Below are 57671 nucleotides of genomic sequence, written 5' to 3'. Positions count from 1 at the left end.
GACGCTTAGGCCTCGGTCGAGCGGCAAGAAAAACAGTCTCTAAATGGACATTTAAACCAAAATTGGTTGACGGGAAACCTGTTAGCTCACGCCTATCGCAAGAAATAGAGTTCTCAACCAATTAAGGAGTCACGATGAAAAGTTTATGGAAAAGCAAAGTGGCTTCTTTAATTCTCTTCGCAGGAGTGGCAATGGCCGCTCCTACGATGGCAAAAGAAGCTCCTCAGTTATCAGATCGGACATTTCGAACCGTCAACAAAGTGCAAGAGTTGATCGCAACTGAAAAATATTCAGCAGCGAAAGAAAAACTAGCAAGCGCTTTAGAAAGCACAAGTTCGAAAAAATACGACCGAGCAGTTTTACTTCAGCAAACGGGCTTTTTGTATTCGCTACAAGACAATTATGTGCAAGCCGCGAAATACTTTGCCGAGGCATTAAAGCTCGATGCGCTTCCCGTTCCAGTCGCTCAACAAGTTCGCTACAGCTTGGCTCAGCTTTACCTAGCTGAAGAGAAGTACACGTTGTCTGTGAAAACGATGAAGGAATGGTTCAAAGTTGCAGAAACAACCAAAGAGAAGCCTCAAGCTCATGCTTATATCACGTTAGCAAGCGCTTATGTCCAGTTGGAAGATTACAGAAATGCAATCCCACCAACCAAAAAAGCAATTGCGATGAGCAAGAACCCAAGTGAGTCTTGGTACTTAATTCTCGTTGCCTCTCACTACGAGTTAGGCCAGCTGAAAAGCGTTGCCAGTGTGCTTAAAACCCTTACTTCAAAGTACCCTCAGAAAAAGCGTTACTGGATGCAACTTTCTGGCGTTTATATGGAGTTGGGTCAAGAGCAAAACTCTTTAGCAACCTTAGAAATGGTTTACAAAATGGGGAAACTGGAAGGAGAGAAAGAGTACTTACGTTTTGTAAACTTCTTAGCTTACCAAGGTATTCCATATAAAGCGGCCAAAACTCTTGAGAAGGAGATGGCATCTGGAAACATTGAAAAGACGAAGGAAAACTATGATCGCTTGGCCAGCTTCTGGCAGCAAGCTAAAGAGCTAGATAAATCGATTCTCGCTTATAAAAAGTCATATAACATCGCTCCTTCTGCTAAAACGCAAATTCAGATTGCTCGCTTAATGGTACAAGACAAGCAGTATTCTGAAGCGACTCGCTTTGTAGAAAACGCAGCATCGAATGCCTCTAAAGAGCAAAAGGCAGAACTTGAGTACATTCGCGGAATGGCCTATTTCGAGCTTAAGCAGCCACAAAAGGCCTTACAGGCAATGAAAGGCGCGGCTCAATCGCCAAAATTTAGGTCTACCGTTAGCCCTTGGATAAATTTCCTAGAATCCCAAGGATAATTTGAAGATTAAGTGTGAGTCAGTCGCACGCCTGGGGAAGTGAAAGCTTCCCCTTTTTTCGTTTGTTTTTGCGCATGCGAGCTCTTTTCAACATTTAAGTAAGACGAAAAGATCAACTGGTAACAAAATAGAGATCATGATACTCTTCGCCTCCATTTTTCTGGCGGGATTATCACCAATATCCATCCCTTTGGTGGTTGATTTATCATTGCCAGTGCTATCGTTATAAGAATGTCGGACTTTCCTTCGGCACTCAATCAATCCAATCAAAAGTGGAACAGTACAATGGGCAAAGGTACTCTCTATATCGTATCTGCACCTAGCGGCGCAGGTAAATCTAGCTTGATCTCAGCGATGTTGGAACGCAATCCAACCTACGCAATGAAAGTGTCTGTGTCTCATACCACGCGTAACATGCGACCTGGTGAAGAAAATGGTGTCCACTACCATTTTGTAGCGAAAGATGAGTTTGAAGCCCTGATCGCTAAAGGTGATTTCCTAGAATACGCTGAAGTGTTTGGTAATTATTACGGCACCTCTCGTGTGTGGATTGAAGAAACGCTAAATAAAGGTATCGACGTTTTTCTAGATATCGACTGGCAAGGCGCACGTCAAATCCGTGAGCAAATGCCTGAAGCCAAAAGCATCTTCATCCTGCCACCATCAAACGGTGAGCTAGAGCGTCGCTTGAACACTCGTGGTCAAGATAGCGATGAAGTGATCGCAAAACGTATGGCTGAAGCCAAGTCAGAAATCTCTCATTACAGCGAATACGACTACGTGATCGTAAACGACGATTTTGATACCGCTTTGATGGACTTTAAAGCCATCTTGCGTGCAGAGAGATTGAAGGAAGAAAAGCAAGCTGCTAAATATAAAGGTATGCTTGACGCGTTGTTAGCAGAGTAACTTCAAAAAAGTCACGCTGTAAAACATAAAGAATTTTTCGTTTTTTGCTCAGTGCGGAAAACACAATAAACTACCTGAGAAAGTCCACAAACGGTGGCTTGTCTAATTGCTAGTAAATAAAGTAGTTAGGTTGTATACTTTCTCGTCATTCTAAAATTTTAGTTAACTATTTGGAGTCCTCATGGCACGCGTAACTGTTCAAGACGCTGTTGAAAAAGTTGGCAACCGTTTCGACCTAGTACTGATTGCGGCTCGCCGCGCTCGTCAAATGCAAACTGGCGGTAAAGATGCACTAGTGCCAGAAGAGAACGATAAGCCAACGGTTATCGCTCTACGCGAAATCGAAGAAGGTTTAATTACTAAAGAAGTTCTAGACGCTCGTGAACGTCAAGAACAGCAAGAGCAAGAAGCGGCAGAGCTAGCGGCAGTAAGCAGCATCGCTCACAACCGTTAATTCTGACTTTAGAATTCAACAACCTCCCGGGCCTATAATTTGTATCTATTCGATAGCCTCAAAGACGTTGCCCAAGAATACCTAACAGAGCCTCAGATTGAGGCTCTGCGTCAATCTTATGTGGTAGCGAGAGATGCCCATGAAGGGCAAACCCGCTCTAGCGGTGAACCATACATCATCCACCCTGTCGCTGTGGCTCGTATCTTGGCCGAAATGCGCCTTGATATCGAAACCCTCCAAGCTGCTTTGCTACATGACGTCATTGAAGACTGTGATGTAACTAAAGAAGATCTCGAAGAGAAATTCGGCAACACTGTCGCAGAATTGGTTGATGGTGTATCTAAACTGGACAAACTCAAATTCCGCGATCGCAAAGAGGCTCAGGCTGAGAACTTTCGTAAGATGGTTCTGGCCATGGTGCAAGATATCCGCGTCATTCTGATCAAACTGGCTGACCGCACGCACAACATGCGTACGCTTGGCGCGCTTCGACCAGATAAAAAGCGTCGTATTGCTCGTGAAACGTTAGAGATTTACGCGCCACTCGCTCATCGTCTTGGTATTCACAATATCAAAACCGAACTCGAAGAGCTGGGCTTTGAAGCGCTATATCCCAACCGCTACCGCGTACTGAAAGAAGTGGTTAAAGCCGCACGTGGTAATCGTAAAGAGATGATCCAACGCATTCACAGCGAAATAGAAGGCCGTCTGCAAGATTTTGGCTTGAATGCTCGCGTCGTTGGTCGTGAGAAAAACCTGTTCTCTATCTATAACAAGATGAAAACCAAAGAACAGCGCTTTCACACCATCATGGATATCTATGCGTTCCGAGTCGTTGTTGATACCGCTGATACTTGTTATCGCGTTTTAGGCCAAGTACACAGCTTGTATAAGCCACGTCCTGGTCGCATGAAAGATTACATCGCGGTACCAAAGGCGAACGGCTATCAATCGCTACACACTTCCATGGTTGGCCCACACGGCGTACCTGTTGAAGTTCAGATCCGTACTGAAGATATGGATCAAATGGCGGACAAAGGTGTCGCGGCGCACTGGTCTTATAAAGACAAAGGCGACAAGTCTGGCACCACTGCGCAAGTGAAAGCTCAGCGTTGGATGCAAAGCCTGTTAGAGCTACAACAAAGCGCGGGTAACTCATTCGAATTCATTGAAAACGTAAAATCCGATCTTTTCCCAGATGAGATTTACGTCTTCACACCAAAAGGTCGTATCGTTGAATTACCTTTAGGCGCAACGGCTGTCGACTTTGCCTATGCCGTACATACCGATGTAGGCAACTCTTGTGTTGGTGCTCGTGTTGATCGTAACCCTTACCCATTGAGTAAGGCATTGAAAAACGGTCAGACGGTGGAAATTATCAGTGCCCCTGGTGCGCGTCCGAATGCGGCATGGCTAAACTATGTCGTGACTTCTCGTGCCCGCACTAAGATTCGACAAGTACTGAAAACGATGCGTCGTGAAGAGTCGATTACTTTAGGTCGTCGCCTACTTAATCACGCACTTGGCCGCCACTCGATTGATTCAATTTATCCAGAAAATATCCAAGAAGTCTTGAATGATCTTCGCCTAGAAAGCATCGATGATTTATTGGCAGCTATTGGATTGGGTGAGTTGATGAGCATTGTGATCGCACGTCGTCTCCTTGGTGATACCGAAGAGCTCACGACAACAAGCTCAATCCCAACGGACTCGAAGAAGAAGCTTCCGATTCGTGGCGCAGAAGGCTTATTGCTGACGTTTGCAAATTGTTGTCATCCTATCCCAGATGATCACATTATTGCTCACGTATCGCCTGGTCGTGGTTTGGTTGTTCACCGAGAAACATGTCCGAACGTTCGTGGTTATCAGAAAGAGCCAGACCGTTATATGGCTGTCGCTTGGTCTGACGACTACGACAAAGAGTTTATTGCTGAACTTAAAGTCGACATGCTTAACAACCAAGGTGCTCTTGCAGAACTGACCAACGTTATCTCGAAAACAGGATCAAACATTCATGGTCTTTCAACGGAAGAACGTGATGGTCGTTTATACACTGTGACTGTGCTGTTGACGACGAAAGATCGTGTCCACCTTGCTGGTATCATGCGTAAGATTAAGGCAATGCCTCAAGCAACCCGAGTCAGACGCAGAAAGAACTAACCTCTATCGCCACCTACTCTGTTAGGTGGCGATTTTTTATACCTCAATAAATATGAACCTAGAACGTTACAACCGTATTCACCAAGTCCTAAAAACTCGCCAAACTGATCTGACACTTTGTCTCGAAGAAGTACATAAGCCAAACAACGTCTCTGCCGTAATCCGCACCGCTGACGCGACAGGCTTACACAAAGTTCATGCAATTTGGCCTGACAAAATGCGTACGCTGAGCCATACCTCAGCTGGCGCGCGTAACTGGGTTGAAGTGGATACTCACGATTCCATTGAAACTGCGATTACCGAGCTCAAAGCGCAAGGTATGCAGGTTTTGGTGACCAATCTTTCAGACACCGCCGTCGACTTTCGCGAAATCGACTACACCAAACCAACGGCAATCATTTTGGGCAGCGAAAAAGTTGGCGCTTCAGAGCAAGCCAAACAGCTTGCCGATCAAGACATTATTATCCCGATGGTGGGCATGGTGCAGTCACTAAACGTATCGGTTGCCAGTGCCGTGATTTTGTATGAAGCGCAACGTCAACGTGAAGCCGCAGGCATGTACGAACGAGAAGAAAGCGCTCTGCCTAAAGAGACAATCAACCGTATTCTCTTTGAACGTGGTCACCCAGTGCTGGCAAAGGTCGCGAAACGAAAAGGGCTCGTTTACCCACCACTCGATGAAGAAGGTCAAATCATCGCCGATGACGCGTGGTGGCAAGAGATGCAAAGCAAGTAACAGACTTTCGTCATCCTGAACAGCGGCGAAGGGGCGTGATTCAAGATCTAATTCTGGAGTATACAGATGCTGGTAGTGTTAACTTCAGCGACATACTTGTTGGAAATAGAATCCTGATGTCGCTAAAGCCCTCGGAATGATAGGTTATCAGTCAAATCATGACACTAACTAAAGCATGACTATTTTTTCCTGTACAAAAACACAGCTCCATGGTTAACATACTGCTATGTTAACCATTTTCTTGAGCCCTCTATGTCCGCCCAAATGTTATCTGCCGTCCCATTAACCTCCCTTTCTGGAGTTGGCGCGAAAGTCGCAGAAAAACTCGCCAAAGTTGGCTTACATAGCGTTCAAGATTTGCTGTTTCATCTTCCACTGCGCTACGAAGATCGTACCCGTATTTATCCTATTGCTAAACTGCATGCTGGCCTTTGGGCGGCCGTGCAAGGCAAGGTCATGGCAGTCGATACCATCTTCGGTAAGCGCAAAATGTTAACGGTAAAAATCAGCGACGGTAATGGCACTATCACGCTGCGCTTTTTCAACTTTACCGCGGCCATGAAGAACAATTTCACACAAGGTAAGTTAGTACATGCTTACGGTGAAATTAAGCGCGGTGGCATGGGCTTGGAAATTGTTCATCCTGACTACAAGTTTTACGTCAGCGATCAAAAGCCCGATGTAGAACAGAGCTTAACCCCTGTTTATCCCACTACAGATGGTTTACGCCAAATCACATTGCGCAACCTTACCGAACAAGCTTTAGCGCTGCTTGATAAAACCGCAGTGCAGGAATTACTTCCAGCCGGGCTGTATAACCATCAAATCACGATGTCGCAAGCGCTGCACACCATTCATCGCCCACCACCAACCATTAATTTAGATGAGTTTGACGAAGGCAAACATCCTGCTCAAATCCGCTTGATCATGGAAGAGTTGCTCGCACAAAACTTATCGATGCTGGCGGTGCGTAGCAAAGGCCAGAAGGATTCAGCGTTACCTCTCGGTCCTTGCAATAAACTAAAAACGCAGCTTTTAGCCCAACTGCCTTTCTCTCCTACGAACGCTCAAACCCGAGTAGTACAAGAGATTGAAACCGATTTAGAAAAACCCCACCCAATGATGCGCCTAGTGCAAGGTGATGTGGGATCGGGGAAGACGTTGGTTGCCGCTCTGGCCGCCGTTCGTGCCATTGCGCACGGCTATCAGGTGGCACTCATGGCACCAACCGAACTATTGGCTGAGCAACACGCGATCAACTTCGCCAACTGGTTTGAAACAATGGGCATTCAAGTCGGTTGGTTAGCGGGCAAACTCAAAGGTAAGGCAAAGGAAGCCGAGCTGGCTCGCATTGCCAGTGGTGAAGCACAAATGGTAGTGGGTACTCACGCGCTATTCCAAGAGCACGTTGAATTTCATCACCTTGCTTTGGTCATCATTGATGAACAGCACCGCTTCGGTGTCCATCAGCGATTAGAGTTACGTGAAAAAGGCGCAAAACAAGGCGCCTACCCACATCAGTTGATCATGACGGCAACGCCTATTCCTCGCACGTTAGCGATGACCGCATACGCTGACCTGGAAACTTCCGTGATTGACGAACTGCCTCCGGGTCGAACGCCGATTCAAACCGTCGCCATTCCTGACACAAAACGTGACGACATCGTCGAGCGTGTCCGAAATGCCTGCTTAAACGAAGGTAAGCAGGCATATTGGGTGTGTACTCTGATTGATGAGTCGGAAGTATTAGAAGCGCAAGCCGCGGCAGATACCGCTGAAGAGCTTCAACGTAAGCTACCGGACGTAAAAATTGGTCTAGTACACGGCCGAATGAAGCCGGCAGAGAAACAAGCGGTGATGCAAGATTTCAAAGACAATAAACTGCATTTGCTGGTCGCAACGACGGTTATTGAAGTTGGCGTTGATGTGCCAAACTCTAGCTTGATGATCATAGAAAACCCTGAACGTCTTGGTTTGGCACAATTACACCAGTTGAGAGGTCGCGTGGGCCGAGGTTCCGTTGCTAGCCATTGTGTGCTGCTGTACCACTCTCCACTGTCGAAAACCGCGCAAAAACGTCTGGGAGTACTACGTGAAAGTAACGATGGCTTCGTCATCGCACAGAAAGACTTAGAGATTCGTGGTCCGGGCGAACTCTTGGGTACAAAACAGACTGGTCTTGCTGATTTCAAAATCGCAGACTTAGTTCGAGATCAACGTCTGATTCCCGAAGTTCAGCGCATTGCGCGTCATATTCATGACAATTACCCGACTAACGCAACAGCAATTATTGATCGCTGGTTGGGTGAGCGGGATATTTACTCCAAAGCATAGTGATTAAAAGCGAGCCAAATGGCTCGTTTTTTAATACGCTAAAAACCAAAGCAATCGTTTGCTTTTTAGGTAGATCTCTCTATAATCGCGCACAAATTTTTAAGTGTGTTGCATCACACTCCACCAACCTGAGTTGACTCTGATTAACAGCAATCACAGGTAACGACGTCAACTCCACCCTGCTCTCCCATTCAGCGAGATCTGGGAATATATTGCGACTAGCGAGACAAACAATGACAACTTCAAACCGATCTTCGGAACTGGTCTATCAACTCAATGATCGACCACCTTTGCCTCAAACCATTTTTGCCGCACTTCAGCACTTATTGGCGATGTTCGTCGCGGTTATCACTCCGTCACTGATCATCTGTCAGTCTTTGGGTGTACCAGCAGACCAAACGAATACCATCATCAGCATGTCTTTATTTGCGTCAGGCGTGTCTTCGTTTATTCAAATTCGCACCTTTGGCCCAATTGGCTCTGGTTTACTCTCTGTTCAAGGCACCAGCTTTAACTTTTTAGGTCCTATTATTGGTGCAGGCCTATCGCTGAAAGCCGGTGGAGCAGACATCAGCACCATGATGGCTGCCATTTTTGGTACGATTTTAGTCGCATCATTTGCAGAAATTTTCCTATCTCGCGTATTGGAGCATGCCCGCCGAATCATCACTCCGCTCGTTTCAGGCATCGTCGTCACTCTTATCGGCCTCACACTGATTCAAGTCGGCTTAGTATCAATGGGCGGTGGCTACGCAGCATTAAATGAAGGAACCTTCGGCAGCTTAGACAAACTTGCTCTGGCTGGGACGGTACTTGGATTAATTGTGATTTTAAACCGCTCGAAAAACCCATACATCCGTGTGGCTTCAATCGTGATTGCGATGCTAGTGGGTTACATCATGGCGTATTTTATGGGGATGGTAGATACTTCTCAGCTAGGCGCAACCGAGATCGTAGCACTGCCCGTACCAATGCAATATGGCTTATCGTTTGACTGGTCTCTGTTCATTCCGCTGGTACTGATTTTCTTTATTACCGCACTAGAGGCCATCGGTGATATTACCGCAACATCTGAAGTGTCTGGTGAGCCAGTAAAAGGCCCAGTGTACATGAAACGCATTAAGGGCGGTGTGTTAGCAGACGGCTTAAACTCTGCAATCGCAGCCGTGTTTAACAGCTTCCCGAACTCAACGTTTAGCCAGAATAACGGCATCATCATGCTAACAGGAGTCGCGAGCCGCTACGTGGGTTACTTTATTTCTGGCATGTTAGTGATTCTTGGCTTGTTTCCTGGCGTCGCTAGCTTTGTTCAGCTGATTCCTGAGCCAGTACTTGGCGGCGCAACGATTGTCATGTTTGGTACGATTGCTGCCGCTGGTGTGCGTATTATCTCTCGTGTTGAGCTCGATCGCCGCGCAATTCTGATCATGGCCTTATCCTTCTCAATGGGACTTGGTATCGCACAAAAACCAGAGATCCTGCAATTTATGCCAGAATTTATTAAGAGTATTTTCTCCACTGGCGTTGCTGCAGGTGGTATCACAGCGATCATTTTAAATCTACTTCTGCCAGAGAAACTGGAAGACGAAGATGAACTTCCTCAGGAAGTGAAAGAGTCTTAAGATTATTGAGAATAAGAAAAGCCCAACCTATTTAGGTTGGGCTTTTTGTTTAAAGGGTGCAGGCCATCGACTTACTTGGTAGGAAAGCTGATTTGAGCGATTAAACCGCCTTCACTGCGATTACGCATCACCACAGAGCCTGAATGTTGGCTGATTATACGCTTCACAATCGCCAACCCTAGCCCAGTGCCTTCACTACCGCGAGCGGTGTCACCACGCGTAAAGGGTTCAAATAACCTCGCGATTTGAGAATGCTCGATACCCGGTCCGTTGTCCTCTACTGAAATCCACACTAGCTGCTTATCTGCTGTCACACCAGTGCTGATTTTGACCCAGCCATTGCCATAACGTAGCGCATTCACAACTAAGTTACTGATCGCCCGCTTAATCGCAATCGCGCTCCCTTTGGCTGGCGGCAAGTTAAGATTAAGATCTGTTTCAATTTCAACCTCATAACCACCTTCAGAACTGGCGACGTCACTGGCAATCGTACTGATATCAACCGCTTCAAACGATTCTTGGTTCACCGGTTTGAGATAATCCATAAACTGACTGATGATCTCATTGCATTCTTCCGTATCGCTAATGATCCCTTCAGCAAGGTAGCTGTCCTCGGGAGACATCATTTCTGTCGCTAAGCGAATGCGCGTCAGCGGTGTTCGCAAGTCATGGCTAATCCCCGCCATTAATAGGGCGCGATCTTCTTCGAGCTCCTGAATGCCTTTGGACATTTGATTAAACGCTCGGGTGACAGAGCGAATTTCCGATGCGCCTTTTTCTGCCAACGGTGGCGGGATTTCACCTCGACCGACGTCTTTCGCGGCTCTCTCTAAAGCCAAAAGTGGGCGGTTTTGTAAACGAATAAACAACCAACCACCAGCAATGATCAGCAGCGCCATAATCAAGCTGTTACGAAACAGCGGTGCAAAATCTTCTTCTTGCAGCTCAGATAAAGGAATACGAATGATGGAGTTCGGCAACTTTTCGATGTGCATCCACAAGATGTAACTTTCATCGCCAAGTAATAAGCGCACTTCGGTGGGCGAACCTAGCTCTTGACTCATTTCTTCAGACATCAAATCAATCGACATCGCGTGATGAAATTCAACCGCTTTATCACTGTCGAGGCTGTGAACCGTCACCCCCAGCCTTTCTAATAATTGACGTCTCAGCGGTGCATCAGATTTTAATGGCCCTTCATCATCAAGCACCAAATTAAGCTCATGGGCGAGAATTTTATTGAACTGCTGCAAACTCGGCATCAACGCGTAATTAAAAACGGCGTAGTAAGAGAAAACTTGGCTAGCGAGAAGCAGAGAGATGAACAGCAGAATAGATTGTGTCAGTGAACTTCGGATGCGCATGGAACGTTCCTGGTGGTCCTAATCGCGAAATTTCAGCCTTCGAAGGGAAGGACTTGAAGGCTGAAGTTGCTATAGCCAAGTGCTGGCTATTGAGTGAGGAGATTACACCTCTTTGCCGTCTGGGACGAAAACGTAACCTAAGCCCCACACGGTTTGAATGTAGCGTGGCTTGCTTGGATCATCTTCTAACATGCGACGCAAACGTGAGATTTGCACGTCAATAGAACGTTCCATCGCAGAATATTCACGGCCACGTGCCATGTTCATCAATTTGTCTCGTGACATCGGCTCTCGCGCATTCGTCACGAGCGCTTTCAGGACAGCAAACTCTCCTGAGGTCAGTGGCATTGCCTCGTCACCGCGGAACATCTCGCGAGTGCCTAGATTGAGTCGGAACTCACCAAACTCCACTACTTTTTCTTCGGTGCTTGGCGCGCCCGGCAACTCTACGGTTTGACGACGTAATACGGCTTTAATGCGAGCGAGTAATTCACGTGGGTTAAATGGTTTTGGCAAATAATCATCCGCCCCCACTTCCAGACCCACAATGCGGTCCACTTCATCACCTTTCGCGGTGAGCATTAAGATTGGCAGCATGTTGTTTGCATGGCGTAGACGACGACAAATCGACAAACCGTCTTCACCTGGCAACATTAGGTCCAGCACCATTAAGTGAAAGTTTTCGCGCGTTAGTAGGCGATCCATCTGTTCGCCATTGGCGACACTTCGGACCTGAAAACCTTGCTCAGAAAGGTAACGCTCCAATAGAGCACGTAAACGAGCATCGTCATCAACCACTAAAATTTTATGATTTTCTTGCATTGAAACATCCTTTCAGAAGCATCTATTGTCGAAAATGTATCACTGTTTTTCCTAACGTGCTCAAGCAAATTGTTACTCTTTTTATCTTAAGCGCTTTATTTTCTCTCTAGCAGGTATTTTCAGCACCTACTATTGGCCATAATTCCATTCCAGTTCACGTTTGGCCTCAAGTAACTCTTGTTGTGCTTCTGCCAATTTGTGACGTTTTTTCTCGATTTTGTCTGCTTTCCCTGAACGCTGCGCTTCCGCTAATTCTTGCTCACGCTCCTCAACGTCTCGCGCCTTTTCGTCCACTTCCGCTTGCAGTTCTTGACGCAGTTCACCTTCCGAACATTCATTCTGGATAGCGGTAAGTGCCTGTTCTAAGCCTTTAATTCGATGTTCATTACCTTGTGCTTTCGCATACTCAAGCTGCTGTTCTACCGCTAACTCTTTGGCGTCACAGCCTTTCACTTCATCTTGAGCAAAAACTGATAGTGAGAATCCTATTGTTAGTGCAGCGCTACACATGACTGCTTTGTTCATTTTACTTCTCCGATAAAGGCATCATGCCTTTGTATCCAATAAGCTGACATTGAGACCCAAACAACTTTTGAGTCAACCTCAAAAGACTTGAGTCCGCGATAAAGCCTCAGTCTTCCAAGGCTGGTTTGTTGTATTCAATCGAGTTAATGAACCACTCTTTTTCACCTTCTGGGGTTCGCACCGTGAACTCTTCATCCACTTGTTTTTTCAACATCGCTCGCGCCATAGGTGAATCGATAGAGATGTAGTCTTTCGCATCTCCATAAATCTCTTCAGGCCCAACTATGCGGAACTTCTTCACCTCTCCTGCCTCATTTTCTATTTCAACCCAAGCACCAAAAAAGACTTTGCCTTCTTGCTGTGGAGAATAGTCAACGATCGTGACTTCAGGCAGAAACTTGCGAAGAAATCGAACACGACGATCGATCTGACGAAGCAGACGTTTGTTGAAGGTGTAATCCGCATTTTCTGAGCGATCGCCCAGGCTCGCCGCCCAAGTGACGATTTTGGTGATTTCAGGACGCTTTTCATTCCAAAGGTAATCATGCTCTTGTTTGAGTTTGTTATAACCTTCACGGGTAATCAGCTTAGTTTTCAAGTTAACTCCTATCTCAACTAAAAAATGCCGCTCTTGAGCAGCATTAAGGAGATGATATACCCAAAGCACTGGCTTCGTTCGGGCTTTGGGTATCAAGATAATAAGGCGGCCAGAGTGCTACTTTTCGTAATCTGGTTTTTGCGTCACGATGTAATTCGTATCACTCGAAACAACCGCGCCATGTTTTAGGAAGTTTTTACCTAAAATCATGCTGTAATGGAAGCGACCTCGGTCTTGCAAATTGACTCGGATCTTCTTCTCTAACTCGCCAAGTTTAACGTGCATTTCTACTACCGGCCGTTCGTTGGCCTTTTCTCCTTTTTTGGCCGTTATACGCATGACATCCACCACCTCACGGGTAAACGCCTTGGTCATGCCTAGATCGTTTTCATAAGTAAAGCTCACCATATCTTTACCGTCTTTTTGAAAGCGCTTGATGTCCTTGGCATTAATCGAGCTCACGTCAGCACCAGTGTCCAATTTAACAGGGAAAGACATCCCTTCCACTTCAGCCACTTCGATATGACCGGCTTTGAAAAGCGGTCTTGCATCTAGTAAATGGTCGGCGCGAGTATTCAGCAGCACACCGCCTTTGGCGATGTCATGACCAAAAACGAAAAATGGTTGCGTCTCGTCTTCATCTAGCACATCGAGTGCAAATTCCATTGATGTCTCTTTGCTACCGAAAAGGAAATCGCCATCAACAACGGGACGCACAGTGCTACCCACTTTGAGTTTTTTCACCACAGGCTTGGTAATTTTTTCTTCTTTACCCTCATCGTTCATTAAATAAAACGTGACGGATTCATCCTTACCTTTTTCTGTTACTTCAAAGCCATTTACACGCAGTAATGGCGTTTTCACCGTAAACGTGGGGTAAGCAGGAACGGTATAACCATCAATGGTGACTTGTTCTTCCGGTGAAATCACGAGGGGCTTTGACTTGAGTGCGCTCTTGAACGTTTTTTCAACACCGCCCAATAGGTTTTCTCTGTCGGTATCAATCACAAAGTGTTGGCTCGCGACATCCTGACCCAAGCGAATTTGTGAACTGAACTTACTGCGGTCACGCAAATAGACTAACCAACGTTGAGTTTCGTTTTCGTCGATTTTCACTGGTAAGTAGACCAACGGACGCTCGCTCTTGGTGGTTTTCAGCATGCGTACCAAAGGTAACGTCATTGGGTGGCGCTTGCCGTTTTCACCTTCTAGCGTGAAAGAAACTTCATTGTTCTTTTTATCAACCTTGATATCCAGTGCGTGAACGTTGGTGTAGCGGCTGGTGGTTGAGATGCTGATCTTGTATGGCACACCCTCAACTTCAACCGTCTCTTTTTTGCCGATCATTTTTGCGCTTGGTTGCTCTTGAAGATAGTCGTAGCCAGCGAATACCCACGCATTGTTATCGAGATAGGTTTTACCAATCAAGATAGGAGAAGAGAATTGCGTGCGCTTGGTCAGGTTCACTTCTGTATCAACGGTGTGGCCTGCAATCGTCATCGGCATTTTTATCGTCGGGCGTAAAATAGGCTTTTTGCTTGTTCGACTACGAATAGCGCTCACTCGCTCCAGATCATCGGTAATCTGTATTTCTTTTCCTGTGTAAGGATGAGGAACCGTAAAGCTCACCTTCACTTGATATGGTTTAAAAGTATCGGCATCCCACTTCGCCTTCGTCCCACCTAAATCATCGACAATCGCCCACAACAACTCGTTGTCTTTCAAGTTCTGGTAGTCAGGATGAGAGCTACTGACATGGATGTTCTCTGCATGCATAGACGTGGTGTCAGCACCAGTATCAATCTTGCCAATAAATGGTACCGCTTTTAGCTCTGGAATATCACTGTAGTAAACACTCTCCACTCGTCCAAGCACCAACTTGTCATCAAGCTGATATACAGGGTCTTGTGTGGTTGCTGATATGGATTGTGCCCAACTAAGCGGGGCGAAAAGTAAGGCACTCGTAAGCGCTAACGCCAAAGACATTTTTTTCATCATGATTATCCGTATAAGCCGAGGTACATTTAGTTATATCAATAACCGTGGATATAGGTTAGTCGATAGTTGCGGATATAAGTTCTCAATTTAATTACAGTTTTGACACAAATCTGACTGATGTCCACCAGCGCCCGGTAAATTTTTGTCTCGTTAATTTAAAACATTGCAAATTCTTCGAACGACCCCAATGTTCTATACAACCCAAACCGAATTGAAAGAGAAAACACGGATGAGCCAAGCTATCTGTCGTATGATTGCTCAAGAACTGAATGTTCGCCCTGAGCAAGTCAACGCCGCTGTCACCCTAATTGATGACGGTAACACCGTCCCTTTTATTGCACGTTACCGCAAAGAGGTGACGGGTGGCCTTGATGATACCCAACTGCGTACTCTGGACAGCCGTCTGTCTTACCTTCGTGAAATGGATGACCGCCGTCAAACCATTCTCAAATCGATCCAAGAGCAAGGCAAACTGACGCCTGAGCTTGAGCAAGAAATTATTCAAGCCGATAGCAAGACTCGTCTTGAAGACCTTTACTTACCTTACAAACCTAAACGCCGAACTAAAGGCCAAATCGCCATTGAAGCCGGCCTAGAACCGCTAGCTGACATGCTGTGGAATCATCCGCAAACCGAGCCAGAAAGCGAAGCAAGTAAATATCTTGATGCCGACAAAGGCATCACAGATACCAAAGCCGCCCTAGACGGTGCCCGTGCGATCATCATGGAACGCATTGCTGAAGACGCAAACTTACTGGAAAAAATCCGTAACCACTTAAATCGTAATGCGGAACTTGTCTCACGAGTCGTTGAAGGAAAAGAGCAAGAAGGTGAGAAGTTCAAAGATTACTTCAATCACAACGAACCGCTGAGCAAAGTCCCTTCTCACCGTGCACTTGCGATGTTGCGCGGCCGCAATGAAGGCTTCCTGACTTTAGCCATGAACGCTGACCCAGAGCAGGAAGAAGGTGTTCGCCAATCTTACTGTGAAACCATCATTGCCGACCATTATGGTGTAACGTTAAGTAGCGCACCAGCAGATGCATGGCGCAAACAAGTGATCAGCTGGGCATGGCGCATCAAGGTATCGATGCACATGGAAACCGAATTGATGGGCGCAATGAAAGAGCGTGCTGAAATTGAAGCGATTGAAGTATTTGCGACTAACCTAAAAGATTTGTTAATGGCGGCGCCGGCAGGTCCTCGCGCAACACTTGGTCTCGATCCTGGCCTGCGTACCGGTTCAAAAATCGCGGTTGTCGATTCAACGGGTAAAGTTCTGGCTACGGAAACCATCTACCCTCACCCTCCGCAAAAACAATACGACAAATCAGCGCAAATCGTTGACCAGTTAGTGCGTAAGTACAACGTGGATTTAATTGCGATTGGTAACGGCACGGCTTCTCGTGAAACCGATAGCTTTGTCGCAGACGTAATCAAACGCGGCAACCTAAAAGTTCAGAAAATCATCGTCAGCGAAGCAGGCGCATCGGTGTACTCGGCCTCTGAACTCGCAGCGAAAGAGTTCCCGAATATGGACGTATCACTGCGTGGTGCAGTGTCGATTGCGCGTCGTTTGCAAGATCCATTGGCTGAGCTCGTGAAAATCGATCCGAAATCGATCGGTGTGGGTCAATACCAGCACGATGTAAGCCAATCTATGTTGGCAAAACGCCTAGATGCGATTGTGGAAGACTGTGTAAACGCGGTTGGCGTTGATGTGAACACGGCTTCTGCCGCACTATTAACGCGCGTAGCAGGCTTATCAAGCACCATCGCGCAGAACATTGTCGACTTCCGCGACGAAAATGGCCGCTTCGAAGCACGTACGACGTTGAAGAAAGTACCTCGCTTGGGTCCTAAAGCGTTCGAACAGTGTGCGGGCTTCCTACGTATTATGGACGGCAAGAACCCACTTGATGCTTCAGCAGTCCACCCGGAAGCATACCCAGTAGTCAAAGCAATTGCTGAGAAAAACAGCAAAGACATCAAGGCACTGATTGGTGACTCAGCATTCCTCAAAGGCTTACACGCTGTGGACTATACCGATGAACACTTTGGTGTCCCAACGGTTACCGATATCATCAAAGAGCTGGATAAACCGGGTCGTGACCCACGTCCTGAATTCAAGACCGCTACGTTTGCAGAAGGCGTAAACTCAGTTTCTGATCTAGAACCGGGCATGATCCTAGAAGGCGTGGTCTCGAACGTAGCCAACTTTGGTGCCTTCGTCGATATCGGTGTTCACCAAGATGGTCTGGTCCACATTTCTGCGCTGACTGACCGCTATGTTTCTGATCCACGTGAAGTCGTGAAAGCAGGTGACATCGTCAAAGTAAAAGTGATGGAAGTGGACGTACAGCGTAAGCGTATTGGTCTATCGATGCGTATGAAAGACGAACCGGGTCAAGATAACCGAAGCCAACGCTCTTCAGCCGCACCGCGTCGTAATAACCAAGCACAACGTCGTCAGCCTCGCCGCGATGAGTCTTCATCGAACAGTGCAATGGGCGGTGCTTTTGCGGCAGCGTTTGCTAAAGCGAAAAAGTAATCTCGCCTAGGCTCACCGCTAACGAGCTTTCATAGCTAAAAAGAAAACGCTCCAATCAGTTCAATCTGCTTGGAGCGTTTTTGTTTGAGTAGGATATTGAGTCGTCATAATACTGCTATCACTTCTGACGGGGTATGGGGAGCGACTGCATGACCATAATGAAACTTGATCACCTTCCTGCGCTTTTCCATTAATCCTTCATTGATCGCAGCATCCAAAATGCGCTTTGGTAAGCGAAAACGAATTGCGTAGCCCTTACCTTGGTCTTCACTGTACGACTTGAGCGCAAGCAAACTAAAAAGCCGTTCTAGTGTATCTTCCGGCTCTTCTTGATAACGCGTGTCGACTTCTGTTTCCATGTCATAATCAGGATGCTCTGAAGGATCCCAAGAAGACTGACGTCGGCGCTTGTCATCGCCTTTTACTTTTCGCTCTGCATTGGTTTTGGCCAATGCGACCGTTGGCGTCACAGGCTCTCGGACTTTATTGTCGCGAGCTGCTTGTTCCGTCTGCACATTCACGGATGGGGCGATCAGTGGCACACTTACGTTGGTCGGTGACACAATCATTGCGAACCCTCCTCAGAGTCGCCCAACTCGTCAATATGGCTTAGCTTTATTGGCTAATAAAACCTCACCAACCTTTATGTCGACCACTTTTTAAACAGCTTGAGCTTTTTCCGCTCGTGTTTGATTAATCGTGAGCAAACTCTCGAATTTGGGCACAAAACTCGTCATGTTCGGTCATAAAGGGCGCATGAGAGGACTGATTGAAAACAAACTGCTGAGTATGAGGTAACTGTTCACTTAAATCATTCGCCACTTTAATCGGCACCAATCCATCCAAACGACCATAAAGACGCAGCATTGGTACAGAAAGAGACGTCAATGCATCGCGCAGATCCACATCAGCAAGGATGTTTAGCCCAACCAACAGCGACTCAGGGTTTGGCTGAGGGCGCGACAGTACCGCTTGCTTGAGTTGTTTCACATCTTTGCGTGCAGATGGACTGCCCATCGCTTGCAACGCCATAAAGCGCTCAATGGTCAGTGAAAAATCTTCTAACAACTGAGAGGTGAACGCGCTCAGTACATTCGGTTGAATGCCGCGCCACGGTTTTTCTGCGGCAAATTTTGGTGAACTGGCTACGGTGATCAACTTAGTCACACGCTCGGGCATGTTTAATGCGACATGCGTCGCCACTAAGCCTCCGAGGGACCAGCCAAGCCAAATCGCTTTCTTTGGCGCACTTTGCGCGACCAAGTTAGCAATATGGTCTAAATCTTCACCATGATGCTCGGCACTGTGTCCATAGCCCGGAAGGTCAACAACATGAACACGGAAATCGGTTTGAAGTGATTCGACGGTTTGCTGCCAAACCGCGCCATTCATACCCCAACCATGTAACAACACCAGATCTGGTCCTTCACCAAACGACTGCCAATGTAATTTCGTGCTCATGCTCTCAATCTCTCCCACTAATTTTATTCCCTACGCCATCAGCCAAGCGTTAGGCTGAGTAAAATATCACCATGAATAAGCGCTATGTTATCTCATCACTGGCAAAACATCATGCATCGCATGTTGAGCAGTCAATGCGGTCTGTGTCGGTTCCCGATTCAAACACCAAACCACACGCATGCTCTGCGTTGGTGTGAGCACTGTTTAAAATACCTAACTCCAATCAATCGATGCCAACGTTGCGGTTTAACGTTACAGAAAGAGGAGATGAGTACGGATAGTATTTGTGGTGAATGCCTTTCAGAACCACCGCCATGGCAAAGACTATATACGTTAGGCGATTACGACTTTCCCCTTTCACGGGAAGTACAACGCTTTAAAGATCATGGAGAGTCTTGGCATGTAAAAGCACTAACCCAGCAACTGGCGCAGCACATTACAACACCAGCTCCAATCATTACCAGTGTACCATTGCACTGGCAGCGCTACCTACGCCGGGGGTTTAATCAAAGTGATGTTTTAGCCCGACATTTAGCCCAGCAATTGCAGACCAATTTTGATGCGAAGGTCTTTCGTCGAGTAAAGCTCGCTCAATCACAGCGTGGTAATACCAAAGCAAGCCGTGAACAAAACTTAAAAGGCGCGTTTATTCTCAATAAGCGCCCTCACTCTTCCCATGTTGCCATCGTCGATGATGTAGTCACCACAGGCAGTACCGTCCGACAATTATGTCATTTACTACTTGAAGTTGGCGTAGAAAGCATCGATATTTACTGCATCTGCAGAACACCTGCTCCTCGTTCTCTCTAGATCGCTTCGCCATGCCTTAGCATCAAAAAGACTAGACCCATACGTCAACAAGAGTAGAATAGCAGCAGTAACCTACAAATTTACTCGGGTATTCGTCGTGTCAAATATTACTATTACAGAAACTGCGCAAACGCATTTCGCTAACCTTTTAGGTCAACAGCCTGAAGGGACTAACATTCGTATTTTCGTTGTGAACCCAGGTACACAAAACGCTGAGTGTGGCGTGTCTTACTGCCCACCAGAAGCAGTAGAAGCGACCGACACTGAAATCCCTTACAGCGGTTTTTCAGCTTACGTGGATGAGCTAAGCCTGCCATTCCTTGAAGACGCTGAAATCGATTTTGTTACCGATAAAATGGGCTCTCAGCTAACGCTAAAAGCACCTAACGCTAAAATGCGTAAAGTTGCGGACGACGCGCCACTGGTTGAGCGCGTTGAATACGTTATCCAAACTCAAGTCAACCCACAGCTTGCTGGCCACGGTGGTCACGTAAACTTGGTTGAGATCACTGAAGACGGCATTGCTATTGTTGCATTTGGTGGCGGCTGTAATGGCTGTTCTATGGTTGACGTAACACTAAAAGAAGGCATCGAGAAAGAGCTGCTAAACCAATTCGTTGGTGAACTCACCGCTGTTCGTGATGCAACAGAACATGACCGTGGTGATCACTCTTACTACTAAGAGTAAATACGGTCAGAAAATGGGAGGCTTCGGTCTCCCATTTTTGTATCGATACTGAGGTAACCTTGAGATGCTTAGTGCTGCCCGCAAAATCCGCTAGAAACTCAGGCGGAGTTCTCATATATTAAGAATCTTACGCATCTCGTAAACGCCAACGACACCAAGGAGCCAGCGCCATGTCGAAACGGACCCCACCAGAGATACTCTCATGCCAAACGGTCGCAAAATCCAAACTGTTTGCCGTGGAAGCGCTCGACCTTCGTTTTTCCAATGGTGAACACCGTACTTATGAACGCATGAAGCCAAGTGGACGCGATGCGGTGATGGTGGTTCCTGTGACTGAGCAAGGCGATTTATTACTGGTACGTGAATACGCCGCTGGGACTGAACGCTACGAGTTGGGCTTCCCGAAGGGGTTGATTGATCCAGGTGAAACCCCACACCAAGCTGCGGATCGAGAGTTAAAAGAAGAAATCGGCTTTGGCTGCAATCAGCTGACTCCGTTGAAACAAGTTATCCTCGCGCCGTCTTACTTTTCGAGCAAAATGACTCTATTTTTAGGACAGGCGCTTTATCCAGAGAAGCAAGAAGGCGATGAGCCTGAGCCTCTGGAAATTGTGCGTTGGCCACTTGCGCAAGCCGAAGAGTTATTAACTCACATGGATTTCTGTGAAGCACGAAGCATCACCGCGCTAATGTTGGCACTGAAACACTTACCAAACACCACTCACAAACATAACCAATAACGGTCATGAGAACCGAATAATACTGTGAGTAAGGACTATCACTTATGCCAATGACAAAAGATCTATCTCACCTGCTTCCTCAAGTCATCGAAATTGCCCGTAGTGCCGGGCAAATGATCCTCGAAATATATGAAAAAAAACAGTACGAGGCCTACACCAAAAGTGACGAGACTCCGGTAACAAGCGCAGATATCGCGGCTCACAAGCTCATCACTGAACGCTTGAGTGAACTCACACCCGACATTCCCGTATTGTCAGAAGAAGACGCAGACATCAGCCTCGAGCAACGAGCTCAGTGGGAACGGTATTGGTTAGTCGACCCTCTCGATGGTACTCAAGAATTCATCGCTCGCAGCGGCGACTTTGCGACTATTATTGCACTGGTCGACAACAATAAACCAACCATGGGGGTCGTTTATGGCCCTGTCTCTGGCGTGACTTATTACGCTTATAGTGGCAAAGGTGCTTGGAAAACTCCCGACATGTCGGACAGCGTAAAAATCCATACGCACAAACACGAGCAGCCAGGGCAAAGCATCGCGATTGCTATTAGCCGCCGTCAAGACATCAATCGCATCACTAGCCGCATGAGCAGCGCTTGGAATTACGATTTAATTCCGCTCGGCTCTGCGGCATTAAAAGCGTGTCTTGTTGCAGAAGGCGCTGTAGATTGCTACCTCCGACTAGGCCCAACTGGCGAGTGGGACACCGCTGCGACACAATGCATTGTTGAAGAAGCGGGCGGACGTATTCTCAGCACGCAATTGGAGCCGCTGTCATATAACGAGCGGGAAACACTAGAAAACCCAAACTTTATTGTGCTTGGTGATGCGGATTTACCTTGGAATGAGATTTTACAACGCAAAGATTAAGCCCCTATCGGTAAAATTTAGAACACAAAATTCTAGCAATAGAAAGGCCACGAATATGTTCGTGGCCTTTTCTTTTTGACCTGTTTGTACAGCGTTAGGAGCATTTGGCCTACTATGTTCCAATCGCTTAAAGCGCTGAACACAAGAAAAACATCCCTTTAAAATCAAAACCTTACAATTACACCCTATTATCACCACGATCTTTGTACAGCGAATAGAGGGTTTCGCCTACTATGTTCCAAAAGCAAAAAGAGCTGCACAATCGCAGCTCTTTGAGAATTTTGGTTTTTGTCATGATAGGTTAGAAGCGACCTTGGTAATTAAACTCGTATTGACCTTGAGGGTTCGGCTTGCCCAACCATTTCAGTTGCTCACTCATGCTGGATGGGAACTCAGCTCCTGGCTTAAACCAGGCTTTGGTTGAGTATCGCTGATTAGGCATCAGCTCTGCCGAGAACGCCGCTGAGACTTGTTTACTGCTTTGCTCACCTGCAGCCGTCAACACACTGTCCTGACAGTTTAGATCGGCAATCACAGGACCGAGTTCTAGACTACCAACAGGGCTTTGAATACCACTGGCATTCCATACTAAAGTGCCTTCACCATTCTTACACCAAGGCGCGGCATAAGTCGCATGACGAATATTTAACTCAAGTTGCCCATCAACGCCGACGGGCACAGGGAGACGTGCTTGCTCAACAACTTTTACTGCCGGGATCGAGGCAACTAAGTTTTTGGCATAAGGGCCATCACTCAAGCTATAGCCAACAAAACCGCGACCACGAACGTCCATTTCACTACCACGACCAAAGCGTACGGCAAACTCAGCTTTACCAGTTAGTAGACTCGACCACTGGAAATCCCAATTAACTTCTCCAAGGTTCTGGCGCTGCCAACGAACACTAGAAGCTTGACCTTGCCATACAGAGCCATTGGCCCCCTGAATGTCTAGTCCTCTCACGGTTGGTGCTTGCTGTAACACCCAAGAAACGGGTAATCCCATTAAAAGACTAACTGAAAAAAAGACGATAAAGATAACAACGTAAAGTACTGCTCGCTTCACCTTAACCTCGCTTAAACTGAAGGCGGTTCACATCAATCATGCCCGCTTGATCCGTTCGGTCGATATCTAAAAATTCGACTTCAATACCCTGTTGCTCTTTCAAGTAACGTAACCAATCCACCAGCTGATTAAACGCGAGTGGTTTGATCCACACCTGAACACTCTCATTGCGAGGTTGTACTCGAATCAACTCAACTTTATAACGACGGGCTGAAGAAGAAACCAGTTGATTCAACGGTTGGCTAGAGTAGCTCACACCGCTGCTTTTGCGCAGTGCAGTAATGCCATCCGCTTTATCTTGTACCCAAGCCAGCAACTGTTTTTCACTTTGAATACGTGATTGAGCTAGCTCCGCACGTTGGCTCATTGGCTGTAGCAACCCCCAATAAATAATGCCGATAACGGCAATAGCGCCACATCCCATGACCAAACGCTGCTCACGCTGTGAGATGCTGCTCCACCAAACCTGAGCTTGAGAAATTAAGTTTTTCATCATCACCTCACAAACGCTTCAAAACAAAGCTGCCAACCACAACGTTATCGCTACGGTTCAGCTGTCCTTGCTCAACATTAAACTTCTCTGCCAATTTCACGCGAGCCTGCTCAAAAGGTTGGAAGTCTGAACTGCGAGCTTGAATTCGCACTTCGCCACGTTGACCATCATATTTAAAGCTGGTGATTTCCAAATCGCTGACCTGACCCAGTGTCGCGGGCAGTGCCGCCAACCAAGACAACATCGCCTGCTGACCGCCACCACCAGATAAGCGGCGCTCTTCATCATCCATTTGTCGTTTGAGATAACTAACGGTAGGAATTCGTCGTTTATTCGGGAACACCTGGCGGAAAATACGCTCACTCTCCTCACGATACGCTTGTGCTTGTGCTTCGTACTTGTGGACGACGAGCAACTGCTGCGCAACCATAACAACGATAAGCACGCCCGCAGCAATGGTGGCTTTTTGCCAGAGCTTCCAGTATTTACCCCAAGAAGATTTAGGCTTGAAGATCCCGGTCAGCAAATTGACTTTGCTTTCTGTCACCCCCTTCGCCAGTAACCCCATGGTCATTTCTTCTGGCTGCGGCTCCCATACTTCAGGTAACGCAGATTCAGGGACTGAGCTATAGCAATCGAGCTTCCAACCTTCATGATTTTGTAGATAAGAAGAGAGGTAAAGGTCTAACCAAGAAGCATCGACAACCGCACCCTCTGTCGCTGAGTGACGAATCAACCATTGATCACCAAGCATCGCGGCACTGCTATGCTCTCCCTGAACAGGTAACGCAAGCACATCTGGCAAGATGCGTTTGATGGTGATGCCTTGGCTTGAAAAACGCTGTAATACGGTCTGAATCCAAGCGCGTTCAACAGCGCACACTTGCGCTTTATCCGCTTGTTTACCTAACACGGTAAAGTGAAGGCCATCAACGTCCTGCGCGACTTCATCTTCCACAAGGTACGGTAACATCGCGTCGAACTGACGTGTTGCGCCTGGCGGTATATCCACTTGCGTCAAGACCACATCATTACTCGCCAATAGCGCCACAACTTGGCGCTGACCTGCATAAGAGATCAACTCATCTAAGTGTTCCCATCCGGCGATTTCACCGCTGGCAATCACTTCCTGTTGATCTGTCGACCACACCACCCAAGGAATGGTACTTTGTTGTTCGCTACTCAGCCGAACGGTCAGAAACTCGCTCACTGATCCCTCCAAAACGACGGCGAACTACGGTCACCGTCTCTCTATTTGTACTTTGCAAAAGGCTTCGGATACGTACACGTGATTCATCCACCAACACTTGTGCATCCAATTCAAAAAAGGCGCTATCCACACCCAAATAGCCTTTGGCGTTTTTCTTTACATCTTCACTTAAGCCAGCCATTTCTGACTCTGCTAAAAATTCATCAATGCTATCCCACCCATCAAATGGGCGTTTTTCAATTAGCTGAATCGCATCACTACTGCTTAAGTTTGGTGAGAACATTGCCACCAAAATCGGAGCTTGCTCGACTTCAATCGTATTTACGTTTAAACGCCAGTCATCACTAGGCAATGCGCAGATTAGCGGTTCCAATTTTTGGAAAATCTCACCACTCACCTTATAAACCGCTCGCAACTCGGTGGCATCTGCCATCCAGCCATTTGACGCTAAATACGCGGGTTTCATTGCTTCATATGTGCTGTCTTCGACCCCGGTTGTGGAGCGAACGCTGTCATCAGCATCAATGTATTCCCAGGTAGAGTCTGCAATGATTTCTGCCTGATACGATTCAACATCCGATTCTTCCAATAAACGCTGCAGCACATTGACTAAATAAGGTCTTGCGATTTGCTGTCCCGTCGGTTGCACACGGCTCAATACATTGAGGTTAAAGCACGCTTGTTTGTCTCTAATTCGTCCCGCCGCTTGACCATAATCTAGCGGATAGACTTGTTCTTTTATTGCCCACGGCTGACTCATATTGATCGTATCGGTGTCTTTGTAGCTTTGCTCGATACCGACTTTTGCCAACGCCTCTACCCCAAGGCTATACCAATACGCTTGCTGGTAGTTAACTTGATTGGCGCCCCGCTGAAACTGCAAAAACAAACGCTCCGACATACTGGCGGCAACTGTCGCCATAATCGCCAGTAACATCAGCACAATAATCAAAGCGACACCGCGCTGACGATTAACCATTATTGCTGCCTCCTGAACTTCCTTCTTTCTGACTCAATGTGCCATCAGGAGTCAGATAAGTGCGGGCAATCTCTCCATAATCTTTGAGAGTAAGGATCACAGAAACCGCTTTCGGTAGCGACTTTTCATCATCCCACTCTTTTTTCCATTGTTTACCATCGTAAAAACGCATATCAAACGATTCGACCTGCGTCAGCAATGGGGTAACGATGCCTTGTTGACCCACTGGCGTGTCAGGGTAGCGCCACCATACTCGTTGTAATGTTTCTTCTTTTAAACGATAGCCAACCTTGGTGACCTCCCCTCGGGGAAACTGCTGTTGAGGGTTGTGCCATCCTAAACGAGCAAACATTAGCCCTTTAGTGTCGGAGTCGAGCAAGTAATCTGACCAAAAAATCAGTTGGCTCGCGGGCTCTTCACCATTTGTCCGCGTTTGGCGCATCGCCATTTGACGAAAGTCATTATCCATCATCACCATGGCGCGCTGAATTTCATTTAAGCGCTGAGTTCGTTCTTGTGATAGCGCATTGCTACGCTGCACTTGAGATACCACTTGATACGCGGCGACACTTAAACTGGCAAAAATGGCAATCGAGACCAGCACTTCAATAAGTGTAAAACCTTTTGCCAGTTGGCGCTTACTTGCGCGTGGATTCTTATTGCGCCACATAACTTCGTACCGTCACGACTGGGCTCGCGTTTTTCTCGAGCGCGACACTCACATCAAATGCTTTCAGCAATGGCTGCGTGGTGGCAACAGGCGTGATTTTCCAGTACCAAGTGCGCCCAGCCAGCTCTTCTGTGCCGTTCTTTACTTTAAGTTCACTGGTACTCAACATCACGTTGGCCATCTGATTATCCACAACCATGGCTGCAAACATTTTTTCTTCTAAATAACTGATCGTATTAATATGCTGGCTCACCGAGCGAATGACGCTGATGGCAGCGGTGGCGAAAATAGCCAGTGCGACCAATACTTCCAGTAGTGTCATGCCTCTCGTCCGGCGATGACTCCAATGTGGGCGAGCTTGCTTAGAATTGCGCATTCTCATCCTCTTTCACTTCTTCGCCCGGCGCTAGTAACAAGATTTGTCCACTTTCTTTGCCGATGACTCGCCACCCGTCATTAAAGGCTTCACCATTTTGCGGAAAAAAAGACAGAGTAAATGGCGTAACTTCTGCACTGGAAAAGATAAACACTTGCGGTGGCTTACTTTTCTTTTCGTCGTCTTCTTCAGCGAACATGTCTTCATCAAAAAGAGAGCCCGGTTTGAATAGGCGCTCATCATTATCCCAAGCACCGCCACCTAGCTCGAGCAGTAGCGTAATGTCATCTTCCAACTTGGTTTTGCTCGGAATCTGCTTTAACTCCAGAGGCTGCCAACCTTCCGCGGTCAAACTCAGTAGAGCGTACGTTGATTTAGCGTCATCTACTCGAACGCCAAAGTCTTTACCGCTTAGTACGGCCTCTTCGTTAAGCAGCTGTAAACGCTGAAAAAAGCTTTGAGCATACTGTTTGGAAAGATCTTTTTGGCTGGTCGGTAATGTCGTGATCACGGCCACTGCCGTGAGGGATAGCAAAACCAGCACCAATAGAATTTCTATCAATGTAAAACCGTTGTGTTTTCGCATTTGCTTCATTAGTGCTGGCTTAAGCTCTATTTATTGGAAATCTTGCATGTTCCAGTTGCCAATATCTGCAGCTGGACCTTCTCCACCCTCTTGGCCATCTGCGCCTAGAGTGAAGATGTCAATCGTACCGTTATCACCTGGGCTTAGGTACTGGTACTGGTTACCCCAAGGATCATTAGGAAGACGTTTGATGTAACCGCCATCACGGTAGTTGCGAGGCTCTGGGTTAGAAGGCTTGCTAACTAATGCTTCCAGGCCTTGGTCTGTCGTTGGGTAAACGCTGTTATCCAACTTGTACATATCTAGGGCATTTTCCAGCGCTACGATGTCCGTAATCGCTTTTTGTTGGTCAGCCTTCTCTTTGTTACCCAATAGGTTTGGAACAACGAAACTTGCCAAAATACCAAGGATAACGACAACAACCATCACTTCTAAAAGTGTGAAACCGTGTTGTTTACTACGTTTAAATTTCATTTTTTTCTCCGAAAGTTAGATTCAAGCCATGCCGTAAGTAGACACGTCTTAATTCGAATTTATCCGCTCATCAAGTTATTCATTTCTAGCATTGGCATCAAGGTCGCCATCACAATGAACAACACTAATCCAGCCATTAAGGCAATTAATGCCGGAGTGAATACGCCTAACGCAATATTGACTGTAGATTCAAAGTTTTGATCTTGGTTATCGGCAGCACGCGTCAACATGCTCTCCAATTCACCACTTTGCTCACCACTGGCGATCATGTGTAGCATCATTGGTGGAAACAGACGAGTTTGATCTAACGCCTTACGCAGGCTGGCACCTTCTCGAACGTTATCTGCAGCAAGTAACACTTGCTGCTTCACATAGCGATTAGACATAACATCCACCGCGACACGCATGCCTTCTAGAATTGGAATCGCACTGGAAGTACAAATCGAAAGTGTTCGTGCGAATCGTGCGGTATTCAAACCTCGAGAGATTTTGCCCAATAGCGGTAGACTCAAGATTTTTCTATCCCAAGCTAAGCGAAAGTCTGGTTTTTGCAACGCCAGTTTGAGCCCATAGAAAAACACCACCAGCACGACGAAGATGATAAGCCCCCAATCTTGCACAAACTCACTGGCTGCCAGTAAGAACTGTGTTGACTGAGGTAACTCTTGTCCCATCTGAATGATTGGCTCAATGATTTTGGGTACCACTGTCGCTAATAAGAAAGAAACAATAACAACCGCAAACACCACTAAAACCACCGGGTAAATCATGGCTTGAAGCAGTTTGGAACGCATCTTCTGACGGTTTTCGACGTAGTCCGCCAAACGCTCTAATACCGTATCAAGATGGCCTGACTTTTCACCCGCCGCAACCATGGAGCGATAGAGCTCATCAAACACGTAGGGGTAATCAGCAAAACTGTCGGCGAGCGGATAACCCTCGGTTACTTTCGAGCGAACCGCAGCCAGCATAGAACGAATTCTCGGCTTTTCAGCCTGCTCAGAGACCGCGCGCAAACATTCTTCCAGAGGCATACCTGATTGGACTAACGTGGACAATTGACGTGTGATTAGTGCCAGCTCAGATGTTGAGATGCCGCGCTTAAAGCTGACTGAGCCTGAAGACTTAGCCGATTTAGCTTTCGTCTCAACCACTTCAATCGGGATCATCCCTTGCTCTTTGAGTCGCTGGCGCACTTGTCGGGCGTTGTCCCCTTCTATCGTGCCTTTTTTATGCTTGCCTTTTGCATCTAGCGCTTTGTACTCAAATGCCGCCATTAGGTTTCCTTCGTCACTCGCATCACTTCTTCAAGTGACGTAATACCACGACGTACTTTGCTTAAACCATCACTGCGAATACTTGGCGTATGGGCGCGAACGGCTCTCTCAATTTCTTGCTCACCAGACTCTCGGTGAATCAATTCTTGCACTTGCTCATCGACCATAATGAGCTCGTGGATACCTGTTCGACCTCGGTAGCCTTTTTGGTTACACGCTTCGCAGCCTTTAGCACGGTGTAGCTCTAGTGGTTCATGCGCTTCCATACCAAACAGTTTCTTCTGTTCAGCATCGGCTTCATACGGTTCTTTGCAACTCGGGCAAAGCGTACGAACCAAGCGCTGTGCTAACACACCCAATAACGATGAAGAAATAAGGAATGGTTCAATGCCCATATCGCGTAGACGCGTGATCGCACCAACAGCGGTGTTGGTGTGAAGGGTCGACATTACTAAGTGACCCGTTAAGGACGCTTGCACTGCAATTTGTGCGGTTTCTAAGTCACGGATCTCACCGACCATCACCACATCAGGGTCCTGACGCAGAATAGCACGCAAGCCACGCGCAAAAGTCATGTCGACCTTCGGGTTCACCTGAGTCTGACCGATGCCATCAATGTCAAATTCAATCGGGTCTTCAACCGTTAAGATATTGCGTTCGTTACTGTTGATCTCTTGCAAGCCAGCGTACAAAGTCGTCGACTTACCAGAACCCGTCGGGCCGGTGACCAAGATAATACCGTGAGGACGCTGAATAAGATGACGGAAATTGTCGTGTACGGACGGCGTCATACCTAAGCTATGCAAATCGAGACGCGTCGCGTTTTTATCCAACAGACGCATAACTACTCGCTCGCCATGTGACGACGGCATTGTAGAAACACGCACATCAACCGCACGACCACCAATACGCAGCGAGATACGACCATCTTGAGGTACACGCTTTTCTGCAATATCCAGCTTCGCCATGACCTTCACTCGCGACACTAACAGTGGTGCAAGCTTACGACTCGGGGTGAGCACTTCACGCAATACGCCATCGACACGGAAACGAATCGAAAGGGTTTTCTCGAAAGTTTCGATGTGAATATCCGACGCCCCTTCTTTGATCGCTTCACCCAACATCGCATTGATCAACTTAATGATTGGTGCATCGTCTTCTGACTCTAGCAAGTCTTCATCATGCGGCAGCTCTTCAGCCAATGAGAAAAAGTCGTCGCTATCGGCACCGATGTCTTCCATCAATTGACGCGCTTCAGACGAGTCACGCTGATAAGCTTCAGTTAACTTTTTATCGAAGGCTTCTTTATCGATAGGTTGCGGCACGAAGCTTTTCTTCAGCACACGACGGACTTCGACCAGAGCCGCTGGGTTGAGCGGCTCGACATAGTAAAGAATGGGCGGACGCTCAGGATGCTCTGTCTCCAGCACCAGTTTAAAGCGATTGGCAAAACTGAATGGCAGACGACGCATACTTGGCGCTGTGTCTAACATATCAACCATTAGTTATTTTCCATTTGATCAATAAACGCTTGGATCTCGGTTGGGTGCTGACGCTCCTGGCCAAAGGCTGGCATGACTGGGATCTTCTCGTCAGCCATCAACTTCAATCCTTGATCCGCTTTGTAGAGCTGCTCTGCGCGAATAAAGTTGTATTTGCGCTGTGTAATGCCGTCTGCAGTCATACCATCACGAATAATCGTCGGCTTGATGAACACCATCAAGTTACGCTTTTCTGTTTGCGTGCTGGTTGATTTGAACAAATGACCAAGCACTGGGATGTCACCCAGTAGCGGTACTTTTGACTCACTTTCGAGTGCACGTTCATCAACCAAGCCACCAAGAACCAGCATCTGACCATCTTGGATCATAACTGAGGTATTTAGCTGACGCTTAGCAAATCGAACGTCAACCGCACCGTTTGCACCCAACACATTGGACACTTCTTGCTCAATATTTAACTGAACAGAGTCACCTTCGTTAATTTGTGGCACAACCTTAAGCTTGATGCCCACTTCTTTACGATCAACCGTTTGGAATGGATTGTCGTTGTTTGAGCCAGCCGTAGAGCCTGTGATAACAGGCACTTCTTCACCAACAATAAATGATGCTTCACCATTATCCATTACGGTGATACTTGGAGAAGATAGAATGTTTGAGTTGGAGTCAGTCGCTACCGCACTGACTAAGGCAGTCCAGTCCCCCATCACGATGCTCATCGCAGCGCCGTTAACACCGCTCAGTGCTGATGCAAGAGTAGAATAGTCACCAGATTCAGTAACATCATATGGCGTTCGTTCGCCATTCGCATTTGTGTAGTATTCAGTTCGAGTTTGATCTTTTGCTTCTTCTAGACCAACCATTACCTGACCAATCGGTGCACCAGAGTTACCGTACTGAATCACCGCACCGGTTTCCAGTGAGCCCCACTGAACACCTAAGTTAATGCCGTCACCTTCTGACATTTCAACGATCAGCGCCTCAATCAAGACTTGAGCACGACGAATATCAAGCTGAGCAATAACATCTTGTAGCGCATTCATGATATCTGGTGGAGCCGTTAATACTAAGGCGTTGGTCGCTGCGTGCGCAGCAATCACCACTTCACCACGCTGGGCACCTGACGCTTTCTGGCCGACTTGCTTTTCAGCTTGTAGGTTATCGGAAACACCTTTTAGTACATCCACCAAATCTTCAGCTTTCGCGTTCTTCAGGTAAACCACGCGGTTGTTACCTTTGGTCGCCATTTCAACGTCAAGTTGACGAATCAATCGCTTCAGACGCGCACGTACTTTAGGATCGCCAGAAATCAAAATCGCGTTGGTGCGTTCATCGGCAACAATTTTAGGCTCAAGGAACTCAGGCGTGCTCTTCTGATTGGTGCTTTTATTCAGTGCTTCAACAATACGCACCATTTCGGCAGCAGAAGCATTGCGCAGTTCCACCAGCTCAATTTCTTTATCACCCGCTTGGTCAACACGCTTAATGATTTCCGCTAAGCGATTCACGACCGCCGCACGACCTGTGATCAAGATGATGTTCGCAGGATCGTAGTGAACTACGTTACCAGCACCAGCATTATCAATCAGTTGACGAAGTAGAGGAGACAACTCACGAACCGACACATTACGCACCGCAACAACTCGAGTGATAACGCTGTCGCCTTGCGCGCTGCCATCACCTAATACAGGGATTGCTGACGTTTTTGAGTCTTTCGCTTTGATAACCTTAAGTACACCGTTGTCCATTTCTACGACGGCGTAGCCGTATACTTCGAGTACGTTAAGGAAAAAGCTGTAGTATTGCTCTTCGTTAAGCACGTCATAGCTGCGGACATCGATTTTACCGCGCACTGAAGGGTCAACAATGATGGTCTTTTCGAGATTACGACCCACTATGTTGATGAATTCTTGAATATCAGTGCCTTTAAAGCTGGCACTAAATTCGTTTGCTATTGCACCTGGGACGCAGAGTAAACTTCCTGCTAGTAGCCAAGCACTTTTGCTGAACCAATGTTTCACGTATGTCTCCCTGAACTTACGCCGGTTGCCTAAGTCTTACAATTGGATATAGATATCGTACTGTTGGCCGTCGCGCTCAACAGTTAAATTTAATTCTTGCGGATCGCTCATCACTTGCATCAGTTGTACTGAAGAAGACGGGTCGCTTAAATCGATCCCGTTAAGTTGCACCGCAATATCACCAGGTTCTAGACCCACATCATTAAACAGCGCGGCATCACGACCAGGTGACACTCGATAACCAACAATGCCCCCGTCTCTTTTGACGGGTGAAATGGTGATGTATTTGAAAACGCTTTGTGGATCTTTCGCAATTTCCTCTCGGATTTGCTCTAATTTTTCTCCAACGTCAGACGTTGATTCTGCTCGTTGAGATTGGGCTCTGGCTATCTGCGGCGATTCAGATAGCTTCTTATATTCTATACCCTGCATCATTAAGGTCTCGTCTCGACCTTGGTTATCAATGATGACGCGATCCACTAATACGGCTTTTAGTGTCGCACGCGTACCTTCAATTTCTTCACCTAAACCATACGTTGCTTGCTTACCGCGGTTGGCAATGACAGCAAGACTGGTATTCGCATCACTGCTTGCAACCGCGCCAACCAGTGTAAGGTTAAGGCGCGTCTTAGGAGCGTCTTTAACAACAGGTTGTTCTACAACGGCAGGCTTTTGTTCAGTGAATTTACCGAATAGGTTGGCATTCTGAAGGGCATTAAAATCTATCGCGTCGCCTTTATTGCTCGCAACAACGCTGCTCGTCGATGGACGCCATTGCGGCACTTCCGACGATTGAGGTATGGCTAACCATACAATTTTGCCAAGTATCCATCCGGTTATCGCAATAAACAGACAGGTGAGCAACAAGCTAAGTTTGGCTTGAATTGTATAATTATTGGACTTGATCTGAGCCAGTAGCGGTCTGCTTGATAATCCTGCACTTAGCTCTAAACGTTTCACTGAATGGATTCCTTTATTCTAACGTTCGTCATTTAAGCTATAACAATAGCTATCGACTTTAAATTGCTAAATTTGCAATAAAATTATTACTCAACAAAGAGCAGTGAACTATATCACAAGTTGTCTTTCATACCTTTTTCTTATGCAGTTTTTGCCAACTCCCTTGAAAAAAATACGCCTTGACTCCATCTGTAGGTGAATAATCCATCACTCATTGCCATATTCGGGCAGTGATTAGATAGCGTAGTGTTCTATGAGTTCCCTAAATGAAGCCGTTAGGCTAGATAAATGGCTATGGGCCGCAAGATTTTATAAAACCCGCTCTATCGCTCGTAACATGGTCGATGGTGGTAAAGTCCACTATAATGGCCAACGAAGCAAACCGAGTAAAATCGTTGAAGTGGGCGCCGAAGTAAGACTTCGTCAAGGCAACGAAGAAAAAACGGTGATCATCGAAAAAATTTCTGATCAACGCCGAGGCGCTCCCATCGCACAGACCTTGTATCGCGAAACTAATGAAAGTATAGCGAAACGTGAGGAACACGCGACTCAACGTAAGCTTAATGCCCACAACCCAAGTCCAGAACGCCGCCCAGATAAAAAGCAGCGCAGAGACATCATTAAGTTCAAACACCAATAAAAGCCGGAATTACCAACGAGGAAAGCACTCCATGGCAAATAATGTTTTAAACCGCTACCTATTCGAAGATCTTTCAGTACGTGGCGAGTTGGTACAATTGGATGAAGCGTACCAACGTGTTATCTCCAGCAAGGAATATCCGGCAGCAATAGAGAAACTGCTGGGTGAGCTACTCGTTTCAACCACTCTTTTAACTGCCACTCTTAAGTTCGAAGGCTCAATCACCATTCAGCTGCAAGGCGACGGCCCTGTATCTCTTGCCGTTATCAACGGTGACCACAAGCAACGCGTTCGTGGCGTGGCTCGCTGGGAAGGCGATATTGCCGATGATGCAAGCCTCCACGATCTCATGGGTAAAGGTTACCTCGTTATCACTATCGAACCGAAAAACGGTGAGCGTTACCAAGGTGTTGTTGGATTAGAAGGTGATACTCTAGCCGACGTACTAGAAGGCTACTTCGCAAACTCAGAGCAGCTAAAAACGCGCCTATGGATCCGCACGGGCGAGCATGAAGGTAAAGCCCACGCAGCAGGTATGTTGATTCAAGTAATCCCTGATGGCACTGGTTCACCAGATGATTTCGAGCATCTAGAGCAACTGACTGACACGGTAAAAGATGAAGAGCTATTTGGTCTAGAAGCTAACGAACTACTATACCGCCTATATAACCAAGACAAAGTGCGCCTTTACGAACCGCAACCTGTCGAATTCCATTGTGGCTGTTCTCGTGATCGTAGTGGTGCCGCTATCATCACCGTTGAGAAAGCTGAAATTTATGACATTTTGGCTGAAGTAGGATCCGTTTCTTTACATTGTGATTACTGTGGCACGACCTATATGTTCGACGAAGCAGAAGTCACCGAACTATATGCACAAGCTTCTGCGGACAAGAAAACACTTCATTAATTTACATAGCTTATCAAGCACGTAATTTACCCTACAAAATGCCAGCTTAATGCTGGCATTTTTGTGATCTACCCCTCGTAATGCCTCGCTTCAAGCGTAATAAAACAACTGCTTAATTTTAAACAATTAATAATGATTTTGCCCTAGCGCAAAGGATTGCGTGCACGATAAACTATTCCCACCAATATGTGACGGGTTACCTAAAACCTTATTGAAATCATGGATAAATTTTGAGCTATCTCCCTGTTTTCTCCCCGCCCCGTTGCTAGCATGGTGAGCAGATTAAAATTAAAACATTCTTACAAAATCCCTACAAAAATCCTTATAAGGAGCACCTATGACCGTTATGGAACATACTAAGGCTGCAACACTTGATCTAACCAAGCACGGACTGCATAACGTTAAAGAGGTTATTCGCAACCCTAGCTACGAAATGTTGTTTGAGGAAGAAACGCGTGAAGACCTAACTGGTTATGAGCGTGGCGTGGTTACTGAACTAGGTGCGGTTGCCGTTGACACTGGCATCTTTACTGGTCGCTCACCAAAAGATAAATACATCGTCAAAGACGCTACGACAGAAGAGCATATGTGGTGGACGTCTGATCAAGTAAAAAATGACAACAAACCAATCACTCCAGAAGTGTGGGACGAGCTGAAAGAACTGGTCACAAACCAGCTTTCTAACAAACGTTTGTTTGTTGTTGACGGTTACTGTGGTGCAAACCCAGATACGCGTTTGAGCATTCGTGTTATCACGGAAGTCGCATGGCAAGCGCACTTCGTTAAAAACATGTTTATCCGCCCAACGGAAGAAGAATTGGCAACATTTGAACCAGACTTCGTGGTAATGAATGGCGCAAAATGCACTAACCCAAAATGGGAAGAGCAGGGTCTGAACTCAGAAAACTTCACCGTATTTAACCTAACCGAGCGCATGCAACTTATCGGTGGTACTTGGTACGGCGGTGAGATGAAGAAAGGCATGTTCGCGATGATGAACTACTTCCTTCCTCTAAAAGACATCGCATCAATGCACTGTAGCGCTAACATGGGCAAAGATGGCGACGTAGCGGTATTCTTTGGTCTCTCTGGTACCGGTAAAACCACACTATCAACTGACCCTAAACGTGCGCTAATTGGTGATGATGAGCACGGTTGGGATGATGACGGCGTCTTCAACTTCGAAGGTGGTTGTTACGCGAAAACCATCAAGCTATCGAAAGAAGCGGAGCCAGACATCTACAACGCAATTCGCCGTGATGCACTGCTAGAAAACGTAACGGTACGTAGCGATGGTTCTATCGACTTTGATGATGGTTCGAAAACAGAAAACACACGTGTTTCTTACCCTATCTACCATATCGACAACATCGTTAAGCCAGTATCAAAAGGCGGTCACGCGAATAAAGTGATCTTCCTATCGGCGGACGCATTTGGTGTGCTACCTCCAGTGTCTAAACTGACACCTGAGCAAACTAAGTACCACTTCCTATCTGGCTTTACTGCAAAACTGGCAGGAACAGAGCGTGGTATTACTGAGCCTACACCAACCTTCTCTGCATGTTTTGGCGCAGCGTTTCTAACGCTTCACCCAACTAAATACGCAGAAGTACTGGTTAAACGTATGGAAGCAGCAGGCGCTGAGGCTTACCTAGTGAACACAGGTTGGAACGGCACTGGCAAACGTATCTCGATTCAAGATACGCGCGGAATTATTGATGCAATTCTTGATGGTTCGATTGAAGATGCACCAACTAAGCACATTCCTATCTTCAATCTTGAAGTACCGACTTCACTACCAGGTGTGGATCCAAGCATTCTAGACCCTCGTGACACGTACGTTGATCCACTTCAGTGGGAAAGCAAAGCGAAAGACTTGGCTGAACGCTTTATCAATAACTTTGATAAATACACGGACAATGCGGAAGGTAAATCTCTGGTTGCCGCTGGCCCTCAGATTGATTAAGTCGAGTAACAACGACGTCGCGTAAACCACAGTGATAAGTGGGCAGCCACTTATCACTTTTACGTAGACCAAGTTACAAAAAACCGCTTCAAGCCCCTCTTTTGAGGGGCTTTTTATTGAATACCGCAGAATATTGATACAAGCTAAAGCCTATCTAGTTTTATTTAATTGCAAACGTAGGTTCTAGCAAGGATGAAAACAGCGCGTCGAGTTCTAATTCTGTTACTGGTTATCTTAGTTGCCATTCCGGCCACTATGATTGCGCTGTTAACAACATCTTACGCCGATGCAACTTGGCGTCTGCTATCAAACAGCATTTCCTTGCCCTTTCAAGCAGAAAGCGTGCGTTACGATTTTCCCTACCACCTAACTTTACAGGGTGTGAACACAAACGTAGACGACGCTTCTTATATCGAGCAAGTCGATTTATGGATGAATCCCGATGTTTATCGCGATGGTAAATGGATCGTTGATAGCTTATTGATTGATGGACTTAATTTGCAGTATGGCGCGCCAAAGCTCAAGCCTTTAGATAACGTTTTGTTCCATCAAATCGCGCTCAAAAATATTGATTACGCCGACGAGCAGTTTTCTGGTAATGGCATTGACCTTCAAATTCAATCACCACAGTGGAATGGCCAGTTAATACCATATGGCGAGGTTCAACTTGCAGCCGACCAGATCTATTGGAATGGCGAAGCCTTTAATCAGGTCTTGGTCGACATGGACTACAAACCGCAAGACAGTACGCTCTATGGCACTTCATTTAACTGGCGTAACAGTCAAATTTCAGGGCAAGGCGAGCAGTATCCACAAGGCTGGTCTTTAGTGAATGTGACCATCAATAAGTTGCAACTCAATCATATCCAGCTCCAATCACTGCTTGCTAAGCCTTGGCAAGCAATGCCATTCCAGATTAATCACATTAATAGCTTAGACTTACTGAACGCCGATATTAAATGGGGCGATTGGCACTGGCAAAACTTAGAGCTCTCCGTAGAAAACGCCACACTGCCACTGTCTCCCTGGGAGACAACGGCTCAAGTTTCATTGCAGGCGGATAGCGTCCAATTCCAACAGCAAACCGCAATAGAGCCGCGTTTAAGTGCTGTTATAGAGCCTGGAAAAATCCAGCTCAACGAGCTCAGCTTAGATTGGCAGCAAGGTCGTGTGCAGGTTTCTGGGGTGTTCACTCCAACGCAATGGCAACTCGAAGAAGCCTCCATTCAAGGCCTCAAGTGGGCAATACAACCTGAAGATAACCAAAACTGGTGGCACGCCGCCATCAGTAAGTTAGATCATGTCACAATCCAACGACTCGACATCGAGCGCAGCCAGATCATTCAGCTATCTCACGAACCTTATTGGCAGTTCTCCGGTTTAAACATCGAAGGGCAGCAGCTTGATCTTAAACAGGTCAATCAACGTTGGGGCCTTTGGCATGGCGATCTGGAAGCTAGCGTTGTCAACGCCAGTTATAACCAAGTGCTCACGTCTCATGCTGCACTTGCCATGCAAAGTGAGAATGGCTTTTGGAAACTGACACGCCTTTTTGCACCACTCGAGCAAGGCTACGTAGAAGGCATCGGACAGATAGACCTAAGTACTCCGAGCCAGTCTTGGGCACTCAACCTCAATGCCGATGGCATTCCCTTATCACTCTTCCACGATTATTTACCCAACACACTGGCCATTGATGGTTTTTCCGATCTCAGCCTCGCTCTACAAGGATTATCAGGTGATCGCAACATGCTGGCCTACAGCTTATCTGGTGAAGTGGAAGCCAACCTACGAGATACCCGTTTAAAATCCCAAGCGGATCATTCGCTCAAAGCCATTACCTTAAGTCCGCTACGTTTAAACGCGCAACGAGGGAAAGTCGCCATAGAACCAGTCACCATTTCAGGGAAAGCTATGAGTGGTAGGGTTTGGGGCGAGTTTGATATGGCCAACAACCCGCTAAATGGCATTGTTTATCAATTGAAAGAGTCGTGCGGGAGCGTTGAAGGCGATCTACTCAGTGGCGAAATCCATCATAATGAGTGTTTAAAAGCACCAGCACCAAAAGCACCGGCTGATGTTGAAAGCACTCCACAAACAAGTGAATCAGCCATGGAGCTGCCAACTGCGATTGATAACATCAATGTGGAGATTCAAGAGGAAGAATTTTCCGAAGAAATTGTCGAAGAAGACGAAGCATCTGTCACTGATCCCACCACAGAGGAACAAATCCTCCCACCGACAGAGCGAGAAAACGAAACAGATAAGCGCCCTACAGATCAGTAAGGCGCCCTCTCAATTAACAGCTGAGTAATTGCGAATAGTTCGGTATCAGCATATAGGTACCAACAAAATCTACGGCTGGCGTGTCGCCACTATAAATCACCACGTGAATGACGATGCGTGCTTTGCGCCCTGACTCCAATCGATCTAGGTCACCACTGATCCCATCTAACGAAGTACTTGCCACGGGGTTTTGTTCGACTGGTTGACGATAACGAATCGAGCTGTCGGCCAACACAATATCACCATGCAAACCGCGCTCTTTAAGCAGCAGCCACGTCATACCCCACCCCGTCAAGGTAGCTAAAGTAAAAGCCGACCCCGCAAACATGGTGTTATGCGGATTAAGGTTTGGATTAAGTTGCGCGCAGCATTCAAACTGGTAACCCGTGTACTGGTTAATTTTTATCCCCATTTTGTCGCTAATTGGGATCTGTTGCTCCCAGCGCTGCTGAAGTTCAGTGCACCATTCTGGGCGACGCAACACATTCGCCATCGGATCCAATGGTTTCACCATTTGCTGGTGACGCACAGGACCGCGCTCGTCGGTCAGTTCACCGCGACGCTCAAAGCCATTTTTCTCGTAAAAGGCGATGGCATCTTCACGGGCATTACACACCAAGCGCTTCGCCCCTTCTTGGCGTGCTAACGACTCTAGCGCGACCAGAACCAGCGAGCCCATACCTTTACTGCGGCGATTATTTTTAACCGCCATATAGCGGATTTGGCCATCATTATCCGGCGTAATGTATAAACGACCGATCGCCATAGGACGACCTCGGCCATCAACAATCATACGGTGATGGCTCATTTCATCGTATTCATCGCGTTCAGAGCCAATTGGCATACGCCATGGCTCACGAAGCAGTTGCCAGCGAAACTGATAATACTTGTTTATCTGATTATCGGTTTTGGGAGTAATGAGTTTGAACATATCAATCCTTTGAAAGCACAACACTAATAAATGTCGGGAAAATCACTCCAAGCCAATTCCATGAGCTTGGAGTTAAAGCTTAGACCATGGCGCTTGTGTTACCAGACTAGACCTGCAACCAAAACGTCACCGGACCGTCATTCACTAAGGACACTTTCATATCGGCAGCGAAGCGGCCACGCTGTGTGGGTAAAACTTGTTCACACAAATCAGAAAAGTAATCATACAAGCGCTCAGCATCAGCAGGATGCGCACCGCGAGAAAAGCCAGCACGAGTGCCTTTTTTTGTATCCGCAGGTAACGTAAATTGAGAAACCACCAGCACTTTGCCTTCTACCTGTTTGACATTCAGGTTCATCTTACCTTCATCATCTTCGAACACGCGGTAGGTCGTAACACGCTCCATCAAGCGTTTTGCTTTGGCCTCATCGTCGTCTTTCTCTACTCCTAATAAGACCAGCAGACCACGATCAATTTCCCCTACGACTTCACCATCCACACGGACGGCAGCTTCACTGACTCGTTGAATTAGCGCTATCACTACTCTCGCTTCCTTCATCTGTTAACTGAGATTCAGCGGTCGAGTGTATCATGTCTAAATCTTCACTCCAGTGCTCTCGCTCACCAAGCGCAGCTGTGACTTCCGCACCCAATAACACGATCATCCAGCATAAATACACCCAAACAAACAAGATAGGAATCGCGGCTAACGCGCCGTAAATGAGCTGATAAGAGGGGAACTGCGTGATGTAGAGTGCAAAGCCCTTTTTACTTAATTCGAACAGTATCGCAGCGACTGCTGCCCCCATCGCGCCATGAGCCAGGTGCACTTTTTTATTCGGCACCAGAATATATAAGCCAAGGAAAGCGAAAAAAGACAACAACAGCGGTAACCAACGTAAAAACAGATTGAACGCACCAGATAATGTCTCGTTCTCTAAAATTTGCAGTGAGGTCACGTACGATGTAGCCGCGATACTCGCACCGACCATGATCGGCCCTAACGTGAGTACCATCCAATACATAGAGAATGAAAATACTAAACGGCGCTTATCTTTAACTCGCCAAATGTAGTTTAAGTTCTTATCAATGTTCGAAATCAGCATGACTGCAGCAATGAATAAAAACCCACCGCCAACCGCGCTCATTTTGCCCGTATTCGCCACAAATTCCTGCAATGCCGTATGTACAGCTTCCCCAGATGCCGGAACAAAATTCTCAATAATGTAGCCTTGCAACACCTCACCGACGTTCGCAAAAACGGGAAATTTCGACAATATTGATAACAATACCGTCAGCATTGGCACAATGGATAACAAGGTAATGTAGGCAAGATAGCCCGCGTTCACATTGACGCGATCATGCGTTAATCGCTTAAGAAGATACTTAAAAAACGCGACGCAACTTGGCAGTAGATTGATTAATCTTGCCTTGTAACTCTCTGATAACTGGTTCATAGTTCATCCCATAATTAGCGTCGAGGACATAAGAATGCCTTATTTATTAGCAATTGTACTATCAATTTTCACTTTAACAGGGTGTCAATCTGCTTATTACTCAGCGATGGAGCAAGTTGGGTACCATAAACGAGATATTATGGTCGACCGCGTTGAAGATGCCAAAGAATCTCAACAAGATGCACAAGAAGAATTCACCAGTGCACTTGAAGCCTTATCTGCGATCACTAATTTTGATGGTGGTGAGCTAGAAAGTGTCTACAACAAAATCAATGACAAGTACGAAGACAGCGAAAAAGCGGCGCAAGACGTTCGTGACCGCATTGCTGCGATTGAAGACGTTTCCGGAGCACTATTTGATGAATGGCAAGACGAACTAGAGCTGTACTCGAGCGCGAAATTGCGCCGTTCAAGCGAACAAAAGCTACGTGAAACCAAAGCTTCGTACAAAACCATGCTTAGCGCAATGAAGCGTGCAGAGAAAAAGATGACGCCTGTACTAAATACACTGCGCGACAACACGTTGTACTTGAAACACAACCTTAACGCGAGTGCGATTGGCTCTCTACAAGGTGAGTTTTCTAGTCTAGAGAAAGACATTCAGTTTGCAATCAAACAGATGAACGAAGCGATTGCAGAGTCTGATAAATTCCTGCAAAAGCTCAATCAAAAGTAAATGATTCAAACCTCCTCCTAGCGAGGAGGTTTTAGTCTGTGACCTCACCAACTAAACCGATGACTCTTCGAACAAAGCCTACTCGTTCTAGCACACTGCCCCATGGCACTTCGACCACTTCGTAACCCAACTCAGCATAGATATCCACTAAGGATTGATGAATCTCCAATGCTTCTTCAAAGCTGTGTGGACGCACTTCATCTTGCACGTAAATGGATGCTTCAGGTCGACAAGTAAACACCTGACTATGGTACCCAGCACTTTCAGTTAAGAAAGCTTGGTCAACCTTACAACCGCCCACTTGTAAGTAAGCAATGATGTCTGGGATCGCGCGATCAACAAACGCAATGTCATGACAACGCGCATCACTCTTTTGCTTGCTCATCAAGTCGAGACACAATTGAGCAAACTCAGGCAGGTTCGTCCACGGCAAGATACCGTCGTCTAACTGGTTTTGCTGTTCAATCAGCGTACGAGAGCTCTCTGCAAACGTCGCATACCCTTGCCGCTCTAATGCATTCAGTAGGGTGGTTTTCCCCGCACCTGGGCCACCAGTAATCACAATTGGCTTCATGCTGATATGTTCATTCTCTAGATACAAAAAACCCTGAGCATAACTCAGGGCTTCTTCTTAATTGAATCGCTTAACGAAAGTTATTTCGCGCCACGAGAAGCACGTTTACGATCGCTTTCCGTTAGGAATTTCTTACGGATACGGATGCTTTCAGGTGTTACTTCTACTAGCTCGTCGTCATCGATGAACTCAAGCGCTTGCTCTAGCGTCATGATGATTGGCGGAGTTAGAACCTGTGCGTCATCTGTACCAGATGCACGAACGTTGGTTAGCTGCTTACCTTTCAGTGCGTTTACTGTTAGGTCGTTGTCGCGGCTGTGAATACCGATAACCATGCCTTCGTAAACTTCCACACCGTGACCGATAAATAGACGACCACGTTCTTGAAGGTTGAACAGTGCGTTAGTTAGCGCTTTACCCGCAGCGTTAGCAATCAGAACACCGTTGATACGCTGACCGATGTTACCGCCTTTGTGTGGGCCGTAGTGGTCAAACGTATGGTATAGAAGACCAGAACCAGAAGTCAGTGTCATGAATTCCGTTTGGAAGCCGATCAGACCACGAGATGGCATGATGAAGTCCATACGTACACGGCCTTTACCGTCTGGAGCCATATCTTTCAGCTCACCTTTACGTAGGCCGATATTCTCCATGATACCGCCTTGGTGCTCTTCCATTACGTCGATAGTTACCGTTTCAAACGGTTCCATTAGCTGACCATCTTCTTCTTTGATGATTACTTCTGGACGAGATACGGCAAGCTCGAAGCCTTCACGACGCATGTTTTCGATCAGGATAGACAGGTGAAGCTCACCACGGCCTGATACGCGGAATTTGTCTGGATCGTCTGTTTGTTCAACGCGCAGTGCAACGTTGTGTACCAGTTCCTTCTCTAGACGCTCAAGGATGTTACGTGAAGTGACGAACTTACCTTCTTTACCAGCGAATGGAGACGTGTTTACTTGGAACGTCATGGTTACTGTTGGTTCATCAACAGACAGTGCTGGTAGTGCTTCTACTGCGTTTTGTGCACAGATAGTGTCAGAGATTTTAAGCTCGCCAAGACCAGTGATTGCAATGATATCACCCGCGTTAGCTTGCTCAACTTCGTGACGCTCTAGGCCTAGGTAGCCCATTACTGTGCCCACTTTACCGTTGCGAGTTTTGCCGTCTGCACCAACAACCGTTACTTGCTGGTTTGGCTTAACGCTACCACGAGTTACACGGCCAACGCCGATAACGCCAACGTAAGAGCTGTAATCCAACTGAGAGATTTGCATCTGTAGTGGACCATCTAGGTCAACTTCTGGTGCAGCTACTTCGCCAACGATAGTTTCGAATAGCGGTTCCATGTTCTCGCCAGTTTCGCCTTCTTCTAGAGAAGCCCAACCGTTAAGAGCAGAAGCGTAAACCACTTTAAAGTCTAACTGTTCGTCAGAAGCACCTAGGTTGTCGAATAGGTCGAACACTTGGTCCATAACCCAATCAGGACGTGCGCCAGGGCGGTCAATCTTGTTGATAACAACGATTGGTTTTAGACCATGAGCAAACGCTTTTTGTGTTACGAAACGCGTTTGAGGCATTGGACCATCAACCGCGTCAACGATAAGTAGTACAGAGTCTACCATCGACATGATACGTTCAACTTCGCCACCGAAGTCCGCGTGTCCCGGAGTATCTACGATGTTGATACGGTAATCGTTCCAGTCGATTGCTGTGTTTTTAGCAAGAATGGTAATACCGCGCTCTTTCTCGATGTCGTTCGAGTCCATGACTCGCTCTTCAGCTTCACCGCGAGACTCAAGCGTGCCTGATTGTTGTAGCAGCTTGTCAACCAATGTGGTTTTACCGTGGTCAACGTGCGCGATGATCGCGATATTTCTTAATTTATCAATCTGTGGAGTAGCCATGGATATTGATTCACTTAGATAGATGAAATGCCCCCACGCTGAGAACGGGTGCTCTCTGGCGACATTTGCTGATTAAAAAAACGGCCATAATGTACCAGATTTTAGCAAAAAGCCTAGAAATATGTGATCTACTCCCGAGCATTTCTGCGATTTTTACGCTTAATGCCCATTTTCTTCCTCAGAACGAATTGATTAAACGCAACTTTATTCTAATCGATGCATAATTCAAATTGACTCTTGCTCAAAAACTGGGCTGAATAAGCAATGCGCCTGTCACATTATGGTGCAATAATGATTTACCGCACCACAATAGTGCAAGTAAAGATCATTTTGGTGCAATCATCTGCACCAAGCTAGCGCCAAAAAAACACAATTGCTTGAAATTAATGGAATATTTTTTTTGGCACGGTTTTGGCTTTAGTTAAAACAGCATCGATTAATGAAAAGTCAAATTGATTAATCAATGCCAGGTTTCATGAATAATTCATAAATCGAGCTTTTACCGCTTATTAACACTGGAGGTTATCCAAGATGTCAGTAGAAAACGTTCTATCGCTGATCCAAGAAAACGAAGTTAAGTTTGTTGACCTACGCTTCACTGATACAAAAGGTAAAGAGCAGCACATTTCGATCCCTGCTCACCAAATCGACGCAGACTTCTTCGAAGAAGGTAAAATGTTCGATGGTTCATCAGTTGCTGGCTGGAAAGGTATCAACGAATCAGACATGGTAATGATGCCTGACGCATCTTCTGCTGTGCTTGACCCATTCACGGAAGACGCAACACTAAACATCCGTTGTGACATCTTAGAGCCGGCAACAATGCAAGGCTACGACCGTGACCCACGTTCTATCGCAAAACGCGCTGAAGACTTCATGCGCTCTACTGGCGTTGCAGATACTGTACTTATCGGTCCTGAGCCAGAATTCTTCCTTTTTGATGACGTGAAGTTCTCGACGGACATGTCAGGCTCTTTCTTCAAGATCGATGACGTAGAAGCAGCATGGAACACAGGTTCTGATTACGAAGAAGGTAATAAAGGTCACCGTCCAGGCGTTAAAGGTGGTTACTTCCCTGTAGCTCCAGTGGATTCATCTCAAGATATCCGTTCTGCTATGTGTCTAGTAATGGAAGAGATGGGTCTTGTTGTTGAAGCACACCACCACGAAGTGGCAACAGCGGGTCAAAACGAAATCGCAACTCGTTTCAACACGCTAACAACCAAAGCTGACGAAATCCAAATCTACAAGTACGTTGTACACAACGTTGCTCACGCGTTTGGTAAAACGGCAACATTCATGCCTAAACCACTTGTTGGTGACAACGGTAGCGGTATGCACGTTCACCAATCTCTAGCGAAAGATGGTGTAAACCTATTTGCTGGTGACAAGTACGGCGGTCTATCTGAAATGGCGCTTTACTACATTGGCGGTATCATCAAACACGCTCGTGCAATCAACGCATTTGCTAACCCATCAACAAACTCGTACAAACGTCTTGTACCAGGCTTCGAAGCGCCAGTTATGCTTGCTTACTCTGCACGTAACCGCTCTGCTTCAATCCGTATCCCAGTGGTACCAAGCCCGAAAGCACGTCGTATCGAAGTTCGCTTTGGTGACCCAGCGGCTAACCCATACCTATGCTTTGCATCAATGCTAATGGCTGGTCTTGACGGTATTAAGAACAAGATCCACCCAGGCGAAGCAATGGATAAAGACCTTTACGATCTACCAGCAGAAGAAGCAGCAGAAATCCCAACGGTTGCATACTCACTGAAAGACGCACTAGCAGAGCTAGATGCTGACCGCGAATTCCTAACAGCGGGTGGTGTATTCTCTGACGACTTCATCGACTCTTACATCGAGCTGAAATCTCAGGACGTAGAGCGCGTGAACATGACAACTCACCCAGTTGAGTTCGAACTTTACTACTCTGTATAAGGTCGACACTGTGTAAAATGTAAACACAGCAACAAAATATTAGGCTCGCCTCGCAGGCGGGCCTTTTTTGTATTCGTCAGTCAAGATTCGACGTTTAACATGAGGGGATAATAAAAATACGCTTGGACTTTTTACCTTGTAGGTCAAAGAGCTAAGCCATTGAAACGTGAAATCATCGATCAAAAGAAGGTGAGCAATGAAAGTTCAGCTTATTCCATCGCTATGTGCTCTCAGCGGATTGTTAATCGCCTCCATCGCATCAGCGCAGGTTGCTTATACATGGGTAGATAAAAATGGCGTGGTTCATTTTAGTGATACGCCAAACCAAGGTGCAAAAGCCATCGCGCTGCCAAACCTTGAAGCCAGCGCACCCGCTCCTAAGGTAGAAAGCACGGAATCACTCGCCCCTCAGACCAAGCCATCGAAAGAGCCACAAGACAAGCCAGAAAAGAAAACCGATAAACCTCTCCCATTAAAGCTCTCGATGCTGACTCCTCAACATAACGAAACCATCCGCAGCAACCGAGGCATCATCAATATTCAACTGGAAACCAATCGCAAGCTTGGTATCGGTGAACAGTTGCAACTGCTGCTCGACGGAAAACCTTATGGTGCGCCACAAAGCCATATGACGTGGCAGTTAAACAATATTGACCGAGGCACCCACACACTGGCCGTGCACGCGAAAAGAAGCGGCAAGCTTATTGCATCTACTAGCCCTATAACGGTGCATTTACATAGAGCAAGTGTTAAGCCGACCGTAAAAGGGGCAAAATAGAATATCTGGTGAAAAAAATAGCATCACTGCGGTGCTTTTCACTTTTTCTTCTGAGATTTATTCGCCATACTTAACGTTCAATTGCACCATTATTGTGCAACGCACAATCTTAAAGCAAAACAAGGACGTAATGTGGATACCAGTCTTCCTAGTGCCATTCTCAACAACATGGTGACAGCAACACTGATTCTTGATGATGGATTGGCTATCCGTTATGCCAATCCGGCTGCCGAGTTGCTGTTTTCTCAAAGCGCGAAACGTATTGTTGAACAATCGCTTTCTCAATTGATTCAACATGCGTCGCTGGATCTCGCGCTGCTCACTCAACCATTGCAAAGTGGCCAAAGCATCACCGACAGTGACGTCACTTTCGTTGTTGATGGCCGCCCCTTAATGCTAGAGGTGACAGTTAGCCCAATCACTTGGCAAAAACAACTGATGTTACTCGTCGAGATGCGCAAAATTGATCAACAGCGCCGACTCTCTCAAGAACTGAACCAGCACGCCCAGCAACAAGCGGCGAAACTGTTAGTCCGAGGGCTTGCACATGAGATCAAAAACCCGCTAGGTGGATTACGTGGTGCAGCACAATTGCTAGAAAAAATGCTGCCAGATCCCTCTCTCACCGAGTATACGCACATCATTATTGAGCAAGCCGACCGTTTAAGAGCGCTCGTTGATCGATTACTCGGGCCACAAAAGCCAGGTAAGAAGACACAAGAAAACTTGCATCAAATTCTGGAAAAGGTTCGCCAGTTGGTTGAATTAGAATCGCAACGTTCAATCGTGATTGAACGCGATTACGACCCGAGCTTGCCAGAAATTTTGATGGATGCGGACCAAATCGAACAGGCGATGCTTAATATCGTCAGTAATGCAGCGCAAATTCTTAGCCATCAAGAACACGGTAAAATCACCATTCGCACCAGAACGGTGCATCAAGCTAATATTCACGGCAAACGCTGTAAACTCGCTGCGCGTGTCGAAATCACAGACAACGGCCCAGGCATTCCACCGGAATTACAAGACACGCTGTTCTATCCCATGGTCAGTGGCCGCGAGGGAGGAACTGGCTTAGGGCTGTCTATTTCACAAAATTTGATCGACCAGCATAATGGAAAAATAGACGTAGAAAGCTGGCCTGGTCACACAACATTTACTATTTATTTGCCGATCTGATTGCGCTAATGGACTTCAAGTCGCATCAGTTTTTCGGTTTGCTGCAAGGATTACTACATGAGTAAAGGATATGTTTGGGTCGTTGATGACGACAGTTCCATTCGCTGGGTGATGGAGAAAACGCTCTCCTCTGCCAACATAAAATGCGAAACCTATGCCGATGGGGAAAGCGTTTTGATGGCGCTCGAACGCGAAGTACCAGATGTGCTGGTATCAGACATTCGCATGCCGGGCATTGATGGATTAGAGCTGCTAAAACAAGTACAGCGCGATTACCCAGACCTTCCCGTGATTATCATGACCGCCCACTCAGATTTGGATGCGGCAGTGAATGCGTACCAAAAAGGTGCCTTTGAATACTTACCAAAACCTTTTGATATCGATGAAACCTTAACTCTGGTTGAACGAGCGATTGCACACAGTCACGAAAATAAACGTGAGCAACTCTCTCCAGAAGACATTCCAGCAGAAACGCCAGAAATCATCGGTGAAGCGCCAGCCATGCAAGAAGTATTTCGCGCCATTGGTCGTCTTTCTCGCTCCTCAATTTCAGTATTGATTAACGGTGAATCGGGCACGGGTAAAGAGCTCGTTGCTCATGCGTTGCACCGCCATAGTCCTCGCGCCAACAAACCTTTTATTGCACTCAATATGGCGGCGATTCCCAAAGATCTGATTGAGTCAGAGTTGTTTGGTCATGAAAAAGGGGCATTTACCGGGGCGAACAATGTTCGTCAGGGTCGATTCGAACAAGCCAATGGCGGCACCCTATTTTTAGACGAAATCGGTGACATGCCGTTAGATATTCAAACCCGTTTGCTGCGTGTTCTGGCCGACGGACAGTTTTATCGAGTGGGCGGTCACTCCCCAATCAGCGTCGACGTAAGGATTGTCGCGGCAACACACCAGAATTTAGAAAAGCTGGTGCATGAAGGCGATTTCCGTGAAGACTTATTCCATCGCTTGAACGTGATTCGAGTGCAGATTCCGGCATTGCGTGAACGTAAGCAGGACATCGAAAAACTTACGCAGCATTTTCTTATCCGAGCGGCTGATGAGCTGGGGGTCGAAACCAAAACTCTGCATCCGTCGACCGTTGAAATTCTTAACCGCCTTGATTGGCCGGGCAACGTGCGTCAATTAGAGAATATTTGCCGTTGGTTAACCGTCATGGCCAGTGGTAGCGAGGTATTGCCAAACGACTTACCAAGCGAACTGCTCGAAGAGAAAAAATCCATTTCGGACTCTGAGCATGGCAGCTGGCAAGAACAATTGGCGGATTGGGCACGTCAATCACTCGCGGCAGGAGATAAAGAACTGCTTTCTTATGCTTTACCAGAATTTGAGCGCATTTTATTAGAGGCCGCTTTGGAGCACACTAAAGGTCACAAGCAAGATGCCGCTAAAGTATTAGGCTGGGGGCGAAACACGCTTACCAGAAAATTAAAAGAATTGTACTGACAATCACTTACGTGGTGCGTTAACAACGAGAGTCGTTTGTCACTCGATATTAACAAAAATATCAGTACAATTATGGCGCACTACCATCTATGTGATTAGGCAATGTCTACTGCTACGACTCAAATTACACTGCGTACCGCTGTTCTCATTCCATTTGTCATGATCTTCTTACTGGCGATCGGTGTCATTGTCTACGTCCAAAAACAAAGCTACGAAGAAGTGGCCACAGATATCAGCGACAAACAACTTTCCGTGTTAACCGAAAGTGTCCACGACCACCTTAATAGCTATCTGCGCAAGCCATTTACTGCAGTTATGGCTCTCGCACATAACGTCAGCTATCACAACCTTTATCACCCTCACGACACCTCAGATATTCAAAGCTACCTGCTGAGTGCATTCAAAAACCTTTACCAATCGATACCGCAGTTGGATGTCATCGCATTTGGTTCAGAAAGCGGTGACTTTGCCGGGTTCCGCCGCGAGCTTTCCGACGATTACACCTTAATGGTTCAAGATCGATATACCGATGGTGATCTGATTATTTATGGCACCAACCATGTGAGTAATAGCATTCGAACGGTTATCTCTCCATACGATCCTCGCACTCGCCCATGGTATACGCCCGTCGCAGAGACTCAAACCTCGATGTGGTCTGAGATTTATACGAATGCCGATGAACGCCAGGATATTACGCTGTCAGCCATGACACCGGTGTATAAACACGACCAATTTGCTGGCGTGTTGGTGACAGACATTCGCATCAACACATTTAACGAATTTCTACGTGAGTTAAAATACAACACCAAAGCTTCGGTCTACATCATGGACCCAGAGCATCGTTTAATCGCTCACTCAGGCCCGGGAAGCGTTATCTCATGGGGCACAAAGTTTTCTGATAAAGGGCAGCGTTTGTTTGCGGCTGAAAACGCAGATCCGATCATCAAAATCAGTGCGAGCCGCGTTCGGTCGTTTGATCTCAACAATACTAAGCAACCTTACACCTTTTCATTTGAGCATGACGGCCAACGTATTTTCAGCCGACTAACCCCATACCGAGATCAAAACGGTTTAACATGGTTTATTGGCACCTCTATATCTGAATCCGAGTTGCTGGGTACATTGCCGAAAAGCCAACAAAAGAGTTGGCTGGTCGGGTTTATCGTCAGCTTATTTGGTATCGCCATCAGTTGGATCATTTTCAACCGAGTCACCAGACCGATTAACGCGACGGCCGACGCCGCCCAACACCTTGCGAATGGCGATTGGGACAGCAGTATGCCAAAACCTGGTTATGTGTATGAGACAACGGTACTTGTGCATGCCTTTAATGAGATGACGAGTAACCTCAGAGCCTCATTTAAAGCGTTGCGTGAGCAGTTGGTTTATGACTCTCTGACACGCTTATACAGTCGTCAGGGCTTGGTCGAAATCTGTGAGAACCAATCTCACCTGTGCCACGGCAGTTTATTTTTACTTGGTATCAACAAATTTAGAGATATCAACGACAGTGTGGGTCATCATAACGGTGATCAACTGTTGGTCAGCATCGCAGAAAGGCTAAAACAAGAGTTTAGTGATAACGCGTTACTGGCTCGGATTGGCGGTGATGAGTTCGCAGTGTTTCTCTCAAACGCCGATACTGAAGCCAAAGTTAAACAAACCGAGCGTCGATTACAGCAACTCTTTTCCACCCCATTTATGGTGGAAGGTGAGAATGTAGTGATGAAGATTTCACTTGGCATTGTGCAAACCCAACCAAATGAAACCATGCCGCTGTGGCTTCGCAACGCCAGCATCGCATTAAGCTACGCCAAGCAAGACTCACTGACCGGTGTCTGTCATTACAGCCCTGAACTGGCAAGCGCTTCAAAGTTCCGCACCCAAATGCTGACTAAGATTCAAACTGGCATCGAAAACCAAGAATTTGTCCCTCATTATCAACCTATTGTGGATCTCGCTAGTGGTAATGTGTGTGGCGCAGAAGCGCTGGCGCGCTGGCACAGTGACTCAGGAATGGTGTCGCCACTAGATTTTATTCCAATCGCAGAAGAAAGCGGCATGATCAAAGCCATTGGCCAACAAATTCTATTACAAGCTTGCCGCGATACATACCAAGCCATTCAAAGTAATCAGTGGCCATCAGACTTCCAACTGCATGTGAACATCTCCGTTAATCAACTGTCCTGCCCTGATTTTGTCGATACGGTGACCAGCGTATTGGATATCACGAAATTACCCGCCAGTAATCTAACACTGGAGATCACCGAGTCGCGCATTATTGATAGCGCACCAACCACGCTGGAAAATATGACCAAACTGCGTGATATGGGGATTGGTATCGCGATCGATGATTTCGGTACCGGTTACTCATCACTGGGTTATCTTCACTCACTGCCATTTACTTGTTTGAAGATTGATCGCACCTTCATCAATCAACTCACGCAAGAAAACTTAGACAGTTCGGTCGTTGCTGCGGTCATCAATATCACCGCGGGCCTCAAAACCAATGTCGTCGCAGAAGGCGTAGAGGATAGCAATCAAGCACAATTACTGCGCTCTTTAGGCTGCAACCAAGTGCAAGGCTTCTATTACAGCCGTCCAATGCCGCTAGAAGAGTGGCCAACACATTTGGTTAACATGAAGTAGAAAAGAGCGAGAATCGTTGATTTCCTAGTCATCCTCTACTGACAATCTACCTAACTGTTATTTATACTTAACTGCAAATCTTACCCATGTATTGTCACAGATGATGTTTGGGCCCTGTTCCAGTTCATAACTATCCGGATCGACATAATGATAACGAAGAACCTCCCTCTTACTGATTTGCACCGCCACCTCGACGGTAACATTCGTACTAAAACGATTCTTGAGCTTGGCCAAAAATTTGGTATTGCTCTGCCAGCGTACGATATTGAGTCTCTAACTCCTCACGTTCAAATTGTCGAAGCGGAACCCTCTCTTGTTGCTTTCCTTTCTAAGCTCGACTGGGGTGTTGCGGTACTGGGCGACCTAGATGCATGTCGTCGTGTGGCGTACGAAAACGTGGAAGACGCACTAAACGCTCAAATCGATTACGCTGAACTGCGTTTCTCACCATACTACATGGCAATGAAACACAAGTTACCAGTAGCGGGTGTTGTTGAAGCAGTCGTGGACGGTGTGCAAGCGGGTATGCGCGATTTTGGCGTGAAAGCCAACCTGATCGGCATCATGAGCCGCACATTTGGCACCGACGCGTGCCAACAAGAACTGGACGGCATTCTGAGCCAAAAAGATCACATCGTTGCTGTCGACTTAGCGGGTGACGAACTGGGCCAACCGGGCGATCGCTTTGTGTCTCACTTCAAACAAGTACGCGACGCTGGCCTTGGGGTAACGGTTCACGCTGGTGAAGCAGCAGGTGCAGAGAGCATGTGGCAAGCAATCAATGAGCTGGGCGCAACTCGTATCGGTCACGGCGTAAAAGCGATCCACGATCCAAAACTGATGGATTACCTAGCAGAAAACCGCATTGGTATTGAGTCTTGCCTAACATCAAACTACCAAACAAGCACGGTAGAAACGTTAGAAAACCACCCTCTCAAACAGTTCCTAGAGCATGGCGTTCTTGCGTGTCTGAACACTGACGATCCAGCGGTAGAAGGCATCGAACTGCCATACGAATACGAAGTAGCGGCACCAGCAGCTGGTCTGAGCCAAGACCAGATTCGCCAAGCACAAATCAATGGCCTTGAGATTGCGTTCCTTTCAGAAGCAGAAAAAGCGGAACTGAAAGCAAAAGTAAAAGATCGCGCTTAAATCCAGCGAAAACATAAAAAAATGCCAGCATCTGCTGGCATTTTTTACATCTTGAATCGGCGTCTATGATTAGATAACACGAGAGAATTGTTGCTGACGCGCCTTCGCTCGCAGGTACTTATCGAAGCTCATACAAATATTACGGATCAGCAAACGACCTCGCAGCGTCACACGAATTTCATTGTCATCCACTTCCACCAGCTCATCGTTGATGAAGGTCTGAAGTAGCTGCAAGTCTTCTTTAAAGTACTGATCAAACTTCACTTTAAACTCAGACTCGATCGCTTTCTTGTCTAGTTTAAAATTACAAATCAGCTGCTTGATCACTTCGCGACGTAGCAAATCATCAGAGTCCAGCGAGACCCCTTTCCACAGTGCGTGACGAAGTTCGTTGACTTGAGCGTAGTATTTCTTCAGCTCTTTCTGGTTTTGCGCGTACGCATCGCCAATCATCGAAATTGCAGAGACCCCAAAGCCAACCAAGTCACATTCACCTTGTGTGGTGTAGCCTTGGAAGTTGCGATGCAAAATACCTTCGCGCTGGGCAACGGCAAGCTCATCGTCCGGCAAAGCAAAGTGATCCATGCCGATAAATTGATAGCCAGCGCCAGTCAGTGTCGCGATGGTATCTTGCAGAATCGCCATCTTCTCTTCTGCTTTAGGCAGATCTTCGTCTTTAATCTTACGCTGCGCTGCAAATAGCTGTGGCATGTGCGCGTAGTTAAACACGGATAGACGGCCCGGCTGCATTTCCAGTACTTGTTCTAACGTCTTGGCAAAAGAGGCTTTGGTTTGCTTTGGCAAGCCGTAGATCAGATCTAGGTTTGTCGAACGGAAACCCAACTCTTTTGCGCGCGCAACCATCGCAAAGATGAACTCTTCATCTTGCTCACGGTTCACCAGTTTTTGCACTTCTTTGTTGAAGTCCTGAACACCGATGCTCAAGCGGTTAAAGCCTTCGCTACGCAGGTGATCCAGCATGGTGATCTGAATTTCACGCGGGTCAACTTCGATACTGATTTCAGCATCACTGCTAAAGGTAAACTCTTGGCGCAACAGGCTCATTACGCGTGTAATTTGCTTTTCAGAAAGGAACGTTGGCGTACCACCACCAAAGTGCAATTGCGTTACCGTTCTGCCCACCAATAAGGCTGCACGTTGACGAATCTCATGCTCAAGCACATCGAGGTATTCGTCCGCTTTGTGCGAGTGGCGCGTGATGACTTTATTACAACCACAGTAGTAACAAAGCTTGTGACAGAACGGAATGTGCACGTACAGCGATAATGGGCGGTCTGGGTACTGAGTGCATGCCATATCATAATCAGAAATGGTGAACGCTTCATGGAACTCCAGCGCCGTTGGGTACGACGTGTAGCGAGGACCGGAATAGTTGTACTTATCCAATACCGCTTGATCCCAGACGATTTGCTGCTTCGATTCAGTGTGTTGATTCGACATGGTGGTACTTTCCGTTAAATGCTAGGGCAACGAAAGCCGTCACCCGATATTCAGAGCCGCTATTTTGCCATACGACGATGACAAGCGTGGCAACGCCGACTGGCTTTTTAATTATAAAACTAAAGAAGTGCTAGCGTGATCACGATACCCCCTACAGTCATAAGGAAACCATTGGGGGTAACTATTAAATCATCTGAATATTGATTTGATTATTCAGTGGCTGGACGTTTTTCTGCAACACTTTGAGCTCCTCAATAATCGCGTCAGTGAGGCGGCTTTCCGCTTTATGACGCGTCAAGTTCTGTTGCATACGCTCTTTCTTGGCAAGTTGTTGGCGTTCTTCACCACGTGCCATATCTTTCACGATATGGTAAAGCTCAGAAATTGCAGGGTACGTTTTATCGAAATCGACACGGTCTTCACCTTGTACATAATCCATGATGTTATACACACGAATACTGATTTCAGATAAATCGCATTGGCCTTGAATACCCGCCTGACACAAGGTATGCACATTCTCAAAAATGTTGGCGTTACGTTTATCTATCGCCAATTTTTGATGCTTTAGCTGCAATTCCTTTTGCTTTTTCAATTGAAGCAGAAGGTAACCTGCATAAGAAGCAAGTGCGATGATAATCACAACACCAGCAATAGCTAATAAGGTTACATTCATAGCTTAATTATCCTTTGTAGTCGTCGAAGTTAATGTCGTCGAAATCTGCCAGCAAGTCATCATCATTGCGCGTGCTTTTCTCAGCAGGAGCAGTGAAGTCTTCCTCTTCTTCAGGTTCCAACAAACCTAGTTGGTCCATTAGCTTCTCAATGCGGTCGAGCTTCTCATCGACGTATTTCTGTAGACCTGTGCCTAGGTTTTCACCCGCTTCAATGCGGTCTAGCAACACGTTCAATTGCGCGTCATTTTCTAGCATCTCTAGTTCTTGCTCTGCCGACAAACGACGCTCTTGCTTCGTCATTTTCTTCGCAGGCTCAACAACCAGAGGAATTTTCTTTTTGCTGCCTAAACGCGGGTCGCGGTTTTGTGCAGCAGCTTGCTTTTTCTGCTCGTTAACTTCTGAGTTACGGTTACCCGTTTTCAAGCCTTTGCGCTTTTTAGCACGCTTGCGTAGGCGGCCTTCCACATCAGATTCTGTACGGTTACGAGTTACAACAAACTCAGGTGCGCCAGCGGCACCTGGCTTTCTAGATTTTTTACTACGGCTCATTACTGGGGTTTCCTCAGTAAAATTACATCATTACCAATAAATTCGAGTTCGAGCTTATCCCGCTCTGCTAGGAACTGGAACGTGTCACGACTAAAGAACACTACATGAGTGAGATCGTTCTTATAATGCCATGATTTGAAAGCCTCCACGTCGATGACCATTTTCGTCATCAGGCCTATCCAGCCCCCTGGCTTAACTAAATTCAACCATTGCTTCCACACCAAATCTGGGTGGTAGAGGTGCTCTATCACCTCTGTTGCTGTCATGAAGTCATACGTTTTTTCTAAAACCGACGTATCAGGGTGGTAGTAGAGGTCGTACAACGCCATGTTGTGCCCCGCCTCTTCCAACATTAAGGAGAGCGTTGGGCCAGGACCACAACCAAAGTCGATACCATTTGATTGTGGAGAAATTCGCTCTGTGATCGGGTCAGCAATACGCGACAAAAAGCGTCGGTAACCTAAATCTTCAGGGTTGTTCTCATGCAAATCATAGTGAGCTTTTTCGGTTTCCGCATCCAAACGTTGGTCTGGATTCACAAACACCAAACTGCACTGCTCACATTGAAGATATTCACGTCGCTTATCTTCAAAATAGTGGTGAGTACGCTGATTTTGGCATAAAGGACAGGTATGCATGCTGACTTCCTCAAACAGGGATGCGAAACATACCAGAAAGTGAACTCAGATTGGAGTGTTACTGAGCATTTTTTCAGCAATTTTTGTTAAAAAACTTTGTTTACAACGTAAGCGTCTTTAAATCGACTCATTCAATCCTTTTAATAAACGTCGTAACCTTTAACTTTTATCGTTAAAGGTACTCGAAAATGTCTCAGCATAGATCTCAGCAAGAATGGCTACGCCTTGTTCA

General features: G+C 46.7%; 52 protein-coding genes (1 of these 52 running past the window's edge). 24 read left to right on the top strand and 28 right to left on the bottom strand.

Going from position 1 to position 57671, the window contains the following annotated elements; translation table 11 throughout:
* From FKN08_RS12745 to FKN08_RS12710, 8 genes are all read left to right on the top strand, one after another.
* A protein-coding gene (locus FKN08_RS12745; RefSeq protein WP_006741809.1) for an energy transducer TonB crosses the window boundary here: on the top strand, nt 1-125 show its final stretch. The gene continues 508 nt to the left of window position 1, outside the view; the window shows 125 of its 633 coding nt (coding positions 509-633); the start codon falls outside the window, past its left edge; the stop codon is at nt 123-125.
* Between the two features lie 9 nt (nt 126-134).
* Nucleotides 135-1358 (top strand): hypothetical protein, encoded by a 1224-nt coding sequence (locus tag FKN08_RS12740; RefSeq protein WP_170892257.1) that lies wholly within the window; start codon nt 135-137, stop codon nt 1356-1358.
* 285 nt (nt 1359-1643) lie between these two features.
* Nucleotides 1644-2267: a guanylate kinase gene (gmk, locus tag FKN08_RS12735; protein ID WP_005394946.1), complete on the top strand. Its 624-nt coding sequence runs from the start codon at nt 1644-1646 to the stop codon at nt 2265-2267.
* A gap of 181 nt (nt 2268-2448) precedes the next feature.
* Nucleotides 2449-2721 (top strand): DNA-directed RNA polymerase subunit omega, encoded by a 273-nt coding sequence (gene rpoZ / locus FKN08_RS12730; RefSeq protein ID WP_005379346.1) that lies wholly within the window; start codon nt 2449-2451, stop codon nt 2719-2721.
* Between the two features lie 39 nt (nt 2722-2760).
* Nucleotides 2761-4881 (top strand): bifunctional GTP diphosphokinase/guanosine-3',5'-bis pyrophosphate 3'-pyrophosphohydrolase, encoded by a 2121-nt coding sequence (gene spoT / locus FKN08_RS12725; RefSeq protein ID WP_005394948.1) that lies wholly within the window; start codon nt 2761-2763, stop codon nt 4879-4881.
* Nucleotides 4882-4933: 52 nt separating this feature from the next.
* Nucleotides 4934-5617: a tRNA (guanosine(18)-2'-O)-methyltransferase TrmH gene (gene trmH, locus FKN08_RS12720; protein ID WP_170892256.1), complete on the top strand. Its 684-nt coding sequence runs from the start codon at nt 4934-4936 to the stop codon at nt 5615-5617.
* A gap of 252 nt (nt 5618-5869) precedes the next feature.
* On the top strand, nt 5870-7951 hold the full coding sequence (gene recG / locus FKN08_RS12715) for an ATP-dependent DNA helicase RecG (protein ID WP_170892255.1): 2082 nt from the start codon (nt 5870-5872) through the stop codon (nt 7949-7951).
* A gap of 233 nt (nt 7952-8184) precedes the next feature.
* Nucleotides 8185-9573, top strand: coding sequence for a uracil-xanthine permease family protein (locus FKN08_RS12710; RefSeq protein WP_170892254.1), 1389 nt, complete (start codon nt 8185-8187; stop codon nt 9571-9573).
* A 71-nt stretch (nt 9574-9644) separates the two neighbouring features.
* On the opposite strand, the gene envZ is transcribed toward FKN08_RS12710, so the two are convergent.
* From envZ to FKN08_RS12685, 5 genes are all read right to left on the bottom strand, one after another.
* Nucleotides 9645-10937 carry a two-component system sensor histidine kinase EnvZ gene (gene envZ, locus FKN08_RS12705; RefSeq protein WP_017635003.1) on the bottom strand — a complete coding sequence of 431 codons (1293 nt, stop codon included), beginning with the start codon at nt 10935-10937 and terminating at the stop codon, nt 9645-9647.
* A 102-nt stretch (nt 10938-11039) separates the two neighbouring features.
* Nucleotides 11040-11759 (bottom strand): two-component system response regulator OmpR, encoded by a 720-nt coding sequence (ompR, locus tag FKN08_RS12700; RefSeq protein ID WP_005394960.1) that lies wholly within the window; start codon nt 11757-11759, stop codon nt 11040-11042.
* 129 nt (nt 11760-11888) lie between these two features.
* The gene (locus FKN08_RS12695) at nt 11889-12284 is read right to left on the bottom strand and encodes a DUF1090 domain-containing protein (protein WP_005394961.1); all 396 of its coding nucleotides are present in this window, start codon (nt 12282-12284) and stop codon (nt 11889-11891) included.
* 106 nt (nt 12285-12390) lie between these two features.
* Nucleotides 12391-12882, bottom strand: coding sequence for a transcription elongation factor GreB (greB, locus tag FKN08_RS12690; protein ID WP_005394962.1), 492 nt, complete (start codon nt 12880-12882; stop codon nt 12391-12393).
* A 117-nt stretch (nt 12883-12999) separates the two neighbouring features.
* Nucleotides 13000-14880, bottom strand: a complete 1881-nt coding sequence (locus FKN08_RS12685) for a RimK/LysX family protein (RefSeq protein WP_170892253.1) — start codon at nt 14878-14880, stop codon at nt 13000-13002.
* Nucleotides 14881-15109: 229 nt separating this feature from the next.
* Between FKN08_RS12685 and FKN08_RS12680 the strand changes: the two genes are divergently transcribed.
* Entirely contained in the window at nt 15110-17431 is a 2322-nt protein-coding gene (locus FKN08_RS12680) for a Tex family protein (RefSeq protein ID WP_170892252.1), read from the top strand.
* A gap of 104 nt (nt 17432-17535) precedes the next feature.
* Here FKN08_RS12680 and FKN08_RS12675 read toward each other — a convergent pair whose 3' ends face one another.
* Both FKN08_RS12675 and bioH read right to left on the bottom strand, forming a co-directional pair.
* Nucleotides 17536-18000 (bottom strand): hypothetical protein, encoded by a 465-nt coding sequence (locus FKN08_RS12675; RefSeq protein ID WP_005379316.1) that lies wholly within the window; start codon nt 17998-18000, stop codon nt 17536-17538.
* 124 nt (nt 18001-18124) lie between these two features.
* Nucleotides 18125-18892 (bottom strand): pimeloyl-ACP methyl ester esterase BioH, encoded by a 768-nt coding sequence (gene bioH, locus FKN08_RS12670; RefSeq protein ID WP_006741796.1) that lies wholly within the window; start codon nt 18890-18892, stop codon nt 18125-18127.
* 84 nt (nt 18893-18976) lie between these two features.
* Here bioH and FKN08_RS12665 point away from each other — a divergent pair, with 84 nt between their 5' ends.
* The 4 genes from FKN08_RS12665 (at nt 18977) to cysQ (ending at nt 22002) form a co-directional block, all read left to right on the top strand.
* Entirely contained in the window at nt 18977-19702 is a 726-nt protein-coding gene (locus FKN08_RS12665; RefSeq protein WP_170892251.1) for a phosphoribosyltransferase family protein, read from the top strand.
* A gap of 97 nt (nt 19703-19799) precedes the next feature.
* Nucleotides 19800-20384, top strand: coding sequence for a Fe-S biogenesis protein NfuA (gene nfuA, locus FKN08_RS12660; protein WP_005394968.1), 585 nt, complete (start codon nt 19800-19802; stop codon nt 20382-20384).
* Between the two features lie 176 nt (nt 20385-20560).
* Complete coding sequence (nudE, locus tag FKN08_RS12655; protein WP_005394971.1) at nt 20561-21130, top strand: ADP compounds hydrolase NudE; 570 nt, start codon at nt 20561-20563, stop codon at nt 21128-21130.
* A gap of 44 nt (nt 21131-21174) precedes the next feature.
* Nucleotides 21175-22002: a 3'(2'),5'-bisphosphate nucleotidase CysQ gene (gene cysQ, locus FKN08_RS12650; protein WP_170892250.1), complete on the top strand. Its 828-nt coding sequence runs from the start codon at nt 21175-21177 to the stop codon at nt 22000-22002.
* A gap of 301 nt (nt 22003-22303) precedes the next feature.
* Here cysQ and FKN08_RS12645 read toward each other — a convergent pair whose 3' ends face one another.
* Genes FKN08_RS12645 through gspC form a run of 12 tightly spaced genes read right to left on the bottom strand, consistent with a single transcriptional unit; the run spans nt 22304 to nt 33610 of the window.
* Entirely contained in the window at nt 22304-23065 is a 762-nt protein-coding gene (locus FKN08_RS12645; protein WP_104971139.1) for a type II secretion system protein N, read from the bottom strand.
* Nucleotide 23066: 1 nt separating this feature from the next.
* The gene (locus tag FKN08_RS12640; RefSeq protein ID WP_085343383.1) at nt 23067-23558 is read right to left on the bottom strand and encodes a type II secretion system protein M; all 492 of its coding nucleotides are present in this window, start codon (nt 23556-23558) and stop codon (nt 23067-23069) included.
* A gap of 7 nt (nt 23559-23565) precedes the next feature.
* Nucleotides 23566-24768 (bottom strand): type II secretion system protein GspL, encoded by a 1203-nt coding sequence (gene gspL, locus FKN08_RS12635; RefSeq protein ID WP_005394975.1) that lies wholly within the window; start codon nt 24766-24768, stop codon nt 23566-23568.
* The gene (gspK, locus tag FKN08_RS12630; protein ID WP_170892249.1) at nt 24737-25747 is read right to left on the bottom strand and encodes a type II secretion system minor pseudopilin GspK; all 1011 of its coding nucleotides are present in this window, start codon (nt 25745-25747) and stop codon (nt 24737-24739) included. The genes gspL and gspK overlap by 32 nt, the downstream gene beginning before the upstream one ends.
* Nucleotides 25740-26417 carry a type II secretion system minor pseudopilin GspJ gene (gspJ, locus tag FKN08_RS12625; RefSeq protein ID WP_006741790.1) on the bottom strand — a complete coding sequence of 226 codons (678 nt, stop codon included), beginning with the start codon at nt 26415-26417 and terminating at the stop codon, nt 25740-25742. Before gspJ ends, gspK begins: the two co-directional genes overlap by 8 nt.
* Nucleotides 26404-26793: a type II secretion system minor pseudopilin GspI gene (gene gspI / locus FKN08_RS12620; protein ID WP_162860657.1), complete on the bottom strand. Its 390-nt coding sequence runs from the start codon at nt 26791-26793 to the stop codon at nt 26404-26406. The genes gspJ and gspI overlap by 14 nt, the downstream gene beginning before the upstream one ends.
* A complete protein-coding gene (gene gspH, locus FKN08_RS12615; RefSeq protein WP_139060256.1) occupies nt 26780-27379 on the bottom strand; it encodes a type II secretion system minor pseudopilin GspH in 600 nt (199 codons plus the stop codon). Before gspH ends, gspI begins: the two co-directional genes overlap by 14 nt.
* 30 nt (nt 27380-27409) lie before the next feature.
* Nucleotides 27410-27853 carry a type II secretion system major pseudopilin GspG gene (gspG, locus tag FKN08_RS12610; RefSeq protein ID WP_005394985.1) on the bottom strand — a complete coding sequence of 148 codons (444 nt, stop codon included), beginning with the start codon at nt 27851-27853 and terminating at the stop codon, nt 27410-27412.
* A 59-nt stretch (nt 27854-27912) separates the two neighbouring features.
* Nucleotides 27913-29130, bottom strand: a complete 1218-nt coding sequence (gspF, locus tag FKN08_RS12605) for a type II secretion system inner membrane protein GspF (RefSeq protein WP_085343381.1) — start codon at nt 29128-29130, stop codon at nt 27913-27915.
* Entirely contained in the window at nt 29130-30632 is a 1503-nt protein-coding gene (gene gspE, locus FKN08_RS12600) for a type II secretion system ATPase GspE (protein WP_005394994.1), read from the bottom strand. The genes gspF and gspE overlap by 1 nt, the downstream gene beginning before the upstream one ends.
* Entirely contained in the window at nt 30632-32650 is a 2019-nt protein-coding gene (gspD, locus tag FKN08_RS12595; RefSeq protein WP_005394995.1) for a type II secretion system secretin GspD, read from the bottom strand. Before gspD ends, gspE begins: the two co-directional genes overlap by 1 nt.
* Before the next feature lie 36 nt (nt 32651-32686).
* Complete coding sequence (gene gspC, locus FKN08_RS12590) at nt 32687-33610, bottom strand: type II secretion system protein GspC (protein WP_048624610.1); 924 nt, start codon at nt 33608-33610, stop codon at nt 32687-32689.
* Nucleotides 33611-33863: 253 nt separating this feature from the next.
* Here gspC and hslR point away from each other — a divergent pair, with 253 nt between their 5' ends.
* From hslR to FKN08_RS12570, 4 genes are all read left to right on the top strand, one after another.
* Nucleotides 33864-34250, top strand: coding sequence for a ribosome-associated heat shock protein Hsp15 (hslR, locus tag FKN08_RS12585; RefSeq protein ID WP_031780440.1), 387 nt, complete (start codon nt 33864-33866; stop codon nt 34248-34250).
* A 31-nt stretch (nt 34251-34281) separates the two neighbouring features.
* Entirely contained in the window at nt 34282-35157 is an 876-nt protein-coding gene (gene hslO, locus FKN08_RS12580) for an Hsp33 family molecular chaperone HslO (RefSeq protein ID WP_074191889.1), read from the top strand.
* A gap of 337 nt (nt 35158-35494) precedes the next feature.
* On the top strand, nt 35495-37123 hold the full coding sequence (gene pckA, locus FKN08_RS12575) for a phosphoenolpyruvate carboxykinase (ATP) (protein ID WP_005395000.1): 1629 nt from the start codon (nt 35495-35497) through the stop codon (nt 37121-37123).
* Between the two features lie 192 nt (nt 37124-37315).
* A complete protein-coding gene (locus FKN08_RS12570; RefSeq protein WP_170892248.1) occupies nt 37316-39409 on the top strand; it encodes an AsmA family protein in 2094 nt (697 codons plus the stop codon).
* A gap of 13 nt (nt 39410-39422) precedes the next feature.
* Here FKN08_RS12570 and FKN08_RS12565 read toward each other — a convergent pair whose 3' ends face one another.
* The 3 genes from FKN08_RS12565 to FKN08_RS12555 form a co-directional block, all read right to left on the bottom strand.
* Complete coding sequence (locus tag FKN08_RS12565; RefSeq protein ID WP_005395003.1) at nt 39423-40340, bottom strand: bifunctional GNAT family N-acetyltransferase/hotdog fold thioesterase; 918 nt, start codon at nt 40338-40340, stop codon at nt 39423-39425.
* Between the two features lie 106 nt (nt 40341-40446).
* Nucleotides 40447-40881, bottom strand: coding sequence for a D-aminoacyl-tRNA deacylase (dtd, locus tag FKN08_RS12560; RefSeq protein WP_012841223.1), 435 nt, complete (start codon nt 40879-40881; stop codon nt 40447-40449).
* Entirely contained in the window at nt 40853-41797 is a 945-nt protein-coding gene (locus FKN08_RS12555) for a virulence factor BrkB family protein (RefSeq protein ID WP_005379281.1), read from the bottom strand. Before FKN08_RS12555 ends, dtd begins: the two co-directional genes overlap by 29 nt.
* A gap of 34 nt (nt 41798-41831) precedes the next feature.
* Between FKN08_RS12555 and FKN08_RS12550 the strand changes: the two genes are divergently transcribed.
* A complete protein-coding gene (locus tag FKN08_RS12550) occupies nt 41832-42473 on the top strand; it encodes a DUF2959 domain-containing protein (protein WP_031780441.1) in 642 nt (213 codons plus the stop codon).
* 31 nt (nt 42474-42504) lie between these two features.
* On the opposite strand, the gene FKN08_RS12545 is transcribed toward FKN08_RS12550, so the two are convergent.
* Both FKN08_RS12545 and typA read right to left on the bottom strand, forming a co-directional pair.
* Entirely contained in the window at nt 42505-43047 is a 543-nt protein-coding gene (locus FKN08_RS12545; RefSeq protein WP_139060258.1) for an AAA family ATPase, read from the bottom strand.
* An 80-nt stretch (nt 43048-43127) separates the two neighbouring features.
* The gene (typA, locus tag FKN08_RS12540) at nt 43128-44957 is read right to left on the bottom strand and encodes a translational GTPase TypA (RefSeq protein ID WP_046874152.1); all 1830 of its coding nucleotides are present in this window, start codon (nt 44955-44957) and stop codon (nt 43128-43130) included.
* Between the two features lie 531 nt (nt 44958-45488).
* On the opposite strand from typA, the gene glnA reads away from it, so the two are divergent.
* The 6 genes from glnA to add all read left to right on the top strand — a co-directional run bounded on the left by glnA (nt 45489) and on the right by add (nt 54117).
* The gene (gene glnA / locus FKN08_RS12535) at nt 45489-46898 is read left to right on the top strand and encodes a glutamate--ammonia ligase (RefSeq protein WP_145533315.1); all 1410 of its coding nucleotides are present in this window, start codon (nt 45489-45491) and stop codon (nt 46896-46898) included.
* A gap of 196 nt (nt 46899-47094) precedes the next feature.
* The gene (locus FKN08_RS12530) at nt 47095-47676 is read left to right on the top strand and encodes a DUF4124 domain-containing protein (protein WP_145533313.1); all 582 of its coding nucleotides are present in this window, start codon (nt 47095-47097) and stop codon (nt 47674-47676) included.
* 132 nt (nt 47677-47808) lie between these two features.
* A complete protein-coding gene (gene glnL / locus FKN08_RS12525; RefSeq protein WP_012841226.1) occupies nt 47809-48855 on the top strand; it encodes a nitrogen regulation protein NR(II) in 1047 nt (348 codons plus the stop codon).
* A gap of 57 nt (nt 48856-48912) precedes the next feature.
* The gene (gene glnG / locus FKN08_RS12520; protein ID WP_005395036.1) at nt 48913-50316 is read left to right on the top strand and encodes a nitrogen regulation protein NR(I); all 1404 of its coding nucleotides are present in this window, start codon (nt 48913-48915) and stop codon (nt 50314-50316) included.
* 102 nt (nt 50317-50418) lie between these two features.
* Nucleotides 50419-52965: an EAL domain-containing protein gene (locus FKN08_RS12515; RefSeq protein WP_170892247.1), complete on the top strand. Its 2547-nt coding sequence runs from the start codon at nt 50419-50421 to the stop codon at nt 52963-52965.
* 147 nt (nt 52966-53112) lie between these two features.
* Nucleotides 53113-54117: an adenosine deaminase gene (gene add / locus FKN08_RS12510; RefSeq protein WP_005395038.1), complete on the top strand. Its 1005-nt coding sequence runs from the start codon at nt 53113-53115 to the stop codon at nt 54115-54117.
* Nucleotides 54118-54186: 69 nt separating this feature from the next.
* On the opposite strand, the gene hemN is transcribed toward add, so the two are convergent.
* The 4 genes from hemN to FKN08_RS12490 form a co-directional block, all read right to left on the bottom strand.
* Nucleotides 54187-55578: an oxygen-independent coproporphyrinogen III oxidase gene (gene hemN / locus FKN08_RS12505; RefSeq protein ID WP_005394456.1), complete on the bottom strand. Its 1392-nt coding sequence runs from the start codon at nt 55576-55578 to the stop codon at nt 54187-54189.
* 184 nt (nt 55579-55762) lie between these two features.
* Nucleotides 55763-56251, bottom strand: a complete 489-nt coding sequence (locus FKN08_RS12500) for a DUF2489 domain-containing protein (protein WP_005379254.1) — start codon at nt 56249-56251, stop codon at nt 55763-55765.
* A gap of 7 nt (nt 56252-56258) precedes the next feature.
* Nucleotides 56259-56801 carry a Der GTPase-activating protein YihI gene (gene yihI, locus FKN08_RS12495; protein WP_005394455.1) on the bottom strand — a complete coding sequence of 181 codons (543 nt, stop codon included), beginning with the start codon at nt 56799-56801 and terminating at the stop codon, nt 56259-56261.
* A complete protein-coding gene (locus FKN08_RS12490; RefSeq protein ID WP_005394454.1) occupies nt 56801-57439 on the bottom strand; it encodes a class I SAM-dependent methyltransferase in 639 nt (212 codons plus the stop codon). The genes yihI and FKN08_RS12490 overlap by 1 nt, the downstream gene beginning before the upstream one ends.
* Nucleotides 57440-57671 lie beyond the last annotated feature (232 nt).

The organism is Vibrio sp. 1-2 (7-a) (assembly GCF_013048515.1).
Classification (GTDB): domain Bacteria; phylum Pseudomonadota; class Gammaproteobacteria; order Enterobacterales; family Vibrionaceae; genus Vibrio; species Vibrio diabolicus.
Note: the sequence above shows the minus strand (reverse complement) of the source record. Positions and strands in the feature narration are given on the sequence as shown.

Coding starts and splice junctions, on each gene's coding strand:
- FKN08_RS12640 (WP_085343383.1), bottom strand. CDS start 23,558: ATGAAAAACTTAATTTCTCAAGCTCAGGTTTGGTGGAGCAGCATCTCA.
- rpoZ (WP_005379346.1), top strand. CDS start 2,449: ATGGCACGCGTAACTGTTCAAGACGCTGTTGAAAAAGTTGGCAACCGT.
- FKN08_RS12665 (WP_170892251.1), top strand. CDS start 18,977: ATGTTATCTCATCACTGGCAAAACATCATGCATCGCATGTTGAGCAGT.
- nudE (WP_005394971.1), top strand. CDS start 20,561: ATGTCGAAACGGACCCCACCAGAGATACTCTCATGCCAAACGGTCGCA.
- gspH (WP_139060256.1), bottom strand. CDS start 27,379: ATGCGAAAACACAACGGTTTTACATTGATAGAAATTCTATTGGTGCTG.
- FKN08_RS12555 (WP_005379281.1), bottom strand. CDS start 41,797: ATGAACCAGTTATCAGAGAGTTACAAGGCAAGATTAATCAATCTACTG.
- FKN08_RS12710 (WP_170892254.1), top strand. CDS start 8,185: ATGACAACTTCAAACCGATCTTCGGAACTGGTCTATCAACTCAATGAT.
- FKN08_RS12515 (WP_170892247.1), top strand. CDS start 50,419: ATGTCTACTGCTACGACTCAAATTACACTGCGTACCGCTGTTCTCATT.
- FKN08_RS12500 (WP_005379254.1), bottom strand. CDS start 56,251: ATGAATGTAACCTTATTAGCTATTGCTGGTGTTGTGATTATCATCGCA.
- gspF (WP_085343381.1), bottom strand. CDS start 29,130: ATGGCGGCATTTGAGTACAAAGCGCTAGATGCAAAAGGCAAGCATAAA.
- glnA (WP_145533315.1), top strand. CDS start 45,489: ATGTCAGTAGAAAACGTTCTATCGCTGATCCAAGAAAACGAAGTTAAG.
- FKN08_RS12695 (WP_005394961.1), bottom strand. CDS start 12,284: ATGAACAAAGCAGTCATGTGTAGCGCTGCACTAACAATAGGATTCTCA.
- gmk (WP_005394946.1), top strand. CDS start 1,644: ATGGGCAAAGGTACTCTCTATATCGTATCTGCACCTAGCGGCGCAGGT.
- FKN08_RS12685 (WP_170892253.1), bottom strand. CDS start 14,880: ATGATGAAAAAAATGTCTTTGGCGTTAGCGCTTACGAGTGCCTTACTT.
- yihI (WP_005394455.1), bottom strand. CDS start 56,801: ATGAGCCGTAGTAAAAAATCTAGAAAGCCAGGTGCCGCTGGCGCACCT.
- gspK (WP_170892249.1), bottom strand. CDS start 25,747: ATGGTTAATCGTCAGCGCGGTGTCGCTTTGATTATTGTGCTGATGTTA.
- envZ (WP_017635003.1), bottom strand. CDS start 10,937: ATGCGCATCCGAAGTTCACTGACACAATCTATTCTGCTGTTCATCTCT.
- gspI (WP_162860657.1), bottom strand. CDS start 26,793: ATGCGCAATTCTAAGCAAGCTCGCCCACATTGGAGTCATCGCCGGACG.
- ompR (WP_005394960.1), bottom strand. CDS start 11,759: ATGCAAGAAAATCATAAAATTTTAGTGGTTGATGACGATGCTCGTTTA.
- recG (WP_170892255.1), top strand. CDS start 5,870: ATGTCCGCCCAAATGTTATCTGCCGTCCCATTAACCTCCCTTTCTGGA.
- gspG (WP_005394985.1), bottom strand. CDS start 27,853: ATGAAATTTAAACGTAGTAAACAACACGGTTTCACACTTTTAGAAGTG.
- cysQ (WP_170892250.1), top strand. CDS start 21,175: ATGCCAATGACAAAAGATCTATCTCACCTGCTTCCTCAAGTCATCGAA.
- FKN08_RS12565 (WP_005395003.1), bottom strand. CDS start 40,340: ATGTTCAAACTCATTACTCCCAAAACCGATAATCAGATAAACAAGTAT.
- trmH (WP_170892256.1), top strand. CDS start 4,934: ATGAACCTAGAACGTTACAACCGTATTCACCAAGTCCTAAAAACTCGC.
- bioH (WP_006741796.1), bottom strand. CDS start 18,892: ATGAGCACGAAATTACATTGGCAGTCGTTTGGTGAAGGACCAGATCTG.
- FKN08_RS12530 (WP_145533313.1), top strand. CDS start 47,095: ATGAAAGTTCAGCTTATTCCATCGCTATGTGCTCTCAGCGGATTGTTA.
- glnG (WP_005395036.1), top strand. CDS start 48,913: ATGAGTAAAGGATATGTTTGGGTCGTTGATGACGACAGTTCCATTCGC.
- FKN08_RS12675 (WP_005379316.1), bottom strand. CDS start 18,000: ATGATTGTGTCACCGACCAACGTAAGTGTGCCACTGATCGCCCCATCC.
- FKN08_RS12490 (WP_005394454.1), bottom strand. CDS start 57,439: ATGCATACCTGTCCTTTATGCCAAAATCAGCGTACTCACCACTATTTT.
- FKN08_RS12680 (WP_170892252.1), top strand. CDS start 15,110: ATGAGCCAAGCTATCTGTCGTATGATTGCTCAAGAACTGAATGTTCGC.
- gspE (WP_005394994.1), bottom strand. CDS start 30,632: ATGGTTGATATGTTAGACACAGCGCCAAGTATGCGTCGTCTGCCATTC.
- add (WP_005395038.1), top strand. CDS start 53,113: ATGATAACGAAGAACCTCCCTCTTACTGATTTGCACCGCCACCTCGAC.
- pckA (WP_005395000.1), top strand. CDS start 35,495: ATGACCGTTATGGAACATACTAAGGCTGCAACACTTGATCTAACCAAG.
- hslR (WP_031780440.1), top strand. CDS start 33,864: ATGAGTTCCCTAAATGAAGCCGTTAGGCTAGATAAATGGCTATGGGCC.
- hslO (WP_074191889.1), top strand. CDS start 34,282: ATGGCAAATAATGTTTTAAACCGCTACCTATTCGAAGATCTTTCAGTA.
- FKN08_RS12550 (WP_031780441.1), top strand. CDS start 41,832: ATGCCTTATTTATTAGCAATTGTACTATCAATTTTCACTTTAACAGGG.
- FKN08_RS12545 (WP_139060258.1), bottom strand. CDS start 43,047: ATGAAGCCAATTGTGATTACTGGTGGCCCAGGTGCGGGGAAAACCACC.
- FKN08_RS12570 (WP_170892248.1), top strand. CDS start 37,316: ATGAAAACAGCGCGTCGAGTTCTAATTCTGTTACTGGTTATCTTAGTT.
- hemN (WP_005394456.1), bottom strand. CDS start 55,578: ATGTCGAATCAACACACTGAATCGAAGCAGCAAATCGTCTGGGATCAA.
- FKN08_RS12740 (WP_170892257.1), top strand. CDS start 135: ATGAAAAGTTTATGGAAAAGCAAAGTGGCTTCTTTAATTCTCTTCGCA.
- gspJ (WP_006741790.1), bottom strand. CDS start 26,417: ATGTGGCGCAATAAGAATCCACGCGCAAGTAAGCGCCAACTGGCAAAA.
- typA (WP_046874152.1), bottom strand. CDS start 44,957: ATGGCTACTCCACAGATTGATAAATTAAGAAATATCGCGATCATCGCG.